At 53.0% G+C, this 43,422-nt stretch carries 42 protein-coding genes, 1 tRNA gene and 1 pseudogene (1 of these 44 running past the window's edge); 37 read left to right on the top strand and 7 right to left on the bottom strand.

Going from position 1 to position 43,422, the window contains the following annotated elements; genetic code table 11:
- The 8 genes from JMF85_RS24300 to JMF85_RS24265 form a co-directional block, all read left to right on the top strand.
- Window positions 1-256 (top strand): hypothetical protein (locus JMF85_RS24300; RefSeq protein WP_236595976.1); only part of this gene is annotated, 256 nt, incomplete at its 5' end.
- A 108-nt stretch (window positions 257-364) separates the two neighbouring features.
- Window positions 365-850, top strand: a complete 486-nt coding sequence (locus JMF85_RS24295; RefSeq protein WP_127608749.1) for a phosphatidylglycerophosphatase A family protein — start codon at window positions 365-367, stop codon at window positions 848-850.
- A gap of 134 nt (window positions 851-984) precedes the next feature.
- On the top strand, window positions 985-1,176 hold the full coding sequence (locus tag JMF85_RS24290; RefSeq protein ID WP_054797438.1) for a hypothetical protein: 192 nt from the start codon (window positions 985-987) through the stop codon (window positions 1,174-1,176).
- Between the two features lie 67 nt (window positions 1,177-1,243).
- Window positions 1,244-2,170 (top strand): acetyl-CoA carboxylase, carboxyltransferase subunit beta, encoded by a 927-nt coding sequence (gene accD / locus JMF85_RS24285; protein WP_054797439.1) that lies wholly within the window; start codon window positions 1,244-1,246, stop codon window positions 2,168-2,170.
- Window positions 2,160-3,134: an acetyl-CoA carboxylase carboxyl transferase subunit alpha gene (gene accA, locus JMF85_RS24280; protein ID WP_201319052.1), complete on the top strand. Its 975-nt coding sequence runs from the start codon at window positions 2,160-2,162 to the stop codon at window positions 3,132-3,134. The genes accD and accA overlap by 11 nt, the downstream gene beginning before the upstream one ends.
- Entirely contained in the window at window positions 3,127-4,887 is a 1,761-nt protein-coding gene (pyk, locus tag JMF85_RS24275) for a pyruvate kinase (RefSeq protein ID WP_054797440.1), read from the top strand. Before accA ends, pyk begins: the two co-directional genes overlap by 8 nt.
- 96 nt (window positions 4,888-4,983) lie before the next feature.
- Window positions 4,984-5,391: an acyl-CoA thioesterase gene (locus tag JMF85_RS24270; RefSeq protein WP_230876343.1), complete on the top strand. Its 408-nt coding sequence runs from the start codon at window positions 4,984-4,986 to the stop codon at window positions 5,389-5,391.
- 130 nt (window positions 5,392-5,521) lie between these two features.
- Entirely contained in the window at window positions 5,522-7,612 is a 2,091-nt protein-coding gene (locus JMF85_RS24265) for an RNA degradosome polyphosphate kinase (RefSeq protein WP_201319051.1), read from the top strand.
- Here the strand turns inward: JMF85_RS24265 and JMF85_RS24260 are convergent.
- Complete coding sequence (locus tag JMF85_RS24260) at window positions 7,578-9,119, bottom strand: Ppx/GppA phosphatase family protein (RefSeq protein WP_127608746.1); 1,542 nt, start codon at window positions 9,117-9,119, stop codon at window positions 7,578-7,580. The two genes, JMF85_RS24265 and JMF85_RS24260, sit on opposite strands and share 35 nt — an antisense overlap.
- Before the next feature lie 371 nt (window positions 9,120-9,490).
- Between JMF85_RS24260 and citZ the strand changes: the two genes are divergently transcribed.
- From citZ to JMF85_RS24240, 4 genes are all read left to right on the top strand, one after another.
- The gene (citZ, locus tag JMF85_RS24255; RefSeq protein WP_127608745.1) at window positions 9,491-10,606 is read left to right on the top strand and encodes a citrate synthase; all 1,116 of its coding nucleotides are present in this window, start codon (window positions 9,491-9,493) and stop codon (window positions 10,604-10,606) included.
- Window positions 10,607-10,791: 185 nt separating this feature from the next.
- Complete coding sequence (gene icd, locus JMF85_RS24250) at window positions 10,792-12,087, top strand: NADP-dependent isocitrate dehydrogenase (protein WP_127608744.1); 1,296 nt, start codon at window positions 10,792-10,794, stop codon at window positions 12,085-12,087.
- 190 nt (window positions 12,088-12,277) lie between these two features.
- On the top strand, window positions 12,278-13,219 hold the full coding sequence (mdh, locus tag JMF85_RS24245) for a malate dehydrogenase (RefSeq protein WP_127608743.1): 942 nt from the start codon (window positions 12,278-12,280) through the stop codon (window positions 13,217-13,219).
- A gap of 183 nt (window positions 13,220-13,402) precedes the next feature.
- A complete protein-coding gene (locus tag JMF85_RS24240) occupies window positions 13,403-13,831 on the top strand; it encodes a hypothetical protein (protein WP_054797442.1) in 429 nt (142 codons plus the stop codon).
- Between the two features lie 80 nt (window positions 13,832-13,911).
- On the opposite strand, the gene yfbR is transcribed toward JMF85_RS24240, so the two are convergent.
- Window positions 13,912-14,496, bottom strand: a complete 585-nt coding sequence (gene yfbR, locus JMF85_RS24235; protein WP_127608742.1) for a 5'-deoxynucleotidase — start codon at window positions 14,494-14,496, stop codon at window positions 13,912-13,914.
- A 246-nt stretch (window positions 14,497-14,742) separates the two neighbouring features.
- Between yfbR and JMF85_RS24230 the strand changes: the two genes are divergently transcribed.
- The 4 genes from JMF85_RS24230 (at window position 14,743) to JMF85_RS24215 (ending at window position 20,002) form a co-directional block, all read left to right on the top strand.
- Window positions 14,743-16,290: a fumarate hydratase gene (locus JMF85_RS24230; protein WP_127608741.1), complete on the top strand. Its 1,548-nt coding sequence runs from the start codon at window positions 14,743-14,745 to the stop codon at window positions 16,288-16,290.
- An 18-nt stretch (window positions 16,291-16,308) separates the two neighbouring features.
- Window positions 16,309-17,283 (top strand): bile acid:sodium symporter family protein, encoded by a 975-nt coding sequence (locus JMF85_RS24225; protein ID WP_127608740.1) that lies wholly within the window; start codon window positions 16,309-16,311, stop codon window positions 17,281-17,283.
- A gap of 85 nt (window positions 17,284-17,368) precedes the next feature.
- Window positions 17,369-19,171, top strand: a complete 1,803-nt coding sequence (gene pnpS, locus JMF85_RS24220; RefSeq protein WP_141333874.1) for a two-component system histidine kinase PnpS — start codon at window positions 17,369-17,371, stop codon at window positions 19,169-19,171.
- Window positions 19,172-19,276: 105 nt separating this feature from the next.
- Window positions 19,277-20,002, top strand: coding sequence for a response regulator transcription factor (locus JMF85_RS24215; protein WP_155615671.1), 726 nt, complete (start codon window positions 19,277-19,279; stop codon window positions 20,000-20,002).
- 108 nt (window positions 20,003-20,110) lie between these two features.
- Here the strand turns inward: JMF85_RS24215 and JMF85_RS24210 are convergent.
- Window positions 20,111-21,295 (bottom strand): annotated as a pseudogene (locus JMF85_RS24210) (transposase).
- A 289-nt stretch (window positions 21,296-21,584) separates the two neighbouring features.
- Between JMF85_RS24210 and JMF85_RS24205 the strand changes: the two are divergent.
- Window positions 21,585-22,673, top strand: a complete 1,089-nt coding sequence (locus JMF85_RS24205; RefSeq protein WP_155615670.1) for a Gfo/Idh/MocA family protein — start codon at window positions 21,585-21,587, stop codon at window positions 22,671-22,673.
- A 151-nt stretch (window positions 22,674-22,824) separates the two neighbouring features.
- Here the strand turns inward: JMF85_RS24205 and JMF85_RS24200 are convergent, their stop codons facing one another.
- Window positions 22,825-24,801, bottom strand: coding sequence for a methyl-accepting chemotaxis protein (locus JMF85_RS24200; protein WP_201319050.1), 1,977 nt, complete (start codon window positions 24,799-24,801; stop codon window positions 22,825-22,827).
- 253 nt (window positions 24,802-25,054) lie between these two features.
- Here JMF85_RS24200 and JMF85_RS24195 point away from each other — a divergent pair, with 253 nt between their 5' ends.
- From JMF85_RS24195 to JMF85_RS24170, 6 genes are all read left to right on the top strand, one after another.
- Window positions 25,055-26,035: a PstS family phosphate ABC transporter substrate-binding protein gene (locus JMF85_RS24195; protein ID WP_397376008.1), complete on the top strand. Its 981-nt coding sequence runs from the start codon at window positions 25,055-25,057 to the stop codon at window positions 26,033-26,035.
- 221 nt (window positions 26,036-26,256) lie between these two features.
- Window positions 26,257-27,069 (top strand): phosphate ABC transporter permease subunit PstC, encoded by an 813-nt coding sequence (gene pstC / locus JMF85_RS24190; RefSeq protein WP_308645036.1) that lies wholly within the window; start codon window positions 26,257-26,259, stop codon window positions 27,067-27,069.
- Window positions 27,069-27,938: a phosphate ABC transporter permease PstA gene (gene pstA, locus JMF85_RS24185; protein WP_155615668.1), complete on the top strand. Its 870-nt coding sequence runs from the start codon at window positions 27,069-27,071 to the stop codon at window positions 27,936-27,938. Before pstC ends, pstA begins: the two co-directional genes overlap by 1 nt.
- A gap of 25 nt (window positions 27,939-27,963) precedes the next feature.
- Window positions 27,964-28,719, top strand: a complete 756-nt coding sequence (pstB, locus tag JMF85_RS24180) for a phosphate ABC transporter ATP-binding protein PstB (RefSeq protein WP_127608732.1) — start codon at window positions 27,964-27,966, stop codon at window positions 28,717-28,719.
- A gap of 31 nt (window positions 28,720-28,750) precedes the next feature.
- Window positions 28,751-29,410, top strand: coding sequence for a phosphate signaling complex protein PhoU (gene phoU, locus JMF85_RS24175; RefSeq protein ID WP_127608731.1), 660 nt, complete (start codon window positions 28,751-28,753; stop codon window positions 29,408-29,410).
- A gap of 193 nt (window positions 29,411-29,603) precedes the next feature.
- Window positions 29,604-31,445: a GGDEF domain-containing protein gene (locus JMF85_RS24170; protein ID WP_164751885.1), complete on the top strand. Its 1,842-nt coding sequence runs from the start codon at window positions 29,604-29,606 to the stop codon at window positions 31,443-31,445.
- Here JMF85_RS24170 and JMF85_RS24165 read toward each other — a convergent pair.
- Window positions 31,421-32,188 carry an HAD family hydrolase gene (locus JMF85_RS24165; RefSeq protein WP_201319047.1) on the bottom strand — a complete coding sequence of 256 codons (768 nt, stop codon included), beginning with the start codon at window positions 32,186-32,188 and terminating at the stop codon, window positions 31,421-31,423. The two genes, JMF85_RS24170 and JMF85_RS24165, sit on opposite strands and share 25 nt — an antisense overlap.
- A 180-nt stretch (window positions 32,189-32,368) precedes the next feature.
- Between JMF85_RS24165 and polA the strand changes: the two genes are divergently transcribed.
- From polA to JMF85_RS24140, 5 genes are all read left to right on the top strand, one after another.
- On the top strand, window positions 32,369-35,104 hold the full coding sequence (gene polA / locus JMF85_RS24160; RefSeq protein ID WP_201319046.1) for a DNA polymerase I: 2,736 nt from the start codon (window positions 32,369-32,371) through the stop codon (window positions 35,102-35,104).
- Between the two features lie 19 nt (window positions 35,105-35,123).
- A complete protein-coding gene (mutM, locus tag JMF85_RS24155) occupies window positions 35,124-35,981 on the top strand; it encodes a DNA-formamidopyrimidine glycosylase (RefSeq protein ID WP_155615664.1) in 858 nt (285 codons plus the stop codon).
- A 165-nt stretch (window positions 35,982-36,146) separates the two neighbouring features.
- A complete protein-coding gene (gene ytaF / locus JMF85_RS24150; protein WP_141333865.1) occupies window positions 36,147-36,860 on the top strand; it encodes a sporulation membrane protein YtaF in 714 nt (237 codons plus the stop codon).
- A 39-nt stretch (window positions 36,861-36,899) separates the two neighbouring features.
- Window positions 36,900-37,496 (top strand): dephospho-CoA kinase, encoded by a 597-nt coding sequence (gene coaE, locus JMF85_RS24145; RefSeq protein WP_054797453.1) that lies wholly within the window; start codon window positions 36,900-36,902, stop codon window positions 37,494-37,496.
- Window positions 37,493-38,068, top strand: a complete 576-nt coding sequence (locus JMF85_RS24140; RefSeq protein WP_127608725.1) for a lytic transglycosylase domain-containing protein — start codon at window positions 37,493-37,495, stop codon at window positions 38,066-38,068. The genes coaE and JMF85_RS24140 overlap by 4 nt, the downstream gene beginning before the upstream one ends.
- A gap of 90 nt (window positions 38,069-38,158) precedes the next feature.
- Here JMF85_RS24140 and JMF85_RS24135 read toward each other — a convergent pair whose 3' ends face one another.
- Window positions 38,159-38,383, bottom strand: a complete 225-nt coding sequence (locus JMF85_RS24135) for an alpha/beta-type small acid-soluble spore protein (protein ID WP_054797454.1) — start codon at window positions 38,381-38,383, stop codon at window positions 38,159-38,161.
- Between the two features lie 95 nt (window positions 38,384-38,478).
- Here JMF85_RS24135 and nrdR point away from each other — a divergent pair, with 95 nt between their 5' ends.
- Both nrdR and JMF85_RS24125 read left to right on the top strand, forming a co-directional pair.
- Complete coding sequence (nrdR, locus tag JMF85_RS24130) at window positions 38,479-38,961, top strand: transcriptional regulator NrdR (RefSeq protein ID WP_054797455.1); 483 nt, start codon at window positions 38,479-38,481, stop codon at window positions 38,959-38,961.
- A 156-nt stretch (window positions 38,962-39,117) separates the two neighbouring features.
- Window positions 39,118-39,193 (top strand) — tRNA-Ala (locus tag JMF85_RS24125).
- 109 nt (window positions 39,194-39,302) lie between these two features.
- Here JMF85_RS24125 and JMF85_RS28715 read toward each other — a convergent pair.
- Entirely contained in the window at window positions 39,303-39,572 is a 270-nt protein-coding gene (locus JMF85_RS28715) for a helix-turn-helix transcriptional regulator (protein ID WP_201319045.1), read from the bottom strand.
- A gap of 160 nt (window positions 39,573-39,732) precedes the next feature.
- On the opposite strand from JMF85_RS28715, the gene JMF85_RS24115 reads away from it, so the two are divergent.
- The 7 genes from JMF85_RS24115 to JMF85_RS28705 form a co-directional block, all read left to right on the top strand.
- Window positions 39,733-40,011, top strand: coding sequence for a hypothetical protein (locus JMF85_RS24115; protein WP_054797463.1), 279 nt, complete (start codon window positions 39,733-39,735; stop codon window positions 40,009-40,011).
- Window positions 40,012-40,543: 532 nt separating this feature from the next.
- Window positions 40,544-40,630: an SEC-C metal-binding domain-containing protein gene (locus tag JMF85_RS28710; protein WP_397376009.1), complete on the top strand. Its 87-nt coding sequence runs from the start codon at window positions 40,544-40,546 to the stop codon at window positions 40,628-40,630.
- Between the two features lie 327 nt (window positions 40,631-40,957).
- The gene (locus JMF85_RS24105; RefSeq protein ID WP_236595974.1) at window positions 40,958-41,476 is read left to right on the top strand and encodes a DUF6933 domain-containing protein; all 519 of its coding nucleotides are present in this window, start codon (window positions 40,958-40,960) and stop codon (window positions 41,474-41,476) included.
- Between the two features lie 456 nt (window positions 41,477-41,932).
- Window positions 41,933-42,109: a hypothetical protein gene (locus tag JMF85_RS24100; protein ID WP_155615662.1), complete on the top strand. Its 177-nt coding sequence runs from the start codon at window positions 41,933-41,935 to the stop codon at window positions 42,107-42,109.
- Window positions 42,110-42,348: 239 nt separating this feature from the next.
- The gene (locus tag JMF85_RS24095) at window positions 42,349-42,549 is read left to right on the top strand and encodes a hypothetical protein (RefSeq protein ID WP_201319044.1); all 201 of its coding nucleotides are present in this window, start codon (window positions 42,349-42,351) and stop codon (window positions 42,547-42,549) included.
- The gene (locus JMF85_RS28470) at window positions 42,546-42,677 is read left to right on the top strand and encodes a hypothetical protein (RefSeq protein ID WP_269103737.1); all 132 of its coding nucleotides are present in this window, start codon (window positions 42,546-42,548) and stop codon (window positions 42,675-42,677) included. The genes JMF85_RS24095 and JMF85_RS28470 overlap by 4 nt, the downstream gene beginning before the upstream one ends.
- A gap of 556 nt (window positions 42,678-43,233) precedes the next feature.
- A protein-coding gene (locus tag JMF85_RS28705; protein ID WP_201319043.1) for an IS5 family transposase crosses the window boundary here: on the top strand, window positions 43,234-43,422 show its 5' portion. 150 nt of this gene lie beyond the right edge of the window; only the first 189 of its 339 coding nucleotides appear in the window; it begins with the start codon at window positions 43,234-43,236; its stop codon lies beyond the right edge, outside the window.

Genomic DNA, 43,422 nt, shown 5'->3' with positions numbered 1-43,422 from the left:
GGCAGCGGCCCGGCGCCCGCAGCCGGCCGGACAGCGCGTGTACGTGCGCATCGCCGCCGACCGAGAGCAGCCGGCCGTGCTGGCGGCGCTGAAGCGGCTGATCGCCGAGCATCACGGCCCGGTGCCGGTCGTCCTCTATTACGAGAAGACGCAAAAAACGCTCGGTCTCTCCGGCGAATATAACGTGAAGCCGTCTCCGGCCCTTTTCTCACGAATCGAAGAGTTGTTAGGTGAACAAAGTGTAAAGGTGAAATAATGATCGCCTTCTTCGCATACATTTAGTAACCCAAGCTGCAACCTGCGCTGCTGCGCCGCTTGCAGGCTGCCCGTGTGTTACGAATGTATCGAAGGAGGCGTTGTTGTTATGTCGCATCTACCTATCGTGGAATGGTTGGAAAAGCGCGGGGTGACCGTCGATCGGATCGCCGATATCGTGCACGAGCTGCAGGTTCCGTATAACCCGGCATTGTCCAAGGAGGCTTGCATCGAAAGCGTGCTGGCCGTGCTGGCCAAGCGCGAGGTGCAGTATGTGCTGTACACCGGTATCGCGCTCGACGAGCTGGCCGAGCAGAAGCTGCTGCCCGATCCGCTGCAGCAGCTGATGGAACAGGACGAGTCGCTCTACGGCGTCGACGAAACGCTGGCGCTTGGCATCGTGCATGTGTACGGCATGATCGGTTTGACGAGCTTCGGGTACTTGGATAAGAAAAAAAACGGCATTATCCGGGATTTGAACGATCATTCGACGAGCATTCACGTCTTCCTGGACGACTTGGTGGCAGGTCTTGCGGCCGCCGCTTCGGCCCGTATCGCGCATAAGCATCAAGACGAATTGGATGGACAAACGTAACGGGCGAATCGTTTTTTGCCCGTTTTCCGGCATTTTCGCAGGGACAAGCCCCACTTGCAGCGTCACAACCTCGGTTGCGGGAAAAAGTGGAGTTATGATATCATTATTCCATTATGTTCGGGAGGTCTTGTTTCATGTGGACCGTGATCTATATCGCTCCAACCGCGAAAATTGCTGATAGAATCAAGCAAAAGCTAACGGAAGAAGGCTTTCTGGTACAAGTTCGGGCTATTAATATGACCAAAAATCAATTTGAAATTTTAGTTCCCGAAGGCGAATTGGAAGAAGTACAAGAGGTGCTGAATACCATTTTGCATAGATCTTAACCAGCACGTCCAAGGCAGCTGGCGGCAAGCACGGACAAGTCCAACAACGGTAAGGCGAGGTGTAGTCGTGCAATTCAAAGACTTGTTTCAGAAGAAAAGGAAGTATGCCACGGTTCCTTCGGCGGACAGGCCTAGTGTCAAGCTCCCGCTCGACGGGGGCATCGACGTGCCCGAAGAACGGCCGAGACGCGAAATTCCCGAAGGATTGATGAATAAGTGCCCGCAGTGTGGTACGATTCAATACAACAAAGAGCTGGACAAAAACTTGAAGGTGTGTTCGTCGTGCGATTATCATTACAGGCTGAATGCGGTGGAGCGCATTCAGATGACGATGGACGACGGCGAGTTTACCGAGTTCGACAGTGAGATCGTGTCGGTCGATCCGCTCCAGTTTCCGGATTATGCGAGTAAATACAGCAAGGCGATGGAATCCACCGGTATGCAGGATGCGGTGATCACGGGCGAGGGCCGGATCGGCGGACATCCGGTAGTCGTGGCGGCGATGAGCTTCGACTTTATGGGCGGTTCGCTCGGCTCGGTCGTCGGGGAGAAAGTAACGAGAGCGATTGAGTACGCGATGGAGCATCAGCGGCCGGTCATCATCTTCTCGACATCGGGCGGCGCGCGGATGCAGGAGAGCATTCTAAGCTTGATGCAGATGGCCAAGACGAGCGCGGCATTGTCCAAGCTGAACGAGCGGGGCGGACTTTACATATCGGTCATTACCGATCCGACGTTCGGCGGCGTATCGGCGAGCTTCGCGATGCTCGGCGATTATATCATCGCCGAGCCTGGAGCGGCTTTCGGTTTTACGGGACGGCGTGTCATCGAGCAGACGATTCGTCAGAAGCTTCCGGACAATTTCCAGACGTCGGAATTCAACCTGAAACATGGACAAGTGGACTTGGTGGCGCACCGCAAAGATTTGCGCAGCATGCTGGCCAAGCTTCTTAGCATGCATACCGTAAAGGAGGAAGTCGCGAATGGCAAGTGAAATGCCCTTTGAGCAGCCGCTTGTGGAGCTTCGCGCCAAAATCGAGGAGCTGCGCAAATTCAGCCGGGATAAGCAGATCGATTTCTCTGAAGAAATTGCCCGCTTGGAGCATCGTCTTGCGGAGCTCGAGGCCGAGCTGTACGCCAGCATGTCGACCCGGCAAAAAATGCAGGTCGCCCGCCACGCGCAGCGGCCGACGACGCTGGATTACATCCAGCATTTGTTTACCGACTTCATCGAACTTCACGGTGACCGTCTCTATGGCGACGACCTTGCCATAGTAGGCGGCATTGCCCGTTTCAACGGCATTCCCGTAACGGTGGTCGGTCATCAGAAAGGGAAAGACACCAGGGACAACATCGCCCGTCACTTTGGCAGTCCGCATCCGGAGGGTTTCCGTAAAGCGCTGCGTATGATGAGACAAGCCGATAAGTTCAAGCGGCCGATTATTACCTTTATCGATACGAAGGGAGCTTACCCGGGCAACGCCGCCGAAGAGCGCGGCCAAGGGGAAGCGATCGCGCGCAATTTGCTTGAAATGGCTTCGATGCGCGTGCCGATCCTGTGTGTCGTCATCGGTGAAGGCGGCAGCGGCGGAGCGCTTGCGCTCGGGGTCGGCAACCGTGTGTTTATGCTCGAGAACGCCATCTATTCGGTCATCAGTCCGGAAGGGGCGGCCTCGATTTTGTATAAAGACGCTTCGAAATCAATGGAGGCGGCCGAAGCGATGAAAATTACGGCCGACGAAATTCTGAAGCTGGACGTGATTGATGAGATCATCCCGGAACCGAAAGGCGGCGCCCATCGGGACGTTGTCATGCAGGCCGAGGCGATCAAGCAAACGTTGTGGAGGCATTTGCAGGAATTGCTCAAGCTGAACGAGGAAGAGCTTGTGGAAGACCGTTATCGAAAGTTTAGACAGATAGGACGCTTTACGACCATCCAGGAGGGAAACCATGCGTAGAACGAAAATTGTATGTACGATCGGCCCGGTGAGCGAATCGCTGGATATGTTTAAGAAATTAATCGGAGCGGGAATGAACGTCGCCCGTCTCAACTTCTCTCACGGCGACTTCGAGGAGCACGGCAACCGGATCAAGAACGTGCGTCAGGCGTGCCAAGAGCTGGGTAGAAGCGACATTGCCATTCTGCTCGATACCAAAGGGCCGGAAATCCGTACAGGCAAGCTGAAAGACGACCAGAAGGTTGAGCTTGTGCAGGACCAGCTGATCACGCTCACGACCGAAGAAATCGTAGGCGACGCACAGCGCGTGTACATCACGTATCGGGATTTGTACAAAGACGTGAAGATCGGCTCCACCATCCTGATTGACGACGGCTTGATCGGGTTGACGGTCGAAGACATCCGAGGCACCGATATCGTATGCCGCATCAAGAACGGCGGATTGCTGGGCGGCAAGAAAGGCGTTAACGTGCCGGGCGTGAAAATCAACCTGCCGGGGATTACAGAGAAAGACGCGAACGATATCGTGTTCGGCATTCAGCAGGGCGTCGATTTCATCGCAGCTTCTTTCGTGCGGAAGGCGAGCGACGTGATCGAAATCCGTGAAATTTTGGAGCGCCACAACGCGACCCATATTCAAATCATTTCGAAAATCGAAAACCAGGAAGGCGTCGAGAACCTCGACGAAATTCTGGAGGTGTCCGACGGCCTGATGGTTGCGCGCGGCGACCTCGGCGTGGAAATTCCGGCCGAAGACGTGCCGATCGTACAGAAGGCGATGATCAAGAAGTGTAACCAAGCGGGCAAGCCGGTCATTACTGCGACGATGATGCTCGACTCGATGCAGCGCAACCCCCGTCCGACGCGTGCGGAAGCGAGCGACGTCGCGAACGCGATTTTCGACGGCACCGACGCGGTGATGCTGTCCGGCGAGACGGCGGCCGGGAAATATCCGGTCGAGTCCGTGCTGACGATGGCGCGCATCGCCGAGCGTGCGGAGGCGGCGCTGGAGCACCGCGAAATTTTCATCCGCCAAAGCAATGCGCAGCAAACGACCGTAACCGAAGCGATCAGCCAAGCGGTTGCTAACTCCGCGCTCGATCTGGATGCGCGCGCGATCCTTACGGCGACCGAGAGCGGTTATACGGCGCGTATGGTGTCCAAGTACCGGCCGAAAGCGCCGGTCATCGCGGTTACGCCGGACGAGCGTGTACTGCGCCGCCTGTCGCTCGTATGGGGCGTCGTGCCGTTGAAGGGCGAGTCGTGCACGTCGACCGACCAATTGTTCGAACTGGCCGTCGATACGAGCGTGAGAGCGGGATACGTGAGCCTGGGCGATATCGTCGTCATCACAGCGGGCGTTCCGGTTGGCCGCTCCGGAACGACGAACTTGATTAAAGTGCACCAGATCGGCGAGATGATCGCCAAGGGTCAAGGCATCGGGACGCAAATCGCAACCGGCAAAGTCATCACCGCGAGCAGCGCGGATGAGGCGAATGCGAAAGCGACAGAGGGCTGCATTTTGATTACGCCGACGACGGACCGGGACTACATGCCGGCCTTCGGGAAGGCAGCCGCGGTTATTACCGAAACGGGCGGTATTACGTCGCACGCGGCGGTTGTCGGCATCAGCCTGGGCAAGCCGGTGATCGTCGGCGTCGAGAATGCGCTGCAAATTTTGAAAGACGGTACGGAAGTTTCGATTTACCCGGAAGTCGGGGTTATCTACTCCGGCCGTGCGCGGGTTTTGTAATTATATGAACATGGAGCGAGCGAAATCGAATATCGGTTTCGCTCTTTTCATTGTGGCAGCACCTCAATGTGAATGAGACGGATGGAGGGTGAGGGCATGAATGGGTTTAGTTGTGAATTCCGCGTACGCTATCAGGAGACGGATCAAATGGGCGTCGTGTATCATGCCAACTATTTGACGTGGTTTGAAGTCGGCCGCACGGAGATGATTCGCTCTCTGGGCATGCCATACCAAACCCTCGAGGCGCGCGGCTTGCTGCTGCCGTTGATCGAAGCGGACCTTAAATTCAAGCAGCCGGCCAAATACGATGATACGGTGACGATTTATACGCGGGTGACGGCGTTTACCCATCTGCGTCTCGATTTTGCTTATGAGGTGAAGCGCGGCGAAGAGCTGCTCGTCACCGGAAGCACGCGTCATGTATGGGTGAACCGGGATTGGAAGCCGACGCGAATTGACCGCGAAGCGCCGGACTTGTATGCTTTAATCGGCAGCCATATGTAAAAACAGCGTATTTTTCAGTAACGTTAACATAAAATTTACAAAAGACCTATTTTCTTTTAACAATGTCGAATTACGATGAATGAAGTAGAACGGTAGATGACAAAGTAAGGGCATGGAGGATGGGTATCCGATGAAGGAGACGACTTCCCGAGAAGCGGCGAATCATTACTTGAACCGAGATCTGAGCTGGGCGGAGTTTAACTGGCGGGTCATGGAGGAAGCTCAGGACCCGACGACGCCTCTCCTGGAGCGTGTGAAGTTCTTATCGATCGTTTCCTCCAACTTGGACGAGTTTATGAGCGTTCGCGTGGCGGGTATCAAGGACCAGATTAAAGCGGGGTATACGAAAAAAGATTTCACCGGGTATACGCCGGCGGGATTGTTCAAGCGTATTATGAAACGCTCGTCGAAAATGGTGTCCGAGCAATACCGTACATACCGCGAAATCTTGCGTCTGCTCGGTAAAGAAGGCATTTATATCGCTGATTACGAAGACTTGACGGTCACACAGCGCAGGGCGATGGATGCGTATTATCATGAGATCGTATTTCCGGTATTAACCCCGATGGCGGTCGACCAAGCCCGGCCGTTTCCGCTCGTCCGTACGCAAGCCGTTTATTTGGCCGTCGTGCTGATGAAGGAAGGGGACGACCCGGAGGACGAGCCTTATTTCGCCATTTTGCAGGTGCCTTCGAACCTGATGCGGTTTATTGAGGTGCCGGCTCGCGCCAACAGCAAGAAGCACGAGTTTATTTTGATCGAAGAGCTGATCGAGCAGCACATCCATACGCTCTTCAGCGGGTATACCGCGGTATCGGTACAAGCGTTCCGGTTAACGCGCAACGCCGATTTGACCTTGAATGAGGAAGGCGCCGAGGATTTGCTGGAGGAAATCGAGAACCAGCTGCGCCGCCGCCGCTGGGGAGACCCGGTACGCCTCGAGGTGCAGAAAGGGATGCATCCCTATGCGCTGAAGCAGTTAACGGAGGAGTTCGAGATTACGGACAACGTCTTCGAGATCGACGGACCGATTGATTTGACGTATTTAATGAAACTGACAGGCTCGCTGAAGGGCTACGATCATTTGCGGTATAAACCGATTGAGTCGGTGTACCCGGCCGAGCTGGATGATATCGAAGATCTGTTCGCCAAGCTGCGGCAGCGCGACGTGCTCGTATATCACCCGTACGAATCGTTCGATGCGGTGACCGATTTCATTTGCCAAGCGGCCTACGATCCGCAGGTGCTCGCAATCAAGATGACGTTATATCGCGTCAGCGGCAACTCGCCGCTCATTCAAGCGCTGGCCCGGGCGGCCGAATCCGGCAAGCAGGTGACGGTTGTCGTCGAGCTGAAGGCGCGTTTTGACGAGGAGCGCAACATCGCCTGGGCGCGGATGCTGGAGCAATCGGGCTGCCATGTCGTGTACGGTCTGGTCGGCTTAAAGACGCACGCCAAAATTACGCTCGTCGTCCGTCAGGAGCAGGATGGACTGCACCGGTACGTGCACGTCGGAACGGGCAACTACAACGATAATACGGCGAAGCTGTACACCGACGTCGGCTTGTTCACCTCGCACAAGGTGATCGGCGAGGACGCGTCGGCGCTGTTCAACGAGGTGACCGGTTACTCGGCGCCGCATAACTGGAAAGCGTTCGGCGTCGCTCCGACGGATATGATGGATAAGCTGTTCGAGAAAATTCGCCGGGAAGCGAAACACGCCGCGGAAGGGAAACCGGCCCGCATCATCGCGAAATTTAACTCGCTGTCGAATCAGCAGATGGTTGACGAGTTATACCAAGCGTCGCAAGCAGGCGTGAAGATCGATTTGATCGTACGGGGCGTCTGCTGCTTGCGTCCGGGCGTGCCGGGCCTGAGCGAGCACATCACGGTGCGCAGCATCGTGGACCGGTTTCTCGAGCATTCCCGGATCTTCTACTTCGAGAACGAAGGGGAGCCTGAAGTTTATATCGCCAGTGCGGACTGGATGACCCGCAACCTGACGCGCCGCGTCGAGCTGATGTGCCCGGTGTTCGATAAGGACATCCAGCAGTCGCTGATCAATATTTTGCAGCTCAACTTACGGGATAACGTCAAAGCCCGCCAGCTGCAGCCGAACGGTCTTTACGAGCGTGTAACCGCAGGCGACGATGAACCGCTGCGGAGTCAATTCGAAGCGATGCGCATCAGTTCTTGGAAAACGACAGCTCATGAAGGTTAAGCTGAATGCCCCAAGCCTTTTTAAAATCTTTTTGGTGGCCTTCGACCTCTCTGTATTCCGCAGAGGGGTCGTGCTTTGTCCGCACCTTAAGGTGGAGCGTGGTTCCTTCGGTGAACGCGGTCATGACCTCGATCGCCTGCGTTTCGCTGACGTCGAGCGCAATGGCAAGCTGCAGGAGGACGCCAAGCTTGCAGATGAGCTCCAGGTCTGTCTCCAGCAGAATGTCCTTGTAAGGCGCCATGGCTTGCTGTGTGCGGCTCTTGGCCTTGAATGAAGCGATCAGGGCGCATAAGAGCATCTCGCGGTGGCTCAAGCCGTCGATCCGCGTATGGGCGATCATATGAAACGAGTGCTTCTGGTATTGATAATACTGCAGCGAAGCGCCGATCCGGTACAGCTTGGCTGCGATTTTCAGGACAAGCCTGATCCGCGGGCAATAACCATGCGATCCCGCATCCGCCAAGGCATCGTACAGCCGAAGCGCGTTCGCGCACACCTGCCGAATGTGGGCTTCCGGCGCGGTCGGATGGAGGGCAAGCAGGTTGTCCGAGCTGATCTCCGCGACCTGCCGGTCTGTCCCGTCACCCGGCGCGAACGATTCGAAGAACAGGCCGTCGCGCAACCCGGCGCCGCTGACCACGTAATGCGAAGCGTTCACCGCCCGGAACACCGTCTGCAGGATGAGCAATCCGGGCACGATGATGTCGTGTCGGTCTTTGGCTAGCCCGTCGACTTTCTTGCGCTTTTCGGCGGGCAGGCTCGGCAGCCAGGAGGCGAGCTCGTCCATTTCGTCGGCCGTCACCGTGTAATTGTGCGTTTGCAGAAACGAATATTTACGCCTGCGCTGACTGATTTTGCTTAAGGTCCTCACGCCGCCGCCGAGGCCAATCAAGGGGAGCCCCGGCGCTTCCTTGATCCAAGGCTCGCCTGCGAGCGCCTGCTCGACCATTTGGCGAATCCCGAGCAGCTGCTCCTCTTGGAATTCGCCGTCCGTTGCGAATTTACGCGTCGTGTTAACGGCCCCGAAAGGAAAGGAGACGCTATGCTGGAGCTGGCGGTTACGGAATAAGCTGACCTCCGTGCTGCCGCCCCCGATATCGACAAGAAACCCGTCTTCCACGTCCATCGTTCGAATCATGCCGAGAAAGCCGATCCTCGCTTCGTCCTCGCCGGACATGATCTCGATGGGAAAACCGCTTTCTTGGCGAAGCGTCTCCACGATCTCCTCCGAATTGGATGCATTGCGGATGGCCGCCGTGGCCGCGGCGCGGAATTCGGACACTTCGTGCTTCTCGCAAATACGTTTGAAATGCTTCAGAATTTGTGCGGTCGCTTGAATTTCGGCAGGAGGTAACGAACCGTCGGCTCCGATTCGGCCGCTTAAGCGTGCCGATTCCTTGAACTCGCTGACGACGCGGTAGCCGCCGGCGGCCAGCAGTTCGTAAATGGCGAGGCGAATGGAGTTGGAACCGATGTCGATGATGCCGATTCTTCGGCTGCTGCTCATGTGGAAACCTCCTGTTTGCAAGTCGTCATGCTCTTATTTTAACATCGATTTTGGATGCTGCAAAACTTTGGGGAATAATTTTACTTCGGTTATGACATGCTTCTAGGTGGGATGCAAATTTAGGCGAAGAGCGATAAAGCGGAGTTTGGTTGATCGCAGTTTCTCAGGGGGGAATATCCTTTCGCGTCTTGAACGAAGTTTCCATGCAGCGTCGAAATGGTTCAGCTTTGCTGGAAATTATAGATTTCGAGGCAATAAGAAACATTCTTTATGGTGCTGATAATGAACTTTTATGTCTAAATTTGTTCACATTGATAGGTAAATCCTTTATAGTAGACTTATGTGAATCGAACGACAAAGGAGAGATTATCTTGACTGCTACCAAAGGTTTGGAAGGAATCGTAGCCACAACTTCCTCCATCAGCTCCATCATCGACGGCGTGCTCACGTATCGCGGCATCAATATCGACGACCTCGCCGAGAACGCTACGTTCGAAGAGGTTGTCTATTTGTTATGGTACGGCAAGCTGCCTAATCGCTCCGAGCTGAGCGGGTTGATCCAGGAATTGAACAGCAACGCGGCGGTGCCTGCCGAAGTGTTGAATCAAATCAAGCTGTACCCTAAAGACGTAAATACGATGGCGGCTCTGCGTACCGCTGTTTCCAGTCTTGCGCTTTACGATCCCGAAGCCGGCGATATGACGCCGGAATCGAACCTTCGTAAGGCTATCAAATTGCAAGCTCAGCTGCCGACGATCGTTGCGGCGTTCGACCGCATCCGCAAAGGCCTCGAGCCGATCGCTCCGAAAGCGGATGCAGGCAGCATCTCGGAAAACTTCTTGTATATGCTGACCGGCAAAAATCCGGAGAAAATTGCGATCGAAGCGTTGGACAAAGCGCTTGTGCTCCACGCCGATCATGAGCTGAACGCTTCGACGTTCGCCGCTCGCGTTACCGTAGCTACGCTGTCGGACATTTATTCCGGCGTCACTTCCGCCATCGGCGCGTTGAAAGGACCTCTGCACGGCGGCGCGAACGAAGCGGTTATGGCGATGCTCGAAGAAATCGGCACGGCTGCCAATGTGAAGAGCTACATTACCGAGAAGCTGGAAAATAAACAGAAAATTATGGGCTTCGGTCACCGCGTTTACAAAAACGGCGATCCTCGCGCGAAGCACCTCCAAAAAATGTCTCAAGAGCTCGGCAAGCTGACCGGGAACATGAACTGGTACGACATGTCCATCCAAATCGAAGAATTGGTCACCGGTCAAAAAGGATTGAAGCCGAACGTCGACTTCTACTCCGCTTCCGTATACACGTCTCTGGAAATTCCGCGCGACCTGTTCACGCCGATCTTCGCCATCAGCCGTACATCGGGATGGACGGCGCATATCCTTGAGCAATACGAGAACAACCGTCTGATTCGTCCGCGTGCCGAGTACACCGGACCTTCTCACCAAGCTTACGTTCCGATCGAGAAACGCTAATCGGAGCGGAGCTTCAAGCGAACGAAAGTGGTTCTTGCCACGATAATGCTGTTACCTACACGGGCTGTTGCGGCGCTCACTCAGGGAAACCGGGATGCCGCAGCTCCCGTATCTTTTTGAGGTATACCCTAACTACGCGAGTCGGCGCAGGCCGGCTCTCATTTAACGAGGAGGATTACATAATCATGGTACAATTCGAGCAATATTCTTTGCCGACAGAAGGCGAACGCATCACGATTACCGACGGCAAGTTGAACGTTCCGAACCAACCGATCATCCCATTCATCGAAGGTGACGGCACAGGTCCTGACATCTGGGCGGCTTCCAAGCGCGTATTGGATGCGGCTGTTGAGAAAGCTTATAAAGGCGAGAAGAAAATCGCTTGGTACGAAGTGTTTGCAGGCGAGAAAGCTTTTAATAAATTCAACAACTGGCTGCCGGCTGATACGCTGACTGCGATCCGCGAATACATCGTTGCCATCAAAGGACCGTTGACTACGCCAATCGGCGGCGGGATCCGCTCCTTGAACGTTGCGCTTCGCCAGGAGCTTGACCTGTATGTATGCTCCCGTCCGGTTCGCTACTTCAATGGCGTGCCTTCCCCGGTTAAACGTCCTGAGCTCGTAGACATGGTTATTTTCCGTGAAAATACGGAAGACATCTATGCCGGCATCGAGTGGGCGGCAGGTTCCGAAGAAGTGAAGAAAGTGCTTGCCTTCTTGCAAAATGAAATGGGCGTCAAAAAGATCCGCTTCCCGGAAACTTCCGGTATCGGCGTCAAGCCGGTTTCCTCCGAAGGCTCCAAGCGTTTGGTCCGCGCAGCGATCGAATATGCGATCCAGCACAAACGCAAAAGCGTTACGCTCGTACACAAAGGCAACATCATGAAGTTCACCGAAGGCGCGTTCAAAAACTGGGGTTATGAGCTGGCTGAGGAAGAGTTCGGCGATAAAACCTTCACTTGGGCGCAATACGATAAAATCAAAGAGGCTCAAGGCGTAGATGCTGCGAACAAAGCTCAAAAAGAAGCGGAAGCCGCTGGCAAAATCATCGTGAAAGACGCAATCGCGGATATCGCGCTGCAGCAAGTATTGACGCGTCCGACCGACTTCGACGTCATCGCGACGTTGAACTTGAACGGCGACTACTTGTCCGACGCGCTGGCTGCTCAAGTCGGCGGTATCGGTATCGCGCCAGGCGCGAACATCAACTATGTAACAGGCCACGCCATTTTCGAAGCTACGCACGGTACGGCTCCGAAATACGCAGGTTTGGACGTTGTAAACCCGGGTTCGGTTATCCTCTCCGGCGTTATGCTGCTTGAGCACCTCGGCTGGCTGGAAGCGGCTGAGCTGATCTACAAAGGAATGGAAACGGCCATCAACAACAAAACGGTTACTTATGACTTTGCACGTTTGATGGAAGGCGCTACGGAAGTAAAATGCTCGCAGTTTGCGGATGAGATTATTAAAAATTTCTAAGAGTCACCCATGAGGTTTTGGAGTCAGGAGCGCTTCTAGTCGTCGTAGGCGTGAACAGGGGCTCGCGCGCTGCGACGACACGCTTTTCATGCGTGCGTGGGTGTTCCAGCGTTACGTTCGGGTGTGGGAGCGCGCTTCGGCAGGGGATCAGTCCCCGCCATAAAACTAATAATTTCGGGAGGGATTCATCATGGCTATTCAACGTAAAAAAATTACGGTCGTCGGCGCAGGCTTCACAGGCGCGACAACTGCGCTGATGCTGGCACAGAAAGAGCTTGGCGACGTCGTATTGCTCGACATCCCGCAGCTTGAGAACCCAACCAAAGGGAAAGCGCTCGACATGCTCGAAGCTTCTCCGGTACAAGGCTTCGACGCGAACATCGTCGGCACGTCCAACTACGACGATTCCGCGAACTCCGACATCGTCATCATCACGGCCGGTATCGCTCGGAAGCCGGGCATGAGCCGCGACGACCTCGTGAACACAAACGCAGGTATCGTGAAGTCCGTTTGTGAGAACGTGAAAAGAACTAGCCCAGAATCGATCGTTATCATCCTCAGCAACCCGGTTGATGCCATGACTTACGTTGCTTATGAAACGCTCGGCTTCCCGAAAAATCGTGTCATTGGCCAATCCGGCGTACTCGACACTGCGCGTTACTGCACATTCATCGCACAAGAACTGAACGTATCCGTTGAAGACGTTCGCGGCTTCGTTCTCGGCGGCCACGGCGACGACATGGTTCCGCTCGTTCGTTACTCCAACGTCGGCGGAATTCCGATTGAGAAATTGATCCCGGCTGAGCGCATCGAGGCGATCGTGAAGCGCACGCGCACAGGCGGCGGCGAAATCGTCAACCTGCTCGGCAACGGCTCCGCGTACTACGCGCCGGCTGCTTCGCTCGTGCAAATGACGGAAGCGATACTGAAAGACAAAAAACGCATCATTCCTTCGATCGCTTTGCTTCAAGGCGAGTACGGCTACGACAACCTGTTCATGGGCGTGCCGACCTTGCTTGGCGGCAACGGCATCGAGAAAGTATTTGAGCTCGAGCTGCTTCCGGAAGAAAAAGCGGCTCTCGACAAATCGGCCGATTCCGTACGCAACGTCATCAAAGTTGTCACGATCTAATCGTCGTTACGCATCACCAACCGATCGCAATCTACCGTTCCAACGGAGATTGCGATTTTTTTTTGGGGACAAACGTTACCGGATAACGAATGTCCGCTGAAGCGGGACGGGGGCCGTTTGCTACGCGCTAGGTCATCCGTTATACTAGGTATTAAGAATAGGTATAGGGAGGCAAGCCGTCGTATGCTGCAAGTGCTGCTGTACATTCATGTTGTAAGCGCAATTTTGATGGGAATTTATTTGGTGCTGCCGTTTCTCCTCAATCGTGTGGATAAGCTGCAGTCGGGGGCGTCGCAATTCGGTTTTCTTAGCGTCCTGTTTACGACGAACCGCGTCGGGCAATTCGCTCTGATTTTATCGTTTCTAACCGGGGGATATTTGGTCAGCAAAGCCGATTATTCGATCGTCTGGATGGTGCTCGCGGTTGTCTTGTTCCTCGGCATCGCCGCGTTGTCGGGCATCATGGGCAAGCGTATGCGCCTTGCGCTGAAAGAGTCATCCGGCAGCGCGATTAAACCTCAGCTCGGCTCGATCAAAACGTTGGCGCTGATTAACGGCGTATTGTTTTTCTTGACCGTCACTTTGATGAATTTCCCGAATTGGTTCGCTTAATAGCGCCATCAAAGAAAGACCAGACTCGTGCAGTCTGGTCTTTCTTCGTCGTCGGTATCGTCCGCCTCGGGGTGATTGGTCTACAGCTCGTCGATCGTCTTCTCGAAGCTCGGAGCCATATGCTCCAGAAAGTAATTCAGCTCCGGCATGCTGATGGACGCCATCGTATCTTCGATCTGCTTCTTCGCCGTCGTAAATTCACGGTTTCCGGCGGATAGCTCGGTGACGCATTTCAAATAAGCGTCGAGCAGGTCGGCGGCTTTCACGTACTTTTTATATTCCGAAAGCTCCGTATTTTTCTTCGGATCAATCAGCGGATCGTAGACGGCGCGCAGCGAATCGGGAATCATATCCAGCAGCCGATCGGCGGCCAGCTGTTCGATCTCGCGGAAATTGGATAAAATTTTCGGATTGTGATGCTTCACCGGGGTCGGAATGTCGCCGGTAAACACTTCGGTCGCATCGTGAAACAGCGCCATGCTGACGATACGGTCCGTCGGCACCTTCCGGTCGTATACGTCGTTGGCAATCGTGCACAGCACGTGCGTCAGGATGGCGACATGAAACGAATGCTCCGCAACGTTTTCCTTCATCACGTTACGCATCAGGCTCCAACGCTCAATATAGCGGAGACGGTACATATACGCAAAAAAATGGCTTTCCATGCAATCATCATCCCAGTCTGTTTAATGGCGTCAAACTTGCCGCACAACGAATTATACACGATACGGAGCCGGAATGCCCTAGCCAAATTATTAAAAGCTGGTGACCTGTTGCCGAAAGCCCCGGACCGCTGCATGAAACCTATGAAAACAAGGTGCTAGCAGGCGTACGTGTATGGTATGATAGAGTTATATGCTTAGATGTCCAAACATAAGGTTTTCAGCCACCGAAAGGAGTTTTATCCCATCATGCAGCAATTTCAAGAGAGCATTTATAAACTGATCGTCGAAACGTCTACAAACCTTCCGGCCGACGTCCGTGAAGCTATCCAGGAAGCGCGATTGAAGGAAGATGCGGGCACGCGGTCCGCGTTGTCGTTGTCGACGATCGCTGACAACATCCGGATGGCGGAGTGCAACGTGTCGCCGATTTGCCAAGATACGGGGATGCCGACGTTCATCGTACATACCCCTGTGGGGGCGAATCAGATCGAGATGAAGAAAGCGATCATTGAAGCGGTAGCCAAAGCGACGAAGGACAGCAAGCTGCGTACGAACTCCGTGGATTCGTTGACAGGCGCGAACAGTGGCGATAACATCGGACCCGGCACGCCGGTCATTCATTTTGAGCAATGGGAACGTCCGGAAATCGAAGCGAAGCTGATTCTGAAGGGCGGCGGCTGCGAGAACAAAAACATTCAGTACAGCCTGCCGACCGAGCTCGAAGGACTCGGTAAAGCGGGTCGTGACCTGGACGGTATCCGTAAATGCATCATGCACGCCGTCTACCAAGCGCAGGGACAGGGCTGTAGCGCGGGTTTCATCGGCGTAGGCATCGGCGGCGACCGGACGACCGGTTATGAGCTGGCGAAGCATCAATTGTTCCGTGCCGTAGACGATGTGAACCCGAACGAAGAGCTGCGCAAGCTTGAAGATTACGTGATGGAGAACGCCAATAAACTCGGAATCGGGACGATGGGCTTCGGCGGTCAAGTATCGCTGCTCGGCTGTAAAGTGGGCGTCATGAACCGGCTTCCGGCCAGCTTCTACGTGTCGGTGGCCTATAACTGCTGGGCGTTCCGCCGTCAAGGCGTGCTGATCGATCCGAGCACGGGCGACATCACCGAATGGGTATACCGCAGAGGCAATGAGCTGCCGATGGAGAAGGACGAGCCGGTCAAGGACGCCGCGGCTTCGGCTGACAGCGGCGAACGCCGTGAAATCGTGCTGCAAACGCCGATCTCGGAAGAACAAATTCGTTCGCTTCGCGTAGGCGACGTCGTCATTATCAACGGACCGATGCACACCGGACGCGACGCGCTGCACAAATATTTGATGGATCACGACTCGCCGATCGATCTGAACGGTGCGGTTATTTATCATTGCGGTCCGGTCATGGCAAAGGACGGCGAAGGGAACTGGGTCGTGAAAGCAGCAGGACCGACAACCAGTATCCGCGAGGAGCCGTATCAAGGCGACATCATTAAGAAATTCGGCATCCGTGCGGTCATCGGCAAGGGCGGTATGGGCGCGAAGACGTTGAAGGCGCTGCAGGAGCATGGTGGCGTCTATTTGAACGCCATAGGCGGAGCGGCTCAATATTATGCCGAATGTTTCAAGAAGGTGGAAGGCGTGGACTTCCTTGAGTTCGGTATCCCGGAAGCGATGTGGCATTTGCAAACCGAAGGGTTTGCCGCGATCGTCACGATGGATTCACACGGCAACAGCCTGCATGCCGATGTCGAGAACGACTCGCGCGCGAAACTCGCTCAATTCAAAGAGCCCGTTTTCGTATAATCAGGAAGACGGACCGACATGAACCAGATAGGGAATCGTCTCAATACGTTCATTGAAACCTATTTATTTCTCTTAACCCCGGTATCGCTGATACTCGGGTTTCTTTTATCTGAGCAGTTCAAATCCGGGGTCGGCGCCATTCCGCTGCTGTTCGCTTATTTGACGTTCGTGATGGCGTCGGGCTGCAGCATCAAGCAAATCCGCGAAGCGCTGCGCATGCCCGGTACGATACTGCTGACGTTCGTGATGACGCATATTGCGGCGCCCCTGGTCGCTTATGCGCTGAGCGCCGCTGTTTTCGGGGCGGATTCGCCTTACGTCGTAGGCTTCGTGCTGTTCGCGATCATTCCGCTCGGCGTGTCCTCGGTCCTCTGGGTATCGCTGTCCCGAGGTCACGTGCCGTTTACGCTGGCCATGATCGTGATCGACACGGCGCTGAGCCCGCTTGTCATTCCCGGCGCACTGGAGTTTCTGTTCGGCGCATCGATCGAGCTCGACCACGCCGGCATGCTGCTCGACCTGGTCATGATCGTCGTTGCTCCGACGCTGCTCGGCATCCTGGTGAATGAGTTGTCCCGCTACCGGTTCAAGGCGTGGTCGGCGCCTTTCTGCGGCCCGACCTCCAAGCTCGCCCTGTGCGTGGTCATTCTGATTAATGCGGCGGCCATTACCCCGCATGTGGTGGAACTGAAAGGCGATTTGCTGGCAGTCCTGCCGCTGGTCGTCATCCTGGTGGCCCTTTGCTACGGCATCGGGCTTGCCGGATCGCTCTGGCTGCGGAAGCCGGAGATGTTGGTCACACTGACGTACGTGTCCGGCATGCGGAATATTTCGCTCGGCCTCGTGCTGGCGCTCGCGTATTTCAGTCCACTGACGGCGGTGCCGGTCGTGCTGTCGATCCTTTTTCAACAGCCGTTTGCGACCATCAACAGTTTGTTTATGAAAAAATTCATGGCGTCGCGCCTTTACAATAAATTAACTGGCGTTTCCTGACCAAAGCCGTTAGGATAAGGAGTAAAATGTTTGGGACGGACAAGCGGACATCCGCATGCCCGAGCTTGGAGGGAAGCTTTACAGGATGAATAAGTTCCGTGCGCGACTGACCTTCATTTTTATCGCCTTGATTGGCTCGAGCGTGCTGTTGGCCGGTATTTTCATGGCGCGAATGCTGCAGCAGTCGAATATCGATTCGTTAAAAGTAAATATGGAACGCGAGCTGCGCATCATTATGACGACGGTCGAGTGGAAGGCCTCCGGCTTTGCTTCCATGGAAGAAAGGTTTCAATATTTCACCGGGAAGGCATTGATGCTGAAGCAATCGGCCGATGCGCGTGTGACGTTCATTCAAGCGGACGGTACGGTGCTGGGCGATTCGGACAGCGATCCGAAAGGAATGGAGAATCACTCGGACCGCGAGGAGATTATTGCGGCGTCCCGGGACGGCATCGGGTATGCGACCCGGTTCAGCAGTACGCTCGGACGCAACATGCTGTATGCGGCTTTGCCGGTGAAGGCAGGCGATGAGAAGCTCGGTTATTTGCGTCTCGCGATGAGTTTAACTGAAGTGGAGCAATCGATCCGTAAAGTCTGGCTCGGTCTGCTCTCCGGTCTGCTGGTCGTGTTCGTGCTGGCCGGGCTGATCAGCTACCGGATCGCTTATGGGGTCACCCGGCCTATCGAGCTGATCACGAGCGTAGCCCAGCAAATTACGGACATGAACTACAAGTATAGGGTCAAGGTGAGCAAGAAAGATGAAATCGGGCAGCTCGGCATAGCCATTAACCGGATGGCTGACAGCTTGCAGCTGCAGATGAACCGGATTCTCGAGGACGAAAGCCGGTTGAAAAGCGTACTGGAGAACATGATCAGCGGCGTCGTCATGATCGATCGGGACGGTAACATCGTGCTGTTAAACCGTTCTGCCGAGGAGATTCTCGGATTCTCCGCGCCGGAGCTGCTAGGCAAGCGTTTTGATCAAGCGAAGCAGCAGTTCGAATTTACGCAGCTCATTCAAGAGTGCATCGATTCGAAGGCGCATATCCGCGACGAGATGGTATTTTATTTCCCGACCGAGCGTATCCTCGAAATCAACTTGAACCCCATCTCCGAAGTGAGCGCCAAGTGGTCGGGTCTGCTGATCGTCCTGCACGACATTACGGCGGTTCGCCGCCTGGAACGGATGCGCAGCGAGTTCGTCGCCAATGTGTCGCATGAGTTGAAGACGCCGATCGCGGCCGTGAAGGGCTTTGCCGAGACGCTGCTGGCGGGGGCCCTCGACGATAAGGAAACGGCGCGATCGTTTCTGCAGATCATCTTCGACGAGAGCGAACGTTTGAACCGCTTGATCGGCGATATTTTGGAGCTTTCGAAAATCGAATCGAAGCGGATTCCGCTCCATTTTTCACCGGTGCATCTGCAGCCGTTCATCGGGAACTGTCTGAATGTGCTGCGTTCACAGGCCATGAGCAAAGAGATTGAACTGCAAATGTCGGTTCCTGAAGACATCTATATGGAGGCGGATGAAGACCGGCTGCGGCAAATATTGATCAATCTGCTGTCCAACGGCATTAACTATACGCCGGAAGGCGGCAAAGTGAGCATTCGCGTCGAACATATGACGGGCGGTTCCGATGCGGTGGAGAGCGACAAGGTTCGTTTTACCATCACCGATACGGGAATCGGAATTCCAAAGAAGGACATTCCGCGTATCTTTGAACGGTTTTATCGGGTGGATAAAGCGAGGTCGCGAAGCTCAGGCGGGACGGGACTCGGTTTGTCAATTGTGAAACACTTGGTAGAGCTGCACAAGGGCACCATTCGCGTCGAAAGCGAGGTCGGCGTCGGGTCGAAGTTTATCATTGAGATGCCGCTGATACATTGATCTATTTCATAGCGTGTTACGTTTTTAAAAGTTTTTCGGGTTTGTCAGCACGGACAGGCTATGTTAAGCTTAAAGTATATATAGATATGAAGTCGGGGGATTCCCATGCCGCAAAAAATACTTGTTATCGAAGACGAGCCTACGTTAGCAAGATTGCTGTCCTATAATTTAACCCAAGAAGGCTATGAAACCAAGGTCGTCGATCACGGAAGCGACGGTTTGCAGGCAGCGCTGCAGCAGCAGTTCGAACTGATTGTGCTCGATATCATGCTTCCCGGGATGAACGGTTTTGATATTTTATCGAAGCTCCGGCAGAAGGGCAATAAGACGCCGGTTATCATTCTAACCGCACGTAATGCGGAAGAGGAAGTCGTGCAGGGGCTGAAGTACGGCGCAGACGATTACATCACGAAGCCGTTCGGTGTGGCCGAGCTGCTCGCCCGGGTGTCCGCGGTGCTTCGCCGTACGATGTCGGAGGAAGCGGCTCACGAGAAGACGGGGAACGGCGAGAAGGTTATCATGGCCGGCGATTTGATGATTTACCCCGAGAAGTACGAGGTTGTTCTGGGCGGAGAATCGATTCCGCTGCGGCCCAAGGAGTTTGAGGTATTGCTGTATTTGGTGCAGCGGCCCGGGGTCGTCGTGACGCGGGACGATCTGATGAACATCGTCTGGGGCTTCGATTATATCGGCGGCCAGCGTACCGTCGACGTCCATGTCAGCTCCTTGCGCAAGAAGCTGGAGATGAACCAACAATCGGTGCAGATCGAATCGATACGCGGCGTGGGATATAAGCTCGTGACCACCCCGGTGAAGAAGGATAAGAGTTAGAGAAACGGCCCTAGTGAAGAGAGCCCTGCAAAATCCTCAATTTTGAGAAAACAAGTTCTCTGAATTGGTAAAAGTGATTGGAAAACTAAAAAAGTAGCTCGTTCCTCGTCAGAGGGCGGGCTGCTTTTGCTCTATTAACCTAACCATTCGTTTCACATTTACAACGAACGCAGTGAGATAGGCCTGTATTCGCATACGAAAAAGACCTCGATATTTGGCCCTTTCCATACCGTGGAACCTCTTCATCTCTGCGTTTTTATGTTCAATGATCGGCCTACGTTTAATCCGCTCTTTAAACGTATCACTTAGTTCGAACTCCATTTGTTCTTTGAAGTGCTCAGCAATGATTCGAATGGAGTATGCCGTGTCTGCAATGATTTCTTCAACTACAATCCCGTTTACTTTCGTTTGCGCCAGCAGAGTAGTTAACTGCTTACCGTCATCACTGGTTTCAACAGCCGTAATGAATTCTTCTTCTGTCATAGCCAGGTGCTCTTTATAGCCAAAAAAAGACTTAGTCCTGCTTTTCCAGCCGAACCTTGCATCTGAGTCTACTGCTGATCGAATGCCTTTGTTTGCTAGCAGGCGCTCGTCTTCTACGATTTCCTTCGCGATATGCAATTTGTCGCTTATTGCCCCTTCATGGTCCGGCAACAACTCTTCTACCGTTTGACCAAGCTCGGCGAGAAAGCGCAACATGACCTTCTCTGCATCTTCTTGCTCACTCTTGACTTTCGGCAAGGGAGGAAGCTTCTTCTCTAGCTTTGGATGCCGTTTTACCACAACACGAAATAGTCGTTTGGCTGCTTCCCGAAGCACGTTCAGCGGCTGTTGACGCTGGGTTGCTGCATGCGTATGCGTGGCATCCATAATGATGGTTTTCGACTTGATGAGCCCTTTGTCGATGCACTGGCCTACTACTTGTTTAAGCACATCAGCCACTTGATTTACGCCAAGACGGTGGTTACGGAAACGTGAGAGTTGCGAAGCATCCGGCAATGCATCTTCCGGATTTACCCCGATAAACCATTTGTAAGCCAGGTTAACCTGCGCTTCTTGTATCATTCGCTCATCCGAAAGATTGTATAGGATCTGTAAAAATAGCAAGCGAAAAAGCAGCTCCGGCTCGTTTGCCGGTTTGCCTTAATGCTCACAATATGAATTTTTCACTAGCTCATGGATGAAACTGAAGTCCACAATACCGTGAATCTTCTTAAGTAGATGATCTTCCGGGATAAATTTATATAACTCCGCATGGAACGATGTGGTCATTTGCTTAGCCGAGTGTAGCAATCTTATTCAACTCTCTTTACTTTTCTTCCAGTATACAACAAACCCAATGCCTGCGCGGCATTGGGTTGTTTTTAACAGAATCTGTATTCGTTTTGCAGGGCCCTAGTGAAGGGGCCGTTTTTTTGCGGTAACAAAATATTTCCCGGGAAACGCCGCGCAGCGGCGCATGCCAAAATCGGATGCAAAGAAAGCCAAATACGCCATATCTTTTTCCTTGGACTTGTCTATACTAAATGTAAAGCGCCTTTATCGGCATTATACAAGCTATGTCCAGGGAGGAATATGAACTATGTCTAAAGTGTATAGAATCGGTATTATCGGCTGCGGCGGCATCGCATTCGGCAAACATATGCCTGCGCTTCAAAACCAGCCGAACGCTCAAATGGTCGCTTTCTGCGACATTCATGAGGATCGGGCCCGGGACGCAGCACAAAAATTCGGCACCGCTGAAGCGAAGGTGTACACCGATTACCGGGAGCTTCTGTCGGATTCGAGCCTGGATATCGTCCATATATGTACGCCTAACGATTCCCATGCCGATATTACGATCGCTTCGCTGGAATCGGGCAAGCACGTCATGTGTGAAAAGCCGATGGCCAAGACGGCGGCCGACGCAAGACGCATGGTCGAAGCGGCCAAACGAACCGGCAAAAAGCTGACGATCGGCTACCAAAACCGGTTCCGTCCGGATAGCCAATTCTTAAAGCAAGTATGCGAGGATGGAGAGCTCGGCGACATCTATTACGCCAAAGCGCATGCGATTCGCCGCCGCGCGGTGCCGACTTGGGGCGTGTTCCTCGACGAAGAGAAACAGGGCGGGGGGCCGCTCATCGATATCGGGACGCACGCGCTTGACCTGACGCTCTGGATGATGGACAACTACAAGCCGAAAGCGGTACTGGGTACGGCGTTCCATAAGCTGTCGCAGAAGGAAAATGCGGCGAATGCCTGGGGATCCTGGGATCCGCAAAAGTTTACGGTTGAGGATTCGGCATTCGGGATGATTACGATGCAGAACGGCGCGACGATCGTACTGGAGTCGAGCTGGGCCATTAATATGCTGCAAACCGGGGAAGCCAAGACGACGCTTTGCGGTACGGAAGGCGGCGCCGATATGTGGGACGGCCTGCGCATCAACGGGGAGAAGCACAGCCGGTTGTTTACAAATGAAATCCAGCTTGATGCAAAAGGCGTAGACTTCTACGATGGAGCCAAAGAAAGTCCGGCCGATCTGGAAGCCCGCATGTGGCTGGAAGCGATCGAGAACGATACCGATCCGGTGGTCACGCCGGAGCAAGCTTGCGTCGTTTCGGAAATTCTAGAAGCGATTTACGAATCCTCCAAAACGGGCAAGGCCGTTTATTTCGAAGAAAAATAACGCAAAAAACGTACCGGAAGCAGACCATGCTTCGGTACGTTTTTTTTTATTATCGGCGCCAGGAAGTTCGCTTTATGTCTCTTTGCCATCCGCCACCTCGCCCGAGGTTCAAGCCCCTGGCGGGGGGCAGCTCTGTGCGAATGAATCGGACCTATACCGTCACCAGCTTCTTCTTCTCCTCTTCGCTCTTCTCTTGCCCTTCGGCTTTCTTCGCTTCTTGGGTGTTCACTGTTGTCCGCTGAGGTTCCCTGAGGGCATCGTTTCGATCCATCCCCGGGTTAAATCCGCTTGCTGTCTCGGCGTTCGGGCGGTTTTCGCTCCCGCCGTTTCGCTCCTCCAGGGCCATGGCTTGCGCCTCCGGCGCTGCCGGATCGCCGTCCGTTGACGGTTCAGCCTCGCCGATCTTGAATTTGTTGATTTCCGTGAACAGCCACTGGGCCAGCTCCAAGATGTCGTCGGCTTCGCGGGCGATCTGGTGTATAGCCGCATCCTGCTGAAGCGAGGAGGAGTTGACTTCTTCGACACCGGCAGCCGTTTCCTGCGCGATGGCAGCGACATGCTGGATCGACTGGACGAGCTGGTTGTTTTTGTCCTCCGCCGCGGCGATACGCGAATGAATTTGTCCGAAATGGCTGGAGAGCTCGTCCATCGATTGGCGAATTTCCTGGAAAGCCGCGAGGCTGTCGCTCATCTTGCCTTTCTGCTGTTCGAACGATTGCTTCGCTTCCCCCAGAGTTGCTTCAAGTTCTTTAATTTGTGTCATCAACGATTTGACGATGACGGCAATCATCTTGGACGAATCATTCGTCTGCCCCGACAGCAGCCGCACTTCCTCGGCGATGACCGAGAAGCCTTTGCCGTGTACGCCGGCTCTGGCCGCTTCGATCGCGGCGTTCAACGCAAGCACATTCGTCTGCGTGGAAATATCCGAAATGGTGCCCACGATCCTGGCGATTTGCGCGGAGCTGCGCGATAACGTCTCCATAGCCTGATACACGTGATGAAGCACTTCTTCCGAGCGCCGCGCCGCGCTCTGCAGCTCTTCCATCGATTCCGAACCGGTATGCGTATTGATAGCCGCTTCGCGGCTCTTGCGCTGCACCGTGTCAGTGAACTTCGCGATATCGCGCACCTGCTCGTCCAGCTCGTTGATCGTCGTCGAGCTGAGCTCCGTATATTGCGCCTGCTGCTCGGCGCCTGCCGAAATTTCATGAATGGCGCGCACAATTTCCTTGTTGGCCAAGGCTGTCGAGCCCGAGAATTCGCGGAACATGCTGGAGTGCGTGGACAGCGACGAGGCGATGCGCTGCGAGTTTTGCAGCATCCCGCGAACTTGCCCGATCATATGATCGAAGTCGCGGCTCAGGTTGCCGAGCTCGTCGCGCGACGTGTTGTTGATCCGGCTCGTTAAATCGCCTTGGGCAATTTGCCTTACGGCTTTTTGCAAACGGCTGATCGGTCTCATAAAGGAGCGAATCAACAAGAAGGCCACACCTGCACTAACGACGAGAACAAGCAATACGGCTATTAAAGAGGTGTTCTGCGACTGCTTCACATATTCGTTCGAGCTGGAGATTGCCGCTTGTACATCGGATTCGTAAGCCTGGTTAAACTGATCGACCAGCTCGAAGATGTATTCCTTATGTACTTGCGACAGCTCGTGCACCTTGGCTAACTGCTCGTTCATCTCCACGGGAGACAAATTGGGGTTGCGGACAATCTGCAGGGCGGTGTTGAACGTAGCCGTATATTCGGTAGACGTGTTGGTCAGCTTAGCGCTCCATTTACGCTGGTCGCTGTTGGAGGCGCTGGATGCGATTTGTTCGACCAGCGTGTAAAAGTCTGCGCTCTTTTGTTCGAACTGGCCGATTAATTTCTCATCTTTGGAAATAATATATCCAGATTTAACGGCGTCGATCTCGTTCGTTTTGATTTTCAGCTCCAGAGCGAGCCGCTGCTTGTTCATTTCCGCATTCTGATGAAGCACTTGTTGATGAATGCCGTTCATTTGGCTTCTATTAAAGGCAGACACGGCGACAAAAATGAGCAGCAGGGCTGTAAAGCTAAGAATCAGTTTGGCTTTCAGCGTAAATTCGAGGCTAAGCCATGTTCGAATAGATGAAACCATTCGTTTCCCTCCCTGTAAGGTGTAATTTTCTATGACTATCGTACTATTCGAAAATTAAGCGATTGTACGAGAAATGTTAATTTCATGTAAATGTTTGTCGAATGAGGCAGCGTTCTTGCGGCACTTTGACGTTTCGTTGCAGAGATTTCGAGATTTTTTACATTGCGTTAACAAATGATTGAATTAGCGAAAACAATAAGGAGATAAGATTGTCATTGTGAGCGACAAACACAAATTTTAAGGAGTGGTCAAGTTGTTTAAGAAAAGCACGTTGGCGGTAACTGCGGCAGTAATGGCATTGTCTTTGGCGGCATGTGGTACTAAAGCAAACGAGAATACGCAAGGTGGCGCAACGCCGGCTCCTTCCGCAGCGACTCCGGCTCCAGCAGGTCTGAAGGGCGAGATCAAAATTGACGGTTCTTCCACCGTGTTCCCGATCTCCCAGGCTGTGGCCGAGGAGTTCATGAAGAAAAATAAAGATGTAAAAATTACAGTCGGCGAGTCCGGTTCCGGTAACGGCGCGAAGAAATTGATCGCTGGCGAAATCGATATCGCGGACATGTCCCGTAAGTTCAAAAAAGAAGAATTGGACGAATTGAAAACGAAACAAAGCACCGAAGCATTTGAAATGCCCGTGGCCTTGGATGGCATTACCGTTGTCGTAAACAAAAAGAACACGTTCGCGAAGGATATGACGGTAGAGGAATTGAAAAAGATTTGGAATAAAGACAGCAAATTGAAAAAATGGAACGAAGTTCGTCCGGAATGGCCGGATAAAGAAATCAAGTTGTACGGCCCAGGTACGGCTTCCGGTACGTTCGAATTCTTTACGGAAGCGATCAACGGCAAAGCAAAAGAATCCCGCGCGGACTATACGGCTTCCGAGGACGATAACGTACTTGTGAAGGGCGTAGCCGGCGATGAGTTTGCTCTCGGCTACTTCGGTTTCTCTTACTACAAAGAAAATGAAGATAAGTTGAATGCCGTTGCGATCAAGAAGGATGCGAACGCTCCGGCAGTAGCTCCGACTCACGAAACGATCGAAAAAATGACCTATGCGCCGCTTTCCCGTTACATCTTCGTGTATCCGACGAAGAAAGCGATCGATCAACCGCACATTAAAGAATTTTTGAAATATTACAACAGTGCGGAAGGCATGAAATTGGTTGAAGCCGTTAAGTATATCAAGCTTCCTCAAGATGTTTTGAACAAAAACCTGGAATTATTGAAATAATGAACCTGAATCTGTAAAAAAGTTTGGAAGCCGTGGCACTCCGGAGGTTCGCTGTGGAGTGCCGCGGTTTTCCGACTATTACTTGCTTTACACGGGGGGATGTTTATGGACAAAAAAGTTTCGCCTCAATTGACAAAAGTAAATTATAAAAAGAAAAAAACGTATTATCCTCCGATGTGCTGATACCCAAGATATTGGCCTTTTTTGCTGTTATTTCGATTATGACGACCGTCGGCATCGTGCTGATCCTCATCGTCGAATCGTTCGGCTTTTTCCGGGAAGTCCCGTTCTGGGAATTCATCAGCGGCATCCAGTGGACACCGCTGTTCGAGCCGCCGCAGTACGGCATTTTACCCCTGATCTCGGGTACGCTGCTCATTACGCTGATCGCCAGCGTCGTCGCCATCCCGATCGGGCTCGGCAGCGCCATTTATTTAAGCGAATATGCACCTGCAAAAGTGCGGAATATCGTCAAACCGATTCTGGAAATATTGGCGGGCATTCCGACGATCGTATACGGCTTCTTCGCCCTGACGTTCGTTACGCCTGTACTCCGGTTCATCATTCCGCAAACGGAAATATTCAATGCCCTTAGTGCGGGCATCGTCGTAGGAATCATGATTATTCCGATTATTTCCTCTTTAAGCGAAGACGCTATGGTTGCTGTGCCAACAGCGCTTCGCAACGGCGCTTACGCGCTTGGGTCGACCAGGTTGGAGGTAGCTTTGAAAATCGTCGTTCCGGCCGCTTTCTCCGGTATCGTCGCATCCTTCGTGCTCGGGTTGTCCCGTGCGATCGGCGAAACGATGATCGTGACACTGGCGGCGGGCAATATGGCTGTAATGGCCTATAATCCGCTGCAAAGCTTGCAAACGTTGACGGCTTATATCGTATCGGTCAGCTCTGGCGATACACGGTATGGATCAATCGAATATTTAACGATTTATGCAGTAGGGATGACGTTGTTCGTCATGACATTGGCTATGAATATTCTGGCAAGCTACATTTCCAGAAAGTTCAGGGAGGAATACTGATGGAAAGCCATAATGAACTTCAGCACATCAACAAACGCAAAAGCAAAAATAAACGTTTCCATCAGTTGTTTTTGGCATCCACCTGCTTCGGAATTGTTGCGCTTGCTTTATTGCTTATACAAATCTTATATCAAGGTCTCGGCTGGTTGGATTGGGACTTCCTGACCAACTATTCATCGCGTTTACCGGATCGGGCCGGCATTCTGGCCGCCTTCGTCGGTACGTTGTGGCTGATGGCGATTACGGCCCCTCTCACGTTCATCATCGGTGTCGCAACCGCGATTTACCTGGAGGAATATGCCAAAGACACTTTATTCAGCCGTATTATCCAAACGAACATCGCGAACCTCGCCGGCGTTCCCTCCATCGTGTACGGACTGCTCGGATTGACGGTTTTCGTCCGGCTGCTGCATTTGGAACGCAGTATCTTGTCCGGCGCGTTGACGATGACGCTGCTCGTGCTGCCGATTATTATCGTCTCCTCGCAGGAAGCGATCAAGACGGTGCCGCAGTCGCTGCGGAACGCTTCATTCGCGCTCGGCGCGAACCGCTGGCAGACGATCACCCGCGTGGTGCTGCCGACGGCCTTGCCGGGCATTCTAACCGGATCGATTCTGTCGTTGTCCCGGGCAATCGGAGAGACGGCTCCGCTTATCGTCGTCGGCGCGGTCGCTTACGTGGCTTTCTTGCCGCAATCGCCGATGGATACATTCACGGCAATGCCGATCCAGATTTTCAACTGGGCGAGCCAGCCGCAGGCGGAATTTCAGAACGTGGCCGCGGCAGGGATTATTTTATTGCTCATCATGCTGCTCAGCATGAATGCGTTCGCCATCTATTTGCGCAACAAGTATCAGAGGAAGCTGTAGAAGACCGTTCAGGAGGAGCCTAGAGATGACAACGATTGTAGATATAAAGCAGCTGGATTTATATTATTCCGAATTTCATGCGTTAAAGAAAGTGGACATGGAAATTTCCGAAAGCTCTGTCACCGCCTTCATCGGACCTTCCGGCTGCGGGAAGTCGACGCTGCTGCGGACGTTAAACCGGATGAACGATATGATCAAGGGCATCAGGATTGAAGGGAAAGTAGCCATCGACGGTCAAAATATTTACGACCCCGATGTGAATGTCGAGCTGCTGCGCAAAAACATCGGCATGGTATTCCAGCAGCCGAATCCTTTCCCGAAATCCATTTACGATAACATTGCGTATGGTCCGCGCATTCACGGCATAAAAGATAAAGAACAGCTCGATCACATCGTCGAGACGAGCTTGAAGGCGGCTGCGTTGTGGACCGAGGTCAGCGGCAACTTGAAAAAGTCGGCCTACGGTTTATCCGGCGGCCAGCAGCAGCGGCTGTGCATCGCAAGAGCGCTCGCCGTGAACCCGCGCATTCTGCTGATGGACGAACCGACGTCCGCACTCGATCCGATCTCGACGCTGAAGATCGAAGAGCTGATCCGCGAGCTTCGCGAGAAATATACGATCGTTATCGTCACGCACAATATGCAGCAAGCCGCACGGATTTCCGACTTCACGTCCTTCTTCCTGAATGGCGAAGTGATCGAATCCGATCAAACGGAGAAAATTTTCACGACGCCGACCGACCAACGGACGGAAGATTATATTACAGGACGTTTCGGTTAATTACGACAACGATAATTAGGAGGAGTAGCGGATGGACACGAGGTCGAATTTTCATCAAGCGGTGGAAGATTTGCAGCAAGAACTGCTCAATATGGGCACTCTGGTAGAGAACAGCATCGAAGGAGCGGTTGAAGCGTTGGCGAAGCGGGACGAAACGCTGGCTAAGCAAACGATCGATCAAGACGATCAGATTGACGATAAGCTGCTGCAAATTGAAGAAAATTGCTTGCGCCTCATTGCGCTGCAGCAGCCGATGGCCAGCGATCTGCGGATCATCGGGACGGCGCTCAAAATCGCCGTCGACTTGGAGCGAATCGCCGATCACGCGGTCGATATCGCGAAGATCGCCCGGCGTCTGGCAGGCAAAGACCCGGTGAAACCGCTGGAAATCATCCCGAATATGGCGTTGATCGTTCGGGAAATGCTGAGCGAAAGCTTGCAATCGTACACGCAGCGGGACGTGCATCGCGCAGCGAGGCTCGCCGAACGCGACGACGAGGTCGATAAGCTGTACAGCTCGGTCGTGGAGGAGATCAACGGCCTCATGAACAGTGACTTGGCGCGCAACCGCGAGCTGTCGCAGCTGATGCTGGCCGCGCATTTCCTTGAGCGCGTCGCCGATCATACGACCAATATCGGCGAAGGCGTTATTTATATGGTTACGGGTAAGCGTAAAGATCTGAATGTTTGAGGAGAAGAGTACAGTTTTGGCCAACTGCCGAAGCTGTGCTTTTTTTAATTTTCCGTTTAACCGGTGACGGATACAAGAAGCAATATTTTACAATATTTTAACATGCGCTGTCGTTTCCATTTAATACTAGGTTGAAGGTCCTATGTTATAGTGAATGTAGAATAAGACTACAATTCGATAAGTAGGGATGGATATGGCAGCAGACCGAAACTTGATCGAGTCGTCAGCGGAAGTGAGGCGAGCGCTGCGGGAAGAGCTTCTCGACCTGTTGCACTCGAAGAACATCCGCTCCGTGTATCAGCCCATCGTCTCCTTGAGCGACGGGGAGGTCCTCGGTTACGAGGCTTTAACGCGCGGACCGGAACGGAGTGCGCTTCATTCCCCGCTGTCGTTGTTTGAGTTGGCCGAACAAGAAGGCTTGTTGTACCCGCTCGATAGGCTGGCGCGGTCGAATGCGATCGGAAGCGTCACGCTGCGCAGCGGGAAGCAGCAGCTCTTTTTGAATTTGTCGGCGGACATCTTGAACGACCCTTTGTTTGCCCCGGGGCAAACGCTAGAGCTGCTGCGCCTTCGCGGTCTCACACCGGCTAACGTCGTGTTCGAAATTACGGAGCGCAGCTCGATTGAAGATTTTGAGAAGACCAAGCATATCCTGGATCACTACCGGAAGCAGGGCTACCGGATCGCCATCGACGATGCGGGGGCAGGTTACTCGTCGCTGCAGGCCATTGCCGAATTGCACCCGGATTATATCAAGGTGGACCGTTCTCTCGTCTCCGGCGTGCATCGGAACAAAACAAAGGAATATATCCTTGAAACGATGGTGACGTTCGCCGAGAAGCTCGGCGTCTATTTGATCGCCGAAGGGATAGAAACCGAGGAGGAGCTGACGAAGCTTACGCTGATGGGGGTCCATTACGGACAAGGTTTCTTGCTGGGACGTCCTGATAAGGAACCGGCGGATCTAACTCCCGAGCTTCGGCAGCATATTGTCTCACACCGCAAAAAACTCGAGATGTCAGGGCATGTGCTAAGCATCGGCGAGCTGAGTTCCCCCTCCCCGACGTTCGACGCCCAGACACCGATTTCGACCGTAGCCAATTACTTCAAAGAACATGTAAACGCCCAAGGTGTGGTGGTGACGACTGGGAGCGAGCCCGTCGGCCTTATTATGCGCGATCGGTTATTTCAGCAATTGGCCGGGCAATACGGCTATTCGCTCTTTTGGAATCGGCCGATCGATTCAATCATGGACGTTCGGCCCTTAATCGTTGAGGAGCATACGCCGGTAGAATGGGTTTCGCGGCTTGCCACATCCAGGGATATTCGTAATTTATACGATCTGGTCATCGTCACGTCGAAAGGCTGCATGCTTGGCACCGCCTCCATCCGCACCATTCTGGAATGCATGACGAATGTGAAGATGGAGAATGCCAAAGTCGCCAGTCCGCTTACCGGATTGCCCGGTAATTTACAGATTAACCGCGAGCTGAATCGGAGGCTGACCGAGGGCCGTCACTTCTCGGTCATTTATGCCGACCTCGATTACTTCAAATGGTTTAACGACCGTTACGGCTTTCATCAGGGCGACCAGTTGATTCAGTTTACGGCCGATTGCATTCAACAGGCGATCCACCTTGCCGGCATCCCGGATGACTTTGTCGGACATATCGGCGGTGACGATTTCATTGCCATGAGCGGCACCTCCAACCCGGAATTGTTATGTACGGACATCCTTCAGCGTTTTGACCGGGGCGTTCGGGCGTTTTATGAAGTAGACAACTGGTCTTACGTCGAAGACCGGCACGGCAATCGGATGGAGAGCGGTGGTGTGACATTGTCGTTAGCGCTGGTCGTCTGCAAGTCCGGGCTCGGCGTGACGCCCGAGCAAATTTCACAGGTCTCGGCCCGGCTGAAAAAGCTGTCCAAGGCGTATCGCGGCAGCGTGTATTACTGCGACTGCATCGGCTCGGAGGCGACGGCTCCCGCCGCTGATCCGCAGCCTGCGCATCACGGGAACAAATCGAGCATCTGATCCAGGCGCCGGATTAAATACACTTTTCTTTTTCCCAGCCGGTGCTGGGAAATTTTTTTGCCCTCCGTAGCGGAGTCTCTGTCCTCGTGCAGCCATACGGCGTCGAGCCCGGCTTTAACCGCTCCGCATACGTCGTGCTTCCACGAATTGCCGACCATGACGGCATGTCGCGGAGGGAGCTGCAGCGCCTGCAGCGCTGTCTTGAACAAGAGCGGGGCGGGCTTTTTGTCCGCCGGCTTGAGGGCGGTGTAGATGCGTTCCTGCGGAAAGAACGGATGCAGGCCGAACCTCTGGAGCAGCAGCATCACTTCGGCGCGCGGGCTGTTGCTGATGATCGCGAGCTTGCAGCGCGGAGCGAGCGCGGCAAGCGTTTCGAGCGTGTGCGGGGGCATGGTCTTGGCAGAGACCTGCAGCTGCAGCACTTCCTTCATAAAATCACGGGTCATCGCGGAGGAGAACGGAATCTGCTGTTCCTCGAACGCTTCGCGCAAGCATTGCTGCTGCAGTTCGTCAAGCTGCTTGAAGGTGGCGCGAGCCTTCTTGCGATGATGCCATTTGCCGATATAGGCCTGCCATAATTGCCCGGCATCCGGCGTGTCGTCAGTACTCCAACGGGCCGTGTAGCGGCTCCACACCTCGCGAAAACTGGCTTCAAAGCTGAGCCCCCGCACGACCAACGTCTGATTGACATCGAAGAATACGGCTTGCTTTCCGCTAAGCGGTTTGTCTTCAGTCACTTTCATCCCTCCGGTTTCCTGGCGCGATGCGAACGCAAAGCGCGGCTAGGAGCGAGTTAGTTCATTTTATGCGAGCTTAGCCCGGGTCACCCCTGTTCCGTCCGCTTTCGTTTATGTTTTTTTCTTCTGGAGTCGTATGCTATCATGTAGGTAGAAGGTAGTCTGCCTGCGAATGGGGTGTAATCGTTGTCCAAGCTTATTTTGATCGATGGAAATAGTATCGCGTATCGTGCGTTTTTTGCGCTTCCTCTGCTCAGCAACTCGAAAGGGCTGCACACGAACGCGGTTTACGGATTTACGACCATGTTATTGAGATTGTTAGAGGAACATCAGCCGTCGCACTTCCTTGTGGCGTTCGATGCGGGGAAGACGACGTTTCGGCATAAAGGTTATGCGGAATATAAAGGCGGGAGGGAGAAGACCCCGTCGGAATTGACCGAGCAATTCCCGCTGCTGCGGGAGCTGCTTGCTTCGTTCGGGATCAAACAGTTCGAACTGGAAGGATACGAGGCTGACGATATCATCGGTACGGTCACCCGGCTGGCCGAGGGTCAGGACGAGCTGAAGGAAGTCGTCGTCGTGACAGGGGATAAAGATATGCTGCAGCTCGCCTCCGACAAGGTTCATATCGCGTTGACGAGGAAGGGGATCAGCGAGATCGAGCTGTTCGACCCTGCTCATATCGACGAGAAGTATGGGCTGAAACCGCAGCAAATCATCGATTTGAAGGGACTTATGGGCGATACGTCCGATAATATTCCGGGCATTCCCGGGGTCGGCGAGAAGACGGCGCTCAAGCTGCTGCATGAATACGGGACCGTAGAAAACGTATTGGAGCATGCATCGCAGATCAAAGGCAAGATGGGCGAGAAGGTCGCCGCACATGCCGACGATGCGCGGATGAGCAAGGAGCTTGCGACCATTTACCGCGAGGTGCCGGTCGATATGCCGCTCGATTCGCTCTCTTATGCGGGTTACGACAAGCAGGCGCTCGGGGAGATGTTCCGCAAGCTGGAATTCAAATCGCTGCTGGAACGGCTCGATTTGCACGGCGTCGGTGTCGGAGACGAATCGTCTGAGGACGGGACCGAAGCGGCTCCGGCCGCTTCTGTGGAGACGGTGCGGGTATCCGATCAGGCGCAGCTGGACAAGCTTATCGCTGCGCTGCCGCGCGTAAAAGCGCTCCACGTCGAATTGATCGGAGACAATCCGCATACGTCCGAGGTGCTCGGCATCGCGTTCTATGAGGCGGACGATACGGGGGGAGGCTCCTCCGAAGCGCAGGAGGATTCCTGCGCCGAGTCAGGCCGCGTGCACTACGTTCCGTTCGACATGCTGACGGGGGATGGCGCCGGCGAAGTTCGCGCCTGGCTGGCCGACGAAGGCAAGTCGATCACCGTGTACGACTTGCATAAGGCAGTCGTCGCTCTTTGGTGGAGAGGCCTCGAGCTGCAGGGCGTGGCCTTCGACGTGCTGCTGGCCGGTTATTTGCTCGATCCGACCGAGTCTACGCTGACGCTGTCCGGTCTGACGTCGCGTTACGGCTTGCCGGCGCTGCCTGCCGACGAAGACGTGTTCGGCAAGGGGGCGAAGTTCCAGGTGCCGGAGCAGGACGTACTGGCCGGCTTCATGGGACGCAAGGCGGCAGCCGTGCAGCGGCTGACGCCGAAGCTGATGGCGGCCCTTGAGGCCAGCGAAATGCACGGGTTGTTCTACGAGCTTGAGCTCCCGCTTGCGCTTGTATTGGCTTCGATGGAGAAGAAGGGCATCAAGGTCGATACCGAGGAGCTGAAGGGGTACGGCGCCGAATTGAGCGGACGGGTCGAACAGATTATACAGAGCATCTATGAATCGGTCGGCACGGAATTCAACATCAATTCGCCGAAGCAGCTCGGCGAAATTTTGTTCGAGAAGCTGCAGCTGCCCGTTGTGAAGAAGACGAAGACCGGCTATTCCACCGACGCCGAGGTGCTCGAGAAGCTGCAGGACCGCCACCCGGTCGTTGCTCAAATTTTGCATTACCGCACGCTGGCGAAGCTGCAATCCACGTATGTGGAAGGGCTGCTGAAAGAGGTTCGGCCCGATACCGGCAAGGTGCACACGTACTACAGGCAGACGATTGCGGCTACGGGCAGGCTGAGCAGCCAATACCCGAACCTGCAGAACATCCCGATCCGTCTCGAAGAAGGACGCAAAATCCGCAAGGTGTTCGTGCCATCCGAACCGGGGTGGCGTATCTTGACGGCCGACTACTCGCAGATCGAGCTGCGCGTGCTCGCGCACATTTCACAGGATGCGCGGCTCATTGAAGCGTTCCGCAACAATATGGACATTCATACGAAGACGGCGATGGACGTGTTCGGCGTGGCGGAGGAGCAGGTCGACTCGAATATGCGCCGCCAAGCGAAAGCCGTTAACTTCGGCATCGTGTACGGCATCAGCGATTACGGCTTGTCGCAGAACCTGAACATTACCCGTAAAGACGCGGCTCAGTTTATCGAGCAATATTTTGCCGTGTTCCAGGGGGTTCGCCAATATATGGAAGATATTGTGAAGAAGGCGCGAACCGACGGCTACGTCACGACGCTGCTCCACCGCCGCCGCTATTTGCCGGAGATTACGGCGTCCAACTATAACATCCGTTCGTTCGCGGAACGAACCGCGATGAATTCGCCGATCCAGGGATCTGCCGCGGACATCATCAAGCTGGCTATGGTGCAGCTGGATCGGCGCATGCTGGAAGAAGGCGTGCGAAGCCGCTTGCTGCTGCAGGTACACGATGAATTGGTGCTTGAAGTGCCGGAAGAGGAACTGGAGTCGATGAAGCGCATGGTGGCGGAAGTCATGGAATCGGCGCTCCAGCTGGACGTGCCGCTTAAGGTCGACGTCGACAGCGGCACGAATTGGTACGAAGCGAAATAATCGGGAGGGACACAACATCATGCCGGAATTGCCTGAGGTCGAGACGGTCCGCCGCACGCTGCAGCAGCTTGTTGTAGGCAAAACCGTCGAACGGGTGACCGTCCGCTTGCCGCGGATCGTTCAGCATCCGGACGACATCGAAATTTTCGCCGCGCTGCTTGTTGGTGAAACGATCCGTTCGGTGGAGCGGCGCGGGAAATTTTTACGCTTCATCTTCGATCATTATACGCTCGTCTCCCATCTGCGGATGGAAGGCCGATACGGGGTTTACCGTTCAGACGAACCCCTTGAGCCGCATACGCATGTCGTGTTTCATTTCACGGATGGGAGCGAGCTGCGGTATAAAGATGTGCGACAGTTCGGCACGATGCATATTTTTGCCAAAGATCAGGATTTGCAGGAGGCGCCGCTGCGCAAGCTCGGTCTTGAGCCGCTCGACGAGGCGTTCACGCTGAAGGCGATGACCGACCGGCTCGCGAAGCGGACGACCAAAATTAAGCCGCTCCTGCTCAATCAGGAATACATTGTCGGCATCGGGAATATTTATGTGGATGAATCGTTGTTTAGGGCCGGCATCCATCCGGAGCGGGAAGCGAACTCGTTGTCCGCGTCCGAATGGGCCAAGCTGCATGAGGCGATTGTGTCGACGCTGCGCGATGCGGTAGCGGCCGGCGGCTCCTCGATCAAATCGTTCGTGAACGGACAAGGCGAGATTGGGATGTTTCAGCACCAGTTCAACATGTACGGCCGTCAAGGAGAGCCTTGCCCTACTTGCGGGCAGCACATCGAGAAGAAGGTCGTGGCCGGACGCGGCACGCACTACTGCCCGAAGTGCCAGCCGTTGAAACGCAAACGCAGCTCGGGCGGCAAGACCTAGGCGTAACGGCGGCCGCTTATGAACGAATGATGCACCACCCGCCCAGAACTCCCATATAGTAACCAGTGAGACGTTCGCGAGGTATAAGCTTTAGGGCTGACTGCGTCGTTGCACAACGATTGAACCGCCGCTAACTTCGACGGTTTCTAGCTGGGAGGAAAGAGCATGCTGCCGGTCTTTTCATTAATGCTGCTGGCGCTTGCCGTCAGTTTGGACGGCTTCGGCGTCGGCGTCACGTACGGGCTGCGCAAAATTCGGATACCGTTCTTGTCGGTGGCGATCATTTGCTGCGTCTCGGGCTTGATTATTTTGCTCTCGATGCAAATCGGCGTATGGATGAGCGGTTACGTTCATCCGAATGTCGCCAAGGATATCGGCGCTTTCATCTTGATGGGCATCGGTGTGTGGGCGCTGTATCAGCTGTTTATGCAAAAAAAGGATGAGGATCCAGGTCTGGATTCTAACGATGGAGAGGAATCCGTATCGGCAGCCGGGAGGTCTGAAGCAAGCGAGGCGCCGCCAGTTGCGGTCACGGCGAAAGAGATTGTGTACATCGAGCTGAAGCGATTCGGCCTGGTTATCCAAATCTTGCGGAAGCCGTCGATCGCCGATATGGACCGTTCCGGCAATATCTCGGCGTACGAGGCGACGCTGCTTGGTCTGGCACTGTCTCTGGATGCGTTCGGCGCAGGGATCGGGGCCGCGTTGATCGGCTTTACGCCTTGGCTCACAGCGGCAGTCATTACGCTGTCGAGCGGCATTTTTCTCGGATTCGGCTTGAGAATCGGGTTTCGGTACGCAGAGATGAAATGGGTTCGCCGGTTGTCGGTGCTGCCCGGATTTGTTTTGATCGTGATGGGCATCATGAAATTGTTATAACTACGTTCTTGATATGGTGGAATAGGCAGGGATCTTACGATGAATATCGGATTAACCGGCGGCATCGCGTGCGGGAAAAGCACGGTGGCCGCCATGCTCGTCCGCCGCGGCGCACTGCTTGTCGATGCGGACCGCATCGCCCGTGAAGTGGTTGAGCCGGGCACGCCCGTGCTGGCGAAGGTCATTGAACGTTTCGGGGCTGATTTGCTGCAGGAGGACGGCTCGCTCAACCGCAAGAAGCTTGGCGAGCGTATCTTCGGCGACCCCGAGGCGCGCCGTGACTTGGAGGGTCTGCTGCATCCGTCCATTCGCGCAACGATGCGCGAGCGGATGCGGGCTTATGAGAATGAATTTCCGGACAGGCTGGTAGTCGTGGATATTCCGCTGCTGTACGAATCCGGCTTACAGTCGATGGTGGAGCGGGTCATGGTCGTGTACGTTCCGCGCGAAGTACAATTGATGCGGCTGATGGCTCGCGACGGGTTATCGCCGGAGCAAGCGGAGCAGCGGCTTCAATCGCAAATGCCGATTGAAGAGAAACGGCGACTGGCGGACATTGTCATCGATAATACAGGCTCGCTGGAAGAAACGGAAAAGCAAATCGAGGCGTTCTGGAAGGAAAGGGGGCTTACATGAAGTTTTGGCGCAAGAAGCGGGTATTCGCCATATTGCTGCTGACCTTTCTCATTTTTTTATTTTTGAGCAGCTCGTTCATCGGACGTCTATTGTACCCTATTCATTATGAAGACGACATTCGCCGGAACGCGTTTCAGTATGAGCTTGATCCGTTCTTGATTGCGGCAATCATCCGTGTTGAATCCAATTATAAGCCGGATACCGAATCGAATAAGGGGGCCTACGGCTTGATGCAGCTGATGCCCGACACTTCAAATTGGATTATCGAGAAAGCGCCGTTTGACACCGAGTATAAGAAAAAATTAGGCACCCCGGCGGTCAGCATCGAGCTCGGCTCGTGGTATTTGCACTGGATGGACAAACAATTCGGCGGAAATATGCATGCGATGATCGCGGGTTACAATGCGGGGCATGGCAAAGTCAGCCGATGGCTGCAGGAGAAGGCGTGGGACGGTACGTTACAGAACGCCAATCAAATTCCTTACGGTGAAACGAGACATTACATTCAACGCGTGATGTACTACTATAACAAATATCATAAACTGTACGGGGACGAATGGAGCCGGGGTTAGTCCCGACCTTTCAATGCAAAGAAGCATCGGACAGGCAGCCCTTGCGGGAGCCTTGTCCGACACTTCTTGCGTATTCCTCAAAACGTGTTATTATTTGAATTGACCGGCTAGTTGCTGCTCAGCGATTTGTACCAGGCGTCGTGTGATGTGACCACCGATTGCACCAGTATCACGAGTAGCCATGTTACCGTAGTAACCATCCTGAGGAATGGCGATACCCAGTTCCTGTGCTACTTCGTATTTCAGTTGATCCAACGCTGCATTTGCTTGAGGGACTACCAAAACGTTGCTGCTGCGGGATTGACCTGCACCCATGTCTGTTCACCTCCTTGTCGTTGGTAATCCTATTATGTGCGTAATGGCGATCTTCATGTGAGGAAGTCGCTGGAAACTTGAAAGGATGAAATTCGATGAAATGCCCTTATTGCGACTATCCCGGGACGAAAGTGCTTGACTCCCGCCCCGCTAATGAAAATAAATCGATACGCCGCCGCCGCGAATGCGAGAAATGTACGAAGCGCTTCACGACGTTCGAGATGGTGGAAGAGACTCCGTTGATCGTCATTAAGAAGGACGGCAGCCGGGAAGAATTCAGCCGGGAGAAAATGCTCCGCGGCCTTATCCGCGCTTGCGAGAAGCGTCCGGTTTCGGTCGAGCGTCTCGAGATGATCGTCTCCGAAGTCGAGAAGCAGGTGCGCAACACCGCCCACGCCGAAGTAGACAGCCGCGATATCGGCGAAATCGTCATGAGCGAGCTGTACCCCGTGGACGAAGTGGCCTACATTCGCTTTGCTTCCGTGTACCGGCAATTCAAGGACATCAACATGTTCATGAAGGAGCTTAACGAGCTGCTCGGCAAGCATCATGTCGGCGGCGAAGGCGGGAAAAATTAATTAACGCAAAAGCGTTGACAAGCTTAGCTCCTCTGTGTTATTATCTTTTTTGTCGCCACACGGATCATTAGCTCAGCTGGGATTCCAAACTTGGCAAATGCACTACCTTAAAGTAAGTGATTGAATGTTGCAAGAAATTGTATAATTGGAAAATTTGGGGCCATAGCTCAGCTGGGAGAGCGCATCGCTGGCAGCGATGAGGTCAGGGGTTCGATCCCCCTTGGCTCCACCAATATCTATTAAATTAACGCAGCCAGAGCGGCTGCGTTTTTTGGTATGCGGTAACTCCTGAAGAGTCGGTCTTCTTTTTTTACTTATTTCCAACCTACATACCCTGATTTTTAAAGACTCATCAGTTTCTTTATCAGTTCAGTTTTTCCTTTTACTCCAGCTTTCTCATAAATCCTGCCCAAATGCTTTTTGACGGTGATTTCCGTCACATGAAGTTGTTCGGCCATCTCAGCGATCGAGGAACAGGTCATAGACGATAAGGCAATTTCACGTTCACGGGGAGTTAGGTTGAAAGTTCCCTTAGGTGCGGCAACGTGCGGTAAAGAAGAGTCAGGCAGGTAGATTGCCTGGCCTGACTTTTTTCGCCGACACGAGGGCACGTGCGCGGCGACAAAGGCAACCGTTATTATCTATCCTCATCGAAGCTTTAGAAGATGCCATGGTCTGGCGACCTGATGGCATCTTTCTGTCTAAGTTCCGCTCCATTTGCGGTATAATGGGAATAATCTGTTGTTGGTGTATGGAAAGGCGGTGAACGGGTTGAGTGTAGACCGGGAAGAACTGAAAAGAATGATCGATCAAATCCCCGAACAAGACGCAATCGAAGTTTATGATTTTATCGGGTATTTGAATATGAAACGGGAAAGAGCCGTTCTGGAACAATTGGATGTCGCATCGCTCGCGGAGGATGCTGATCTCATTCGACAAGTCGAGCAGAGCCGCGAAGATCGTGAACATGGGCGCATATACAGTAAAGAAGCGGGACTTGACTATTTGCGCAGCAAGGTCAAGGAATTTGAGCATGAACAAAACGTATAGCGTTTATTGGACGCAAACGGCTTTGGATGAACTCAGCAGAATTCTCGCCTATCCGCCGGACGTGAAGGAAAGAATTTATCTGGAATCGTTTAACGACTGCTATTTACACCAACTCTTACCGCCAAACCAATCCTGACAGGCAAATTGAAAGGACAATGGGCAAGGCTGGGGCTGTATCAAGTCATTCTCGTGTTTGAGGTTAACGAAGACGAAGCAGTCGTTTGGGTAAATGGCATTAAACATAAAAGAGAGAATGTGTATTGGAAAAGAAAGAGGACTTAGTCCGGCATAAAGATCTTACTGGGATTTATTTGGGAGATCAGAGCTTCTGCTCTGGTCTTCTTTTTTGCACTCATTTTCGGATAGGAGGGTGTCAGAATGGAGATGATGAATCGAAAACATGCGGATTGGATAGTAGAACGGCGGTTCGAGGGCGATCAGAGCCAAATACTGAAAAGGCGTTTCAAAGGTGGCCGATCATGAGGTATAATGCGACTACACCCTTTGAAAATGGGATGGCATAATTAAAGCAGTGCCCGTTACAAGTGTTAAGTTCGGCAAAAACGATCCTTGTCCTTGCGGAAACGGTCTGAAGCATAAGAAATGCTGCGGAAAGTAAAAGGAATGGAGAGTTGAATGCAAGAGAAATGTCGTTTGTTGGTTGTCGATCAAAGCTACTCACCAATTGAATCTCTTGAAAATGAAGAGCTTTATCGTCATGGAATTTTTGAATGGAACATCTCGAGGATAATTAAGTATATCGAAAGAAACGAGTGGGAAAGATGGTCATCACCGCCTTGCCAAGGCTCGAAAGAATCATGTCCCGTATGTCAATTCCTACAAGCTGCTTGTTAATCAGCATATTCCGTTCTTTACTTCAGTTACAAGTTATACCGCATTCGTTGAATACTGGAACTCAAAAGTTCATGATATGAGGTAACTGTCAATGATCACAGTACAATGTACAAAAAAGCTGGCAAGCGAACTGGGTGTTCCCTTGTTAATTGAGAAGCCGAAACATTCTAATCCACTGTATTGCTGGCATGCTCATTTATTTTCATTTAGTCGCCGAAAGTGTGTATTGGTTATGAATAACGAAACAAGATACAATTTTGTGATGTTTGGTTTGGTGAAGGTTGATTTCAAGCGATTCGATGACTTGATCGTAAAGCAAATCTCCGACAATTTGCTTGCAGATGGAATGGAACAAGTATTGGTTGATAAATATTTACTAAATTGTGGAGATGTTAGTTATACCCCGACAAGCGACAGAAGCATAATTGGTCAAATCAACGAAATGATAATGGTCGCACAATACGAGATGGAAGGCAACATCGATGAGTATGGTGATCCGAAAATTGATCAAGTGAATCGCTTCTTGAACAGATTTGTTATCCTGAAATTACCGAAGCTATATTCGGGTGAAACCATGTATGATGCGTTGCAATATATAGATGTTGAATGATAAATCTATCGTGTTTAAGCCAAACCTCCCTCAATCTTGCGATCCGGGGAACTTATAGCAATCGAGCAGTTCCAATACCGGATGGACGAACAGAATAAGGCGGGATTATGGGATTGGGAGGAAAAGCATAATTTCATTGTGAATCTGGAAAAAGGAAAGAATGTACCTACATAGGTTAAAGGACGGTGCACAACTGGTATGTTCCTTGCTGGAATGCCAGTCACACCATTCCTGAGGGCGACTCCAAGGACAAATAAATCCGCTGCGGAAACAAGACAGCTCCAACGAGGCGGGCATCTTGCATAATATAGCTTTAGCGAATTTTCCACGATTTTGTTATTATGAAATGGAGGTGAGCGGCATGAACCAGTTGAGCGATCAAGCTAAGGAAGAGCTTTTACATGCGTTGGAAGGCAAGCAATCCGACCTTTCGTTATTGAGGGCAAACTGGTTTCCGTGGAAGTGGAGAACTTTGAGCCGGTCGCGGAAGATGATCCCGAACTGGACTTGGCCCAAGAAATTGAGGACTATCCCGAACTGAAAGCTTCTCTGCAAAAATATTTGGATAATCCCGACATGAAAGGGTACACGGCCAGCGAACTGAAGGAGAAGCGCCGTGGCAGAAGGAATTAACCGTCCCTTCCGTATTATTTTTAAGGCCGAGTTTGATTTGTGCCTGGATCGAATCTTTATTACGCCGTTCACGAACGTGATCGCGTTGTGGATGTCATCAACATCTTGCCTTCAAGAACGAAACGGAAACGTGTGACAAAATAGGCTTGATATAAATTCATACGGATTGATTCGACCGTTCCATCTGGACGGTCTTTTTTCATGCCTTTTTTCGGATAAGGAAATGGAGGGAAAACGCTATGAAAAGTAATATCCTCTATGGCGAATGGCAGGTGGAACGGCGGTTCGAGGGCGATCGCCAACCAGTTGACGGACGAGAAAGTGCAGACTCCGGCCTAACGGCAAAACCGCAAAAACGGCTCTTCCGACTGGCATCTCAGCACGGTGAAACTAATCCTGCAATCAGCTCATCAAAGAGCGCGGAAGCCGCGAATCCATGAGCTTGAAGGATATTGTCAGGCTCCTGCCGTTAGACAGGCTGGACCGGGAAACGCTGCAAGCGCTGGTAAAGCGCATCGATGTCCATGACAGCGGCATTGTAACATTCACCTATAACTTTGCCGTATGATCTTATTTTGGGCAGCCATCTTGACCAAGTCGTCACCACACATGTGGAGTGTACAGTAAGACTTGAAAGAAAAGATACAGCCAAGTAGACTGTATCTTAGTTCTGTGGGAGAGGGTTGGAAAGATTATAGTGAATTTTAATTTTTCCACCCTCGAAAACTTCAATTTTTTGTATTAACCTCTGTAGAACGTGTTTCATGACCTGTACATCGCCAATGTCGAGGGTCGAGAAACGTTCTATTTCTTTTTTGAATACGTGTAATTGTTCGGCTAGGTCTTGCCGTGCTTCAAATTTGTCGTCACAGCATAAAAGATAAATAAAAAACGTTAATCATACGTGATTAGTAAGCGATAAGAAATGAAGTTAAAAAAAGCGAAGTCGAACGAAGTGAAGACAACGAAGCGAAGCAAAGTTAAAGAATAAGTATAATCGGCTTCAATAATCCAACAAAGAACGTTGTCTTATTAAAGCCGAGCTATATTTTCGCCGCATACCTGATTTACTAGAGTCTGTACGCAAACTGTACAATCCATAAAAAAGCAGTACAATTGAACCTATGAGACGCAGATACGAAATAAGCGATGAAGAGTGGAATGTCATTGAGCCGTTTTTGCCCCCTACCCGAAAACCACAAGGAGGTCGTCCGCCCAAAGATCGTCGTCAGATGCTGAATGCCGTACTTTGGATTGCTCGTACAGGAGCTCCATGGCGAGATTTTCCTGCCTATTATGGTTCCTGGTCTTCC

The sequence above is a fragment of the Paenibacillus sp. EPM92 genome, from assembly GCF_016586185.1.
In the GTDB taxonomy this organism is placed as follows: domain Bacteria; phylum Bacillota; class Bacilli; order Paenibacillales; family NBRC-103111; genus Paenibacillus_G; species Paenibacillus_G validus.
This window is presented reverse-complemented; position numbering and strand designations above follow the sequence as displayed.

Bases quoted from the DNA above. Each gene is read 5' to 3' on its own strand.
- JMF85_RS24295 (WP_127608749.1), top strand. From the start codon at position 365: ATGTCGCATCTACCTATCGTGGAATGGTTGGAAAAGCGCGGGGTGACC.
- JMF85_RS24290 (WP_054797438.1), top strand. From the start codon at position 985: ATGTGGACCGTGATCTATATCGCTCCAACCGCGAAAATTGCTGATAGA.
- accA (WP_201319052.1), top strand. From the start codon at position 2,160: ATGGCAAGTGAAATGCCCTTTGAGCAGCCGCTTGTGGAGCTTCGCGCC.
- pyk (WP_054797440.1), top strand. From the start codon at position 3,127: ATGCGTAGAACGAAAATTGTATGTACGATCGGCCCGGTGAGCGAATCG.
- JMF85_RS24270 (WP_230876343.1), top strand. From the start codon at position 4,984: ATGAATGGGTTTAGTTGTGAATTCCGCGTACGCTATCAGGAGACGGAT.
- JMF85_RS24265 (WP_201319051.1), top strand. From the start codon at position 5,522: ATGAAGGAGACGACTTCCCGAGAAGCGGCGAATCATTACTTGAACCGA.
- JMF85_RS24260 (WP_127608746.1), bottom strand. From the start codon at position 9,119: ATGAGCAGCAGCCGAAGAATCGGCATCATCGACATCGGTTCCAACTCC.
- icd (WP_127608744.1), top strand. From the start codon at position 10,792: ATGGTACAATTCGAGCAATATTCTTTGCCGACAGAAGGCGAACGCATC.
- mdh (WP_127608743.1), top strand. From the start codon at position 12,278: ATGGCTATTCAACGTAAAAAAATTACGGTCGTCGGCGCAGGCTTCACA.
- JMF85_RS24240 (WP_054797442.1), top strand. From the start codon at position 13,403: ATGCTGCAAGTGCTGCTGTACATTCATGTTGTAAGCGCAATTTTGATG.
- yfbR (WP_127608742.1), bottom strand. From the start codon at position 14,496: ATGGAAAGCCATTTTTTTGCGTATATGTACCGTCTCCGCTATATTGAG.
- JMF85_RS24230 (WP_127608741.1), top strand. From the start codon at position 14,743: ATGCAGCAATTTCAAGAGAGCATTTATAAACTGATCGTCGAAACGTCT.
- JMF85_RS24225 (WP_127608740.1), top strand. From the start codon at position 16,309: ATGAACCAGATAGGGAATCGTCTCAATACGTTCATTGAAACCTATTTA.
- pnpS (WP_141333874.1), top strand. From the start codon at position 17,369: ATGAATAAGTTCCGTGCGCGACTGACCTTCATTTTTATCGCCTTGATT.
- JMF85_RS24215 (WP_155615671.1), top strand. From the start codon at position 19,277: ATGCCGCAAAAAATACTTGTTATCGAAGACGAGCCTACGTTAGCAAGA.
- JMF85_RS24205 (WP_155615670.1), top strand. From the start codon at position 21,585: ATGTCTAAAGTGTATAGAATCGGTATTATCGGCTGCGGCGGCATCGCA.
- JMF85_RS24200 (WP_201319050.1), bottom strand. From the start codon at position 24,801: ATGGTTTCATCTATTCGAACATGGCTTAGCCTCGAATTTACGCTGAAA.
- pstC (WP_308645036.1), top strand. From the start codon at position 26,257: ATGACGACCGTCGGCATCGTGCTGATCCTCATCGTCGAATCGTTCGGC.
- pstA (WP_155615668.1), top strand. From the start codon at position 27,069: ATGGAAAGCCATAATGAACTTCAGCACATCAACAAACGCAAAAGCAAA.
- pstB (WP_127608732.1), top strand. From the start codon at position 27,964: ATGACAACGATTGTAGATATAAAGCAGCTGGATTTATATTATTCCGAA.
- phoU (WP_127608731.1), top strand. From the start codon at position 28,751: ATGGACACGAGGTCGAATTTTCATCAAGCGGTGGAAGATTTGCAGCAA.
- JMF85_RS24170 (WP_164751885.1), top strand. From the start codon at position 29,604: ATGGCAGCAGACCGAAACTTGATCGAGTCGTCAGCGGAAGTGAGGCGA.
- JMF85_RS24165 (WP_201319047.1), bottom strand. From the start codon at position 32,188: ATGAAAGTGACTGAAGACAAACCGCTTAGCGGAAAGCAAGCCGTATTC.
- mutM (WP_155615664.1), top strand. From the start codon at position 35,124: ATGCCGGAATTGCCTGAGGTCGAGACGGTCCGCCGCACGCTGCAGCAG.
- ytaF (WP_141333865.1), top strand. From the start codon at position 36,147: ATGCTGCCGGTCTTTTCATTAATGCTGCTGGCGCTTGCCGTCAGTTTG.
- coaE (WP_054797453.1), top strand. From the start codon at position 36,900: ATGAATATCGGATTAACCGGCGGCATCGCGTGCGGGAAAAGCACGGTG.
- JMF85_RS24140 (WP_127608725.1), top strand. From the start codon at position 37,493: ATGAAGTTTTGGCGCAAGAAGCGGGTATTCGCCATATTGCTGCTGACC.
- JMF85_RS24135 (WP_054797454.1), bottom strand. From the start codon at position 38,383: ATGGGTGCAGGTCAATCCCGCAGCAGCAACGTTTTGGTAGTCCCTCAA.
- nrdR (WP_054797455.1), top strand. From the start codon at position 38,479: ATGAAATGCCCTTATTGCGACTATCCCGGGACGAAAGTGCTTGACTCC.
- JMF85_RS24105 (WP_236595974.1), top strand. From the start codon at position 40,958: ATGATCACAGTACAATGTACAAAAAAGCTGGCAAGCGAACTGGGTGTT.
- JMF85_RS24095 (WP_201319044.1), top strand. From the start codon at position 42,349: ATGAAAAGTAATATCCTCTATGGCGAATGGCAGGTGGAACGGCGGTTC.
- JMF85_RS28470 (WP_269103737.1), top strand. From the start codon at position 42,546: ATGAGCTTGAAGGATATTGTCAGGCTCCTGCCGTTAGACAGGCTGGAC.